Origin of the sequence: Streptomyces sp. SolWspMP-5a-2 (assembly GCF_900091845.1) — a bacterium.
Classification (GTDB): domain Bacteria; phylum Actinomycetota; class Actinomycetes; order Streptomycetales; family Streptomycetaceae; genus Streptomyces; species Streptomyces doudnae.
Map to the genome: position 1 here is coordinate 1 of NZ_FMCI01000055.1, position 44,936 is coordinate 44,936.

The following is a 44,936-nucleotide window of genomic DNA, read 5'->3' on the forward strand; positions in this document are numbered from 1 at the left end:
GGGGCCCGGTCGGCCGCCGCGCGGGCCGCGTCGGCCGCCGACACCGACGTCCCGGCCAGCGCGCGCCTGACCCGCGCGGTGCCGTCCTCGTCCTCCACCCGGTCGCGCAGCACCGCGCCGGTGCGGGCGTCCACGTCGACGCCGTGCCAGGTGCCGCCCGCGGTCAGCACGTCGATCTCCCAGACGGCGGCCCCGCGGTGGCTGTCGTCGTCGTCCCGTTCGGCGGAGACCGCGGTGCCCGGGGTGCGGGCCAGCGCCGCCCCGATCGCGTCGGCCGCCGTCACCTCCGCGCCGGCCGTCCGGCCCGCCGTGCCGTCGTCGCCCTTCGCCGCGGCCGGCGTCCGCCGCCCGTCGTCCCCCGACACCGCGAGTGCCGTGGCCGTGCCGCCCCCGATCAGGGCGACGGTCGTCACGGCCGCGATCACGATGTTGCGCTTCATGGCGTTTCCTCCCGAGTGGTGTCGTTCTCGACAGGCACCACCGTCGCCCACCCCGGCTGAGCCCAGCCTGAAACTTCCTGAAGGGATCTTCAGGACGGCTTTGCGACCCTGGAGGCATGCGCCTGTTGATCGTGGAGGACGAGAAGCGCCTCGCGCTGTCCCTGGCCAGGGGACTGACCGCCGAGGGGTACGCGGTGGACGTCGTCCACGACGGCCGCGAGGGCCTGCGCCGCGCCGCCGAGGGGGTCCACGACCTGGTGATCCTGGACATCATGCTGCCCGGCCTCAACGGCTACCGGGTCTGCGCCGCGCTGCGCGCCGGTGGCCACGAGGTGCCCGTCCTGATGCTGACCGCCAAGGACGGCGAGTACGACGAGGCCGAGGGCCTGGACACCGGCGCCGACGACTACCTCACCAAGCCGTTCTCGTACGTCGTGCTGGTCGCCAGGGTCAGGGCGCTGCTGCGCCGCCGCGAGCGGGGTCCCGGCGCCTCCCCGGTCCGCGTCCTCGGCGAGCTGCGGATCGACACCGCGGCCCGCCGGGTCTTCCTGCGGGACGCCGAAGTGGCCCTCACCGCCAAGGAGTTCGCCGTCCTCGACCACCTCGCGGGGCGGGCGGGCGAGGTGGTCTCCAAGGCCGAGATCCTGGAGCACGTCTGGGACTTCGCCTACGACGGCGACCCCAACATCGTCGAGGTGTACGTCAGCACCCTGCGCCGCAAGCTGCGCGCCGACCTCATCAGGACCGTGCGCGGCGCCGGGTACCGGCTGGAGAGCGGGCGGTGAGCCGGGTCCTCGGGTCGGTCCGGGCCAGGGCCACCCTCGGCGCCACCCTCGTGGTCGCGGTGGCGCTGCTCGCGGCCGGGGCGGCCGTGCTGCTCTCCCTGCGCGGCAACCTGCTCGACCAGGCCGACACCCAGGCCGAGCGCTCCGCCCGCGCGGTGGCCGCCGACCTCGCCGCGGGCACCGCCTACGACGCGCTCGACCTGGACGACGACGGGCCGCCCGTGCAGGTCGTCGACGAGGACGGCCGCCTGGTCGCCGCGAGCGACGGCCTGCAGGCCGTCTCCGGGACCGGCACCACCGCCGCGCGCCCCCGGCCGTCGCCCGCCGCGACGGCCACCCCGGACGACCACCGCGACGACGGCGGCGACGGAGACGACGACCGCGACGGGGACGGCGACGACGACGGCAACGGCCGCTCGGGCAGGGGCCGTTCGGGCGGCGATGACGACGACGGGTACGCCACCCTGCGGCCCGGCGAGATCGCGGACGAGGTCCGCTACGCCGACGGCTCCGCGACCGTCGACGGGGACCGCGCCGACTACCGCTTCGCCGCCGTCCAGGTCGAGGTCCCCGGCAAGGGCCGCCTCACCGTGCACGCGGGCGCCGGACTCGCCACCGAGCAGGGCGCCGTGCGCACCGCGCTGACCGTCATGCTGGTCGGCTTCCCGCTGCTGCTGTGCGTCGTCGGGGCCGTCACCTGGCTGGTCACCCGGCGGGCGCTGCGCCCGGTCGAGGGGATCAGGCGGGAGCTGGCCGCGATCACCGCCTCCGCGGACCTCGCCCGCCGGGTGCCGGTGCCGGACGCGCACGACGAGGTCGCCCGGCTGGCCCGCACCACCAACGAGACGCTGACCGCCCTGGAGACCTCGGTGGAGCGCCAGCGCCGGTTCGTCGCCGACGCCTCCCACGAACTGCGCAGCCCGATCGCCTCGCTGCGCACCCAGTTGGAGGTCGGCGAGGCGCACCCCGGCCTGCTGGACGTGCCGGGCGCGGTCGAGGACACCGTGCGGCTGCAGCGGCTGGCCGCGGATCTGCTGCTGCTGGCCCGGCTGGACGCGGGGGAGAAGCCCGCGCGGACCCTGGTGGACCTCGCGGAGCTGGCCCGCGAGCGCGCCGCGGGCCGGGCCGGGGTGACGGTGGGTGCCGACGACGCCGTCCCGGTCTCCGGTTCGCGGGGGCAACTGGCGCGGGTGCTGGACAACCTGCTGGACAACGCGGCCCGGCACGCCCGCGGGCGGATCTCGGTCGCGGTGCGGCGGGAGGGCGGCCGGGCGGTCCTCGCGGTCGCCGACGACGGCGACGGGGTGCCCGAGGCGGACCGGGAGCGGATCTTCGAGCGGTTCGTGCGGCGCGACGACGCCCGCAGCCGTGACGACGGCGGGGCCGGGCTCGGGCTCGCCATCGCGCGGGACATCGCGGTCCGCCACGGCGGCACCCTCACCGTCCGGCGCTCACCGGCCGGGGGCGCGCTGTTCGAACTGCGCCTGCCCCCGGGCGCGGTGGGGCCGCGCGCGGTGTCCTAGGGGCGCCGTCCGCCTGCTCGCGTCCGACCGCTCGCGTCGGGCCGCTCCGGTCCGGCGGCGGGTGTCAGGGGCGGCCGCGCTGGCCGCGCAGGTGCTGGGCGATCGGCTTGAGCGCCGTCTCCAGGTCGGCCAGGGCGTCGGGGGAGAGCAGGTCGATGAAGTGCTTGCGCACGGAGGCCACGTGGTGCGGCGAGACCTTCCGCATGGTCTCCAGGCCGTGCGCGGTCAGGACGGCGAACAGGCCCCGGCGGTCGGACTCGCAGTTCTCGCGCCGGACCAGGTCGGCGTTCTCCATCCGGGTGATCTGGTGCGAGAGCCGGCTCTTGGACTGGAGGGTGGCGGCAGCGAGGTCGCTCATCCGCATCCGCATCTCGTCCGACTCGGAGAGGTTCACGAGGATCTCGTAGTCGTTGATCGTCAGGCCGAACGGCTGGAGGTCCTTCTCCAGTTGGTACGTCAACAGCCTGTTGACCTCCAGGTGGGTGCGCCAGGCGCACTGCTCCGCATCGGTCAGCCAGTGCGTGGCCGTCTCAGTCTCCATGAGTGAAGTCTACCTAAGATGTTGAATGGTGAACTAGCCTGGGCGGTGTGACGGCGTGCACGCGTTCGACGTCACACTCCGCAGGCTACCGCTCACAGCCCGAAGCGGCGCTGGAGATCACCGAGCTGTCCGGGAAGGCGCTGTCCCCCGGGGCCCGGGGCCCCGCCGGTCTGCGGACCCTGGCCGCCGGGCACCCCGGCCTGCTGCGGAGGCGCCCCGATCGGCTGCTCCGCCATCAGCGCCTCGCTCGACTGGAGCAGCACCGTCCCGGCCCCGACGAACTCGAACTGGTGCTCCTCGCCCGAGGCCCCGCCGAAGCCCGTCATCGCACGTAGGCCGCCCAGGACGCCGGTCAGGTAGCCGTGGTCGTAGTGGTGGCACGGGGAGGGGCAGTCGGCCCAGCCGACCAGCGCCTGCGGGTCGACCCGGATCGGCGGTTCCATGAACACCACGGGGCCGTTCGAGGCGGCCACGAACTTGCCCGTCCCGATCAGGGTCAGGAACCCGGGCACGATCGACTGCTTGAGGGCGAGACTTGGCTGAAAAGCGAGGAGATTGCCCGAGCGAATGGTCAGGTTGCCCTCGTCGAGGTCGAAGGAGTTCACGTCGAAGGCCCGGTCGGCGAGGAGCATCTTGCCCGAGCCCTCCGCCACCACCCAGTCGCTCGCGTGCAGAGGCGAATGGAACGACCGCCGCACCAGGTGGTCCAGACGGCCGTGTCCGATGCCGTTGAAGTCGATCGCCCCGTAGTAGGCGATCATCTTCCCCTTCTGGAGGAACCACTGGCCGCCCTTCAGCTCCACGCAGAAGGTGTAGTCGTTCACGTTGTCGTCGACCGGCAGGGTCGACGGGTCGAAGACCGCCGGACCGCCGGCGCCCGCGTACCCGCTCACAGCTTCTCCTCCGACGCCTGGACGTACACCGCACCGCTCCCGCTCAGCTCCAGTTGGAACGCCTCGCCCGACCCCCGCCCCACCATCTCCCGCCAGCCGAGCGCGGCCGAGAGCTTGTTGCGGACGTCGCCGTGGTGGGCGACGTACGCCTGCGGGTCGACGTGCACCGGGCGCTGCGGGGTGATCGGGACCTCGAAGACCCCGCCGTGCGCCATCACGGCCACCGCGCCCCGGCCCTGCAGCGTGGTGGTGAACAGGCCCTGCCCGGTCACCTGGCCGCGCACCATGCCCATCACCCCGCCCTGCGAGCCCATGAACATGGTGCCCTGCTGGAGGGTGCCCTCGAAGGCGAGCAGCCGGTCCGCCTCCACGTAGAGGGTGTCGCCGGTCAGCTCGATGACCTGGACGTGGTGGCCGCCGTGCCCGAACAGCACCGTGCCGCTGCCCTCGACGGTCATCAGCGGGGTCGCCTCGTTCGCCACCCGGCGCCCGATCATCGACATGAAGCCGCCCTGCCCGCCCTGGATGTTCGGGGTGAACGACACCTCGCCCCGGTAGGCGAGCATCGCCCCGCGCTGGCTGTACAGCCGCTGTCCCGGCTGGAGCGTGGCCTCCACCATCTTGGAGTTGATCTCGCGGAAGCCCATCTCACACATCCCCCGCGATCGTGTCGCGCTCGCTCGGCTGGACGTACACCAGGCCGTCCCCCTCGAACCGGATCTGGAACGCCTCGCCGCCGCCCTCGCCGAGGAAGGTGCGGAACGTCACCCCGGACTGGAACGTCTGCCGCAGCCCGCCCTGGTGGGCGATGTAGGCGCCCGGGTCGACGGTCAGCGGGTACTGGGGGCTGACCCGCAGCACCACGGCGGGCCCGTCGGAGAGGATCGCCGCCTGCCCGTGGCCCTCGACCGTGGTGGTGAACAGGCCGTTGCCCTGGGAGGCGCCGCGCAGCCCGGTGAACGTGGTGCCGGTGCGCAGCCCGGCGTCGGTCACCAGCAGGTTGCTCGACTCGACGTACAGCTTGTCGCCCTGGAGGCCGACGAGGTTGATCTCGGCGGCGCGGTCCGCGAACCAGCAGGTGCCGTGTCCCTTCACCTCCATCACCGTCATCTGCTCGCCGGTGATCCGGCGGGTGACCATCCCCCGGATGCCCTCACCGCCGCCGGTCAGTTTCTTGAACGCCATCTGCCCGTCGTACGCGACCATCGAGCCGTTCTTCGCCTTCACGGCGTCCCCGGTCATGTCGACGGCGAGCACCTTGCTGCCTTGGAGTCGGAACATCGCCACCCTGCGAAGGTAACCCCCACCGCCGTCGCGTCCCCCGCGTTTGTCACAATGGCACGACGTTTGTGCCCGCGTTCACAAACGCGTCGGCGCCTCGTCCCGTCCGCCGGCGTCCTTCCCGCCGACCACCGAAGGTGACCCGTGGACATCAAGACCGCCTCCGCCCTCCGCCGCCTCCGCCTCGTCTCCGCGCCCGAGGCGGTCTCCTTCCTGCTGCTGCTGGTCTGCTCGGTGCTGAAGCGGACCACCGACTTCAACGCGGTCCCGGCCATGGGCATGATCCACGGCGTCCTGTTCATCCTGTACGTGATCTTCTGGGCGGACGCCTGGAACCGCGCCCGCTGGAGCCTGGGCACCGCCGCGCTCTACTTCGTCCTGTCGGTCCTGCCGACCGGCGGCTTCTTCGCCGAGCGCCGCCTCAAGCGCGCCGCCGAGGACGAGGTCATCGCCTCCCGGGCCCGCCGCGAAGGGGTGGTCGGCGCATGATCGTCGCCTTCTCCGTGACGCCGCTCGGCGTCGGCGAGGACGTCGGGGAGTACGTCGCCGACGCGGTCCGGGTGGTGCGCGCCTCCGGGCTGCCGCACCGCACCGACGCCATGTTCACCTCGATCGAGGGCGAGTGGGACGAGGTCATGGACGTCGTCAGGCGGGCGGTCGCCGCCGTCGAGGCGCGGGCCCCGCGGGTCTCCCTGGTCCTCAAGGCCGACCTGCGCCCAGGAGTGACGGACGGCCTCACCTCCAAGGTGGACACGGTGGAGCGCCACCTGGCCGCCGACTGACCGCACCCTCGTCAACCTCCGGCTGTCCACGGGCACTTGACGGACGTCCGCGCACCGCGCGCGGCCGTCCCGACGGTGCCCGTAGCCGATTCGGGGGACGCCCACCTGGCCGCTCCAAGTCGACATGTACCCATATCTCCATTTTGGTGAGGTTATCGGGATCACTGTTCGATCACTGGAGGGCCCCGTGCGGCAGCCTGACGAGGGCTACGAATACGACACCCACAGCCGACTGGCCGGACCGCTCACCGAGCCCCCGGCCGGGCCGTACCGGGTGCGGTACACCTCGCTCCTCTCGCGTGAGCCGCACCGAATACGCGCCGTCCTGCTGATGACCCTCGCCCCGGTCCTCACCGGCGCGCTGCTCGTCTACCTGGTCTGGCCCACCCACTGGGTGGAGCGCGAGGGCGGTGAGGAGTGGCTGGTCGGTCTCGACACCACGATGCTCATAGCCATCGGCCTCATCGAGCTGTTCATGGTGGTCAACGTGGCCTCCGTCGCCCACGCCACCCTGGTCGCCCGCGACCCCGTCCCGGTCGTCCCCGAACCCGGCACCCGCGTCGCCTTCCTGACCACGTACGTCCCCGGCAAGGAACCCCTCGCGATGGTCCGCGCGACCCTGGAGGGCGCGGTCCGCATCAGCCACCCCGGCCTCCTGGACGTCTGGCTCCTCGACGAGGGCGACGACGAGCAGGCCAAGGCGCTCTGCGCCGAACTGGGGGTGCGCCACTTCACCCGCGACGGCGTCCCCGAGTGGAACCGCCCCAAGGGCGTCCACAAGGCCCGCACCAAGCACGGCAACTACAACGCGTGGATCGCCATGCACGGCGACGCGTACGACTTCTTCGCCTCCGTCGACACCGACCACGTGCCCAGCCCGCACTTCCTCGAGCGGATGATGGGCTACTTCCGGGACCCGGACGTCGCCTTCGTCGTCGGACCGCAGGTCTACGGCAACTACGCCAACCCCGTCACCAAGGCCGCGGAGTCGCAGCAGTTCCTCTTCCACGCGCTGATCCAGCGGGCGGGCAACCGCTACCGCGCGCCGATGTTCGTCGGCACCAACAACGTGGTGCGGATCTCCGCCGTCCGGCAGATCGGCGGCCTCTACGACTCCATCACCGAGGACATGGCGACAGGGTTCGAGATCCACCGCCGCCGCAACCCCGCCACCGGCCGCCACTGGCGCTCCGTGTACACCCCCGACGTCCTCGCCGTCGGCGAGGGCCCGGCCTCCTGGACCGACTTCTTCACCCAGCAGCTCCGCTGGTCGCGCGGGACGTACGAGACGCTGTTCAAGCAGTACTGGAAGGCACCGTTCACGATGCCGCCCGGCAGGCTGTTCTCGTACACGATGATGCTCGTCTACTACCCCATGACGGCCGTCAACTGGCTTCTGGGCATCCTCAGTTGCGTGCTGTTCCTCTGGTTCGGCGCCTCCGGCACCCAGGTCACCGCCTCCGTCTGGCTGATGCTCTACAGCGACGCGGCGGCCCTCCAGATCGGCCTCTACCTCTGGAACCGCCGGCACAACGTCTCCCCGCACGAACCCGAGGGCTCCGGCGGGCTGGCCGGGATGGCGATGTCCGCGCTCTCCGCGCCCATCTACCTCAAGTCGCTCGGCGCGGCCGTGCTCCGCCGTCCCAGCCGGTTCGTGGTGACGCCCAAGGGCGGCGACAGCAGCGCCGACCGGGTCCTCACCTTCCGCGTCCACCTGTTCTGGGCGACCCTGCTCGCGGCCTCCCTCACCGCCTCCGTCGTCCTCGACCACACCCACGCGGCCATGCGGACCTGGGCCGTCCTCGCCATGGTGATCGCCCTGGCGCCCGTCGTGGTGTGGTGCTCCACGCTGCTCACCGAGCGCCGCGAACGGCGGCCGGTGCCCCGCGCCGCCCGGCCCAGGGAGAGCGCCGAACCCGCCCTCGCCGGCAGCGCCCCGGTCTCCGGCTCCCCGACAGGAGGCAACTAGGCCATGGCCACCCGACCGTCACGCTCCACCAAGAAGACCGTCCTCGGCATCGGCGGCATCGTCGTCCTGGCCGGACTCAACGCGCCCGCCGCCCTCGACTTCGCCGGGGAGAAGTACCACGCGTGGGAGATATCCCGCCCCGAGTACCAGGCGAAGTACGGCTCCTGGTCCCAGCTCGACATCCCGGAGAAGTACCGCACCAACGCGATCCACGCGGCGCTCCTGCACACCGGCAAGGTCCTCATCGTGGCCGGGTCGGGCAACGAGCAGAAGAAGTTCGACAAGGGCTCCTTCGACACCGTCCTGTGGGACCCGAAGGCCAACACCTTCAAGAAGATCCCCACCCCGGACGACTTCTTCTGCTCCGGGCACGCGGCCCTCCCCGACGGCCGCATGCTGGTGGCGGGCGGCACCGCCCGCTACGAACTGCTCGACGGCGAGGTCCGGCGGGCGGGCGGCGGCATGCGGGTCAAGAACGAGAACCCCGACAAGGCGGTGTTCCTGAAGAAGGGCACCCGCTTCCGCTCACCGGCGGGCGTCGAGTACGTCAGCAGGTTCGACGTCACCGTCCCCAAGGCGAAGCGCTCCTTCAAGGTCAGCTACGACGGCCGCGGCGCGATGGAGCCCTGGCGCACCCAGGTGACCGCCAGCGAGGTGCGGGTCTTCGTCGAGGCCGCCGAGAAGGGACCGCTGTCGGCCACCGACCGGCAGGCCCAGTACGACATCGAGGGCCTCAAGGGCGAGGACGCCGACAACACCTACGGCCTCAGCGAGAAGATCACCCTCGACAAGCAGGACTTCCAGGGCATCCGCGCCGCCTACGAGTTCGACCCGAAGGCCGAGCGGTACGTCCCGGTCGACCCGATGCGCAAGGCCCGCTGGTACCCGACCCTGGTCGGCCTCGACGACGGCCGGGTGCTGGCCGTCTCCGGCCTCGACGACGTCGGTGTGATCGACCCCGGCGACAACGAGATCTACGACCCGCGGACCAAGAAGTGGTCGCCGGGGCCCAAGCGGTACTTCCCGACCTACCCGGCGCTGTTCCTCACCAAGGGCGGCAAGCTGTTCTACCCGGCCTCCAACGCCGGTTACGGGCCCGCCGAACAGGGCCGCGAGCCGGGCCTGTGGGACCTGAAGACCAACACCTTCACCAAGGTGCCGGGGCTGCGCGACCCCGCCCAGACGGAGACGTCGGCCTCCCTGCTGCTGCCGCCCGCGCAGGACCAGAAGGTGATGATCCTCGGCGGCGGCGGGGTCGGCGAGTCGAAGAAGTCCACCCCGCGCACCGCCGTCGTCGACCTGAAGAAGGGCAGCCCCGCCTTCAAGGACGGCCCCGACCTGCCCCAGGGCACCCGCTACCTGAACAGCGTGATCATGCCGGACGACTCGGTGTTCACCACCAACGGCTCCTCCGACTACCGCGGGCGCAGCGCGAGCAACATCTTCAAGGCGCAGTTCTACGACCCCAAGGCCAACGCCTTCCGGGCGGCGGCCGACCCGATGGTGGGCCGCAACTACCACTCCGAGGCGCTGCTGCTGCCCGACGGACGGGTCGCCACGTTCGGCTCCGACCCGCTCTTCGACGACCAGCAGAACACCAAGCTCGGCCACTTCGAGCAGCGCATGGAGGTGTTCACCCCGCCCGCCCTGCACAAGAACGGCGCCTCCCGGCCCGTCCTCGCCGACGGGCCCGAGGAGCTGGACAAGGACCGCCGGGCGACCTTCCGCACCGACCACCCCGAGCGGGTCGTCAAGGCCCGGCTGATGCGGCCGAGCGCGGTCACCCACACCACGGACGTCGAGCAGCGCTCCATCGCGCTGGGCCTCACCAAGGACGCCCGCTCGGTGACCGTCGAGGTGCCCGAGGACCGTGCCCTGGTGCCGCCCGGCTGGTACATGCTGTTCGTGTCGGACGGCCAGGGCACCCCGTCCGAGGCGAAGTGGATCCAGGTGAAGTGAACCCCGGTGTCACGCCTTGGAGTTGCGGGCCAGCTCCAGGGCGTACTCCGGCCACCACTGCCCGGCGTCCGGACCGCCCTCGCAGGTGCCGTCCGACTCGCCGGGCCGCTTGATCCACAGGTAGGCGTCCAGGCCGGCGGTGCCGGTGTCGGTGGTCGGGCGGGTGCCGAGGGCCCGGCCGGGCGGGTTGCACCAGGCGCCCTCCGCCGGCCCGTTGCCGTTGCGGCTGGTGTCCACCACGAAGTGCTTGCCGCCCAGGGCGCGGGAGAGTTCGAGCCCGTAGGCGGTGGTCCTCGCGTCCGTCTGGAAGTTGGAGACGTTCAGCGAGAACCCGTCGGCCCGCTCGACGCCCGCGCGCCTGAGCGGCTCGACCAGCTTGCCGGGCTCCTTGATCCACGACGGGTTGCCCGCGTCCAGGTAGACCTTGGTGTGCGGCTGCTGCTTCAGGCGCGTGATCGCCTCGCCCAGCAACTGCTCCCGCTCCTGGTGGTACTCGCCCGGCGTGCAGCCGTCCGCGATGTGCGCGATGGCGTCCGGCTCCAGGACCACCAGGGCCTTGCCGTCGCCGAGCGCCTGCGCGAACTTCCCGATCCACGCCCGGTAGGCGTCCGCGTCGGCGGCGCCGCCCGCCGAGTGCTGGCCGCAGTCGCGGTGCGGGATGTCGTACGCCACGAACAGCGCCGTGCGGCCCTCGTGCCCGGCGGAGGCGGTCGCCGTGCGCACCAGCGGGCCGGGGTCGATCTCGCCGGCCGGCCACATCGCGACCGGCTGCCGCGCGATCCGGCCGAGGAGGTCGGCGTCCTGGTGGCGGCCCTGCTGCTGCCAGATCCTGATCTGCTCGGCCGCGGAGGACGCCGGGTCGACCCAGAAGTCCGAGGCGGCCGCGGGACGTGCCTTCGGGGAGGCGGCGACGGACGCCGCGTCGCCGCCGGGTGCGGACGAGCAGCCCGCGGTGAGGCCGAGGGCCGTGAGGGTGGCGAGGGTGTGGATCAGCCGGGACATGCCGCTCCCTTGCGCGAGGGGTGACGACGACGGTGACGGGCCGAGGGACGGGGCCGCCGGGGAGGCCGCCGGGCCGGTGCCGGAGGGCCGTCAGGGAGCCGTCGAGAGAGATGTTTCCGGCAATCGTTGCACAACGTAATCAGTCGGTACGGAACCGACATGAACCCCGTGGGTCACTCGTCCCCCGAGGCCAGCGCGACGCCCAGCGGGGTCCGCTCGTAGAGGACCTGGTGCCCGTAGCGCCGGGCGGTGAGCAGCCCGGCGTCCCGCAGCAGCGTCAGATGCGCCGAGACCGACGACGGCGCCAGCCCCAGCCTGCGGGCCAGCGCCGCCGTTCCCGCAGGCTCGTCCAGGGCGGCCAGCACCGCCGCCCGGCCCCGGCCCAGCAGCCGCACCAGCACGTCGGGCGCCCGCCCGGCCGTCGGGGCCCACAGACCGCCGATGCCCCGGGCCGGGTAGACGACGGTCGGCTGCCAGGGCGGCTCGAAGGTGCTGATGACGTCCGGCCAGACGAACACGCTCGGCATCAGGACCAGCCCCTGCCCGGCCAGGTGCCGGTCGTGCTCCAGGCGCATGTCCACCGTGAGCGTGCCCTCCCGCCAGCCGAACCGCCGGTTCATCTCCGGCAGCAGCCCGCCCAGGCCCACCTCCGCCAGCCGCCGCGAGTGGAAGGCCACGTCCGCCTCCAGGAGCGTCCGCAGCCGGGGCCAGTCCGGGGCGATCAGCGCCCGGTGGGCGCTGATCATCAGGCCGGTCAGCTCCTCGATCATCCCGGCCGGGTCCCGCAGCCACCGCCGCCCCCGCGCCGACTCCGCCGCCCCCGGCGTGCAGGCGAGCGACTTCGCCGTGTCCTCGCGGGCCTGCGCCGGATCGCACGCGCGGACCGCCGCGATCTCCTCCTCGAAGGTCACCGCGGGACCCAGCGGCGGCGGGGACAGCCAGTCCGGGCTGTGCCCCCGCTGCGGCATCAGCAGCCACAGCCCGGTCAGGTCGAGCCCGGCCGCCACCCTCGCCGACCGGCGCAGCCAGTGCGCGTGGTAGCCCTGCCGCTCGGGGCGCTTGAGCATGCGCACCGCCTCCTGCGTCTCCCAGAGCGGGGAGAGCGCGAACCGGCAGCGCAGGAAGTCGTCGCCGCCGAAGTGCAGCCGTGCGGGCACCGCGCACCCCCCGTCCCCGAAGATTCGTCCCTGGCCGAATCTCTAGGATGCCGTACCGCCGCCGCACAGGCTCGTGCCATGTCAGTGATCCCCACCCAGAGCACCCGGGCGAGCGGCTACGGCCGGGTCTTCGCCGTCCCCGAGTTCCGCGCCGTCTTCGCCGCCCACGCGCTCTCCCTGCTGGGCGTCGTCATCAGCGAGATCGCCCTGTCCGTCCTGGTCTACGACCTCACCGGCTCACCCCTGCTGAGCGCGCTCACCTTCGCCCTCGGCTTCCTGCCCTACCTCGTCGGCGGCACCCTGCTGGCCGGGGTCGCCGACCGGTTCCCGGCCCGCCGGGTGCTGGTGGTGTGCGACCTGGTCTGCGCCGCGTGCGTCGCCCTGATGACGGTCTCCGGCACCCACGTCGCCGTGCTGCTCGCCCTGCGCTGCGGGGTCGCCGTCGTCTCGCCGGTCTTCCAGGGGACCCGGATGGCCACCCTCACCGACATCCTCGGCGACGGCGACCTCTTCGTCCTGGGGCGCTCACTGATCCGGATCGTCTCGCAGAGCGCGCTGCTCGTCGGCTACGGACTCGGCGGACTGCTGCTCGTGGCGGTCGCCCCGCGGCACGCCCTGCTCATCACCGTCGCCACCTTCTGCGCCTCGGCGCTGCTGCTGCGCTGCGGCACCCGGCGCAGGCCCGCCCGCGCCGCGACCGGCGGCCCGCTGGTCCGCGACGGACTGCGCGGCACCCGGCAGGTCCTCGCCGACCGGCGGGTGCGCTGCCTGCTCCTCCTCTTCTGGGCCCCGGCGATGTTCGCCGTCACCCCGGAGGCGCTCGCCGCGCCCTACGCCGACGACCTGGGCGTCGGCTCCGCCGGTCTCGGCCTGCTGATGTGCGCGCTGCCGGTCGGCACCATCGCGGGCGAGCTGTTCGCGGGCGCCCGGCTGCGCCCCGCCGCCCGCGAACGCGCCGCCCTCCCGCTGGTCTGCGCGACCCTGCTGCCCTACCTGGGCTTCGCGCTCCGCCCCGGACTCGTGGTCTCGCTGCTCCTGCTGATGCTCGCGGGCGCCGGATCGGCCTACACCCTGGGCCTCGACCAGTGGTTCGTGCGCGAGGTCCCCGACGAGCTGCGCGGCCGGGCCATGACGGTGCTCACCGCGGGCCTGATGACCATCCAGGGCGCGGGCATGGCGCTGGCCGGGGCGGCCGCCGAGTTCGCCGGGGTGACGGCGACCGTGGCCGGCGCCGGGCTGCTCGGCACCGTCTGCTGCCTGCTCCTGGCCCGGGAGGCGGTCCGCACCCGACCGAAGGGCGAGACGGGGCTGACCGGCATGTGACCGCCGGGTAGGGTGTGATGCCGTGCCGAAACCGCTCAGTCTCCCCTTCGACCCCATCGCCCGCGCCGACGAGCTGTGGAAACAGCGGTGGGGAAGCGTGCCCTCCATGGCCGCCATCACCTCGATCATGCGCGCGCAGCAGATCCTGCTCGCCGAGGTGGACGCGGTGGTGAAACCGTACGGGCTGACGTTCGCCCGGTACGAGGCGCTGGTGCTGCTCACCTTCTCCAAGGCGGGCGAACTCCCGATGTCGAAGATCGGCGAGCGGCTGATGGTGCACCCCACCTCGGTCACGAACACCGTCGACCGCCTGGTCAGGTCGGGCCTGGTCGCCAAGCGCCCGAACCCCAACGACGGCCGCGGCACCCTGGCCACCGTCACCGACAAGGGCCGCGAGGTGGTCGACGCGGCGACCGCGGACCTGATGGCGATGGACTTCGGCCTGAGCGCCTACGACGCCGAGGAGTGCGCGGAACTCTTCGCGATCCTGCGGCCCCTGCGGGTGGCGGCCAGCGATTTCCGCGAGGAGTGAGGGGGCGCGGGGGAGGCGACCCGGGGCAAGATCCCCCCGAACGGGTCGTTACGCTCGACGGCATGAAGAAGAGCGTGCTGACCCGCTACCGCGTCATGGCCTACGTCACCGGTGTGCTGCTGATCGCCCTCACCCTGGGCGTGATCGCCAAGTACCTCCTGGAGCTGGACGGCGCCGACGGCTTCACCCGCGTCGTGGGCATCGCGCACGGCTGGCTCTACGTCCTCTACCTGGTCTTCGCCTTCGACCTGGGCTCCAAGGCGAAGTGGCCGGTCGGCAAGCAGGTCTGGGTCCTCCTCGCCGGGACGGTCCCCACGGCCGCGTTCTTCGTCGAGCGGAGGATCAGCCGCGAGCTGGACGCGAAGGTCGCCGAGCAGCCCCAGGCCGTCGCCGGGGCCTGACCCCCACCGCCGTACGGCACACGTACGGCGGTCAGCCATCGACATTTACTAGGACGTCCTAGTAAATTCGGAGGCATGGACGCTGACGCCATCGAGGAGGGCCGCCGACGGTGGCAGGCCCGGTACGACGCCGCGCGCACGCGCGAGGCCGACTTCACCACGCTCTCCGGAGACTCCGTGGAGCCCGTCTACGGGCCCCGGCCCGGAGACGCCTACGCCGGGTTCGAGCGGATCGGGTGGCCGGGGGAGTACCCCTACACCCGCGGCCTGCACGCCACCGGGTACCGCGGGCGGACCTGGACGATCCGGCAGTTCGCCGGGTTCGGCAACGCCGAGCAGACCAACGAGCGCTACAAGATGATCCTCGCCAACGGCGGCGGAGGTCTCTCCGTCGCCTTCGACATGCCGACCCTCATGGGCCGCGACTCCGACGACGGGCGCGCGCTCGGCGAGGTCGGGCACTGCGGCGTCGCCATCGACTCCGCCGCCGACATGGAGGTGCTGTTCCGGGACATCCCGCTCGGGGACGTCACCACCTCCATGACGATCAGCGGCCCCGCGGTGCCGGTCTTCTGCATGTACCTCGTCGCCGCCGAACGCCAGGGCGTCGACCCCGCCGTCCTCAACGGCACCCTCCAGACCGACATCTTCAAGGAGTACATCGCCCAGAAGGAGTGGCTCTTCCAGCCCGAGCCGCACCTGCGCCTCATCGGCGACCTCATGGAGTACTGCGCCGGCGGCATCCCCGCCTACAAGCCGCTCTCCGTCTCCGGGTACCACATCCGCGAGGCCGGGGCGACGGCCGCGCAGGAGCTGGCCTACACCCTCGCCGACGGCTTCGGCTACGTCGAGCTGGGCCTCAGCCGCGGCCTCGACGTCGACGTCTTCGCCTCCGGACTCTCCTTCTTCTTCGACGCCCACGTCGACTTCTTCGAGGAGATCGCCAAGTTCCGCGCCGCCCGCCGGATCTGGGCCCGCTGGATGCGGGACGTCTACGGCGCCACCACCGACAAGGCCCTGTGGCTGCGCTTCCACACCCAGACCGCGGGCGTCTCGCTCACCGCGCAGCAGCCCTACAACAACGTCGTCAGGACCGCCGTCGAGGCGCTCGCCGCGGTGCTCGGCGGCACCAACTCGCTGCACACCAACGCCCTCGACGAGACCCTCGCCCTGCCCAGCGAACAGGCCGCCGAGATCGCGCTGCGCACCCAGCAGGTCCTGATGGAGGAGACCGGCGTCGCCAACGTCGCCGACCCGCTCGGCGGCTCCTGGTACGTCGAGCAGCTCACCGACCGGATCGAGGCCGACGCCGAGAAGATCTTCGAGCAGATCAAGGAGCGCGGACTGCGCGCCCACCCGGACGGACAGCACCCCATCGGCCCGGTCACCTCCGGCATCCTGCGCGGCATCGAGGACGGCTGGTTCACCGGCGAGATCGCCGAGTCGGCCTTCCGCTACCAGCGGTCCCTGGAGAAGGGCGACAAGCGGGTCGTCGGGGTCAACGCGCACACCGGGTCCGTCACCGGCGACCTGGAGATCCTGCGGGTCAGCCACGAGGTGGAGCGCGACCAGGTGCGCGCCCTCGCCGACCGGCGGGCCGCCCGCGACGAACCCGCGGTGCGCGCCGCCCTGGACGCCATGCTGGCCGCGGCCCGCTCCGGCGCCAACATGATCGCCCCGATGCTGGACGCCGTCCGCGCGGAGGCCACCCTCGGCGAGATCTGCGGGGTCCTGCGGGACGAGTGGGGGGTGTACACCGAGCCCGCCGGGTTCTGACCGGCCCGGCGGCGCGCGCTCAGGCCGGGCCCACCGCGCCCGCCAGGCCCAGCAGCAGCACCCGGGTGAACCCGCGGACCCACTCCTCGTCCGCGGGTTCCGCGCTGACCAGGGTGCGGTGCACCACCGCGCCCGCCACCACGTCGAAGATGAGGTCGACCGTGCGGGCCGTCGCCTCGGGGTCGGTCTCGGCGGGGAGTTCACCGCGCGCCTGGGCGCGCGAGCGGCCTTCGAGGACCAGCCGCTTCTGGCGGTCCACGATCGACGCGCGGATGCGGTCGCGCAGCGCCTCGTCCCGGGTGGACTCCGCGACCACCGCCATCAGCCCGCTCCTGGCCTCCGGGCGGGCCAGGATGGCCGCGAACTGCAGCACCACGCCCTCCACGTCGGCGGCGAGCGAGCCGCGGTCGGGCAGCCGCAGCGCGTCGAAGAGTTCCGCGACGGCGTCCACGACCAGTTCGTTCTTGCCCGCCCAGCGCCGGTAGAGGGTCGTCTTGGCGACCCCGGCCCGGCAGGCGACGTCCACCAGGGTCAGCTTGGACCAGCCCAGTTCGACCAGCGCCTCCCGGGTGGCGGCCAGGATCGCGGCGTCGGCGGCGGCGCTGCGCGGACGTCCCGTGGCCCGCCGGGCGGGGATGCGGCTCTGCATCCCCCGACGATATCGGCCGGGGCCCGCCGCGCCGAGGGGTGGAACCCGGGCGCGTGGCGGGCCGTTGGAGGGATGCGGCGGTTTCGTGTGGCCGTGAGGGAGATCACCGGGGGGAGCTGTTCCGGAGGCCCTCCCTGCCCTTACGCTACGAGTCGTAGCGAAACCACTGGGCGCGGGGTGGGGACCCCGGGCCGTCCAAGGGTGGCGGGCGCCGGGGCAGGTGGGGACCTGCTCGCGGGACGCTTTTCACTCACGCGCGGGATCGGGGGAGGATAGACGCATGCAGCCACGGAACATGTCCATGAGCGGGGTCGTCGACCTCGCCGCGGTGAAGGCGGCCCAGGAGGCCAAGGCGAAGGCGGAGCAGGCTCGCGCCGAAGCCGCCCGGCACGGCGGCGGCCCCGGTGCCGTCTCACCGGCCGACCTCGTCATCGACGTCGACGAGGCCGGGTTCGACCGCGACGTCCTGCAGCGCTCCACCGAGGTGCCCGTCGTCATCGACTTCTGGGCCGAGTGGTGCCAGCCCTGCAAGCAGCTCTCGCCGGTCCTCGAACGGCTCGCCGTCGAGTACGCCGGCCGCTTCCTGCTCGCCAAGATCGACGTCGACGCCAACCAGATGCTGATGCAGCAGTTCGGCGTCCAGGGCATCCCGGCGGTCTTCGCCGTGGTGGCCGGGCAGGCGCTCCCGCTCTTCCAGGGCGCGGCGGGCGAGGAGCAGATCCGCCAGACCCTCGACCAGCTCGTGCAGGTGGCCGAGGAGCGCTTCGGGCTGACCGGCCTGGCCGTCGACCCCGACGCGGAGCCGGGCGACCGGACGGCCGACGAGATCCCGGTCGGGCCCTACGACGCGCTGCTCGAAGCCGCCGTGCGGGCCCTGGACGCCGGGGACCTCGCGGGCGCGGTGCAGGCGTACCGGAACGTGCTGAACGACGACCCGGGCAACCCGGAGGCCAAACTCGGCCTCGCGCAGGCCGAGTTGCTCCAGCGGGTGGAGGGTCTCGACCCGCAGCGGGTGCGCCAGGAGGCCGCGTCCGCGCCGTCGGACGTCTCCGCGCAGATCGCCGCGGCCGACCTCGATCTGGTCGGCGGGCACGTGGAGGACGCCTTCGGGCGGCTCATCGACACCGTGCGCCGCACGGCCGGCGACGACCGCGACACCGTCCGCCTGCGGCTGCTGGAGCTGTTCGAGGTCGTCGGTGCCGAGGACCCGCGGGTGGCGACCGCGCGCCGGGCGCTCGCGCGGGCGCTGTTCTGAGCGGGGCGCGGGGCCGGTTCTGACCAGTCGTTAAACGCGACGGCATGTGATGCCGGGGTGAAAAATCCGCCGACGGACTGTCACGCGGCCGCGCTTTACCAAAACTTGGTAATCGCGGCCGCTGTTACTGGCAGTAAGTTATGGCTGCCGAACTGTCAGATTCTGTCCGGGAATACGCCCTTTCGCTGCCGCGTTCTGCGGCACCCTGCGCAGTCGGCCGGGACCTATGGGTCGCCCGGTGGTTATCCGGCCGTTACTAGCCAGTAACGAACCCCCTTGTGCGGGCGGCGAGAATGCACCACGATCGGCGACGCTCGGTCCGTTCCCGCTCCCCGGCAGCCCGTCGGGTCGCGGGAGTTCCTGGGTCCCCACCGAGCAGGGTCGGCGCCCCGGGTGCCGGCTCTTGGACAGGGGGGTCTTCGCCCGTCCGGCGGAGCCTGTCCGGCAGGGTTGTGCGTGATGTGCGTCAGGCGCGACCAGTGGTTGTCGCTCGGGGGCGATCGCCGGTGATCGGTGCGCGGTTCGCGCCTCCGAGTACGGGCGCTCTCCTGACCGAGGACGTAGCACTTCTCCCATCCCTGCCCGGCTGAGCCGCCTTCGGGGGCAGTCGGGTCAGGAGATGTACGTCCGAGAAGGAGGAAATATGGAGTCCCAGGTGCGTGGCGGGACCAGATGGAAGCGGTTCGCTGTGGTCATGGTGCCCAGCGTCGCCGCTACGGCCGCGATAGGTGTCGCCCTTGCGCAGGGTGCTCTCGCCGCGTCGTTCAGCGTGTCGGGCCAGTCGTTCAAGGTGACGGCGAACCAGCTCGACGGCACGGGATTCGTCCAGTACGGGGCGCTCGACCAGGGCTACACGCTCGCCGGTGACAAGACGGTTCACCCCGTCGCCGTCTCGGCGTTCAAGTCCGCGACGATCCAGAACATGTGTCAGTCGGTGGTCACCCCGGGCATCCCGCTGCTCGGGTCGGTCAGCCTCACCCTGAAGGCCGGCGAGGACAAGCCGGTCGAGGCGTCCAACCTCTACATCGATGTCGCCGATCTGGAGACGGACGCGACGTTCACCAACATCAACATCGGTGTGGCGGCCAAGGACTCGACCAAGGGTCCCGGCATGAAGGGCGGGAACGAGCAGTCGAACCCGAACGGGTTCGCGCAGGAGGCCGACCGTGCCGTCCTGAAGAACGTGAAGCAGACGGCGTGGGCGACCACCGCCGGAACCTTCAAGCTCAGCGGCCTGAAGATGTCCCTGTCGACGGGCACCCACGAGTGCTACTGAGCACTCGGTGACGGGCGGGGGAGCCGGTGGCGCCCCCGCCCTTCCACTCTCCCGCCGTGCTTCACACGCGGCACACATCACCACCACGGCAACACCGCACCAGGGAGCTGTTTTCCATGAGCGCCGAGACCCCTGCCGCCGCAGCCGACCAGTTCGCTCGCCGCAGGCAGCAGTTCCGCGCCTGGCGGGGCACCCGTCCGTTCTGGGCCGGTCTGTTCGTCTTGCTCAGTGGCTTTCCGATCATGTACTTCCCGTACGCGCACCTGCAGATCGGCCACCTCACGCTGGCGATGGCGACCACCGCGGGTGCCGGGTCCCTGATCATCGGTGTGCTGCTGGTCGTTCTGGGCGTCAGCCTCTGGTACCAGCGGCACGTGCGCACCTTCGCGGGAGTCGCCGCGATCCTGCTCGCCCTGGTGTCCCTGCCCGTCTCCAACTTCGGCGGCTTCGTCGTCGGCTTCCTGCTGGCCATGGTCGGCGGGGCGATGGCCGTCTCCTGGGTCCCGGGCAGCCCGGAGCAGGAGGAACCGCACAGGCCGGCCCCCGTCGCCGGCGACGACACCCCCGACGGGCTCACGTTCGACAAGGACACACGCGGTCCGGGCACGCCGGACGATCTGTCAGGAACGAGCCCCGCCAACGGGGCGAACGGGAGGCACAGTGCCGGCTGACGAGGTGACCCACGGGACTGACGTGGACGCGTCCCGTGTGAGAACCGGGCCGCGCCACGCGGCACCCAAGAAGCCGCTGTTCACCAGGTTCCACATGCCGGCGGGCAAGGCGATAGCCATGGCGGCGATGCCGACGGCCGTCCTCGTGGGGATGGGCTTCACGTCCTCGCTCGCCCTCGCGGACAGCGCCGGTTCCACCCCGGCGCCCGCCAAGAGCCTCAGCGCGGAGGAGTACAAGGACTGCGTCGCGGCCCTCGACGGCTCCTCGGCCTCGCCGTCGCCGTCCGCCTCGTCGACCGCCTCCCCCAAGGCGGACGACACGAAGACGCCCTCGCCGAGCGCCAGCACGGCCGCGCCGAAGGACGACGACAAGGAGCCGTCGGGCTCGGACGACACGACCTCTTCGCCGGATTCAGGTTCCGACGACAAGGCCGAGCCGACCCCGTCACCCTCCGAAAGCGCGTCCGCGGCGGGCGGTGCGGCGGGCGGGGCGGCGACCCCCTCGGCCTCCGCGTCGGCGGGCGGCGGCGGGCTGCTGGGCACCATAGGCGACGTCGTCTCCGGCATCCTCACCGGCGGCGCCTCGGGCACCGCCCAGGAGGCCGCTCCCTCGCCGTCCGCCTCGGCCTCGGCCCCGGCGGACGAGGACGCCTCCGACGCGGCGGAGAAGGCCGCGGAGAAGACCGCGGGGAAGGCGGCCGACAAGGTCACCGACACGGTCTCCGGGACGGTCGAGGACGCCGGGCGGGCCGCGAAGGACACGGCGGGCACGACGGGCGACGCGGCGAAGGACACCGCCGACGCCGCCGGGAAGGCGGCCGACGAGGCTACCTCCGCCGCCACCCCGAGCCCGTCGGCGAGCGCCTCCGAGGCGGCGGACGGCTGTCCGGCCGCCACGGACGACGAGGGCGGCGTCGACAACAAGGTGCCGGTGTCGGACGACCCCTGGCACCTGGACGCCAGCTCGCTGCTGCTCAAGAGCGCCGACTACCAGGGCGTCGTCGAGGTGCGGACGGCGAGCGGGGTCAAGAAGAAGGTGCTCAAGTACGTCATCTCCGGCGGCACCGACATCGGGGACCTGCACCAGACGGTCCTGGACAGCCAGTCGGGGAAGACCTACCACGTGCAGGCCGCCAAGGGATCGACCTCCACCATCCGCAACGGCGACACCACGATGTACACCGAGAGCATCTCGGGGAACCTCTTCGGTCTGATCCCGGTGACCTTCAGCCCGGACAGCCCGCCGCCGCTGAACATCCCGCTGATCTACTTCACCAACGCGAAGGTCGTGCAGGCCGCCCAGTTCGGCGGCGAGCTGCACGTGCCGGGACTGCACCAGTACGCGACCGGCTGAGCCGGTCCCACCAGCCCGTCCGGGAGCCGCACAGGCTGAGGGCGCCCCCCGTCCGCGGGGGGCGCCCTCAGTGCGTCCGGCAACTGCCGTACGGGGACGGTCAGTCCGCGTCGACGCTGCCCAGGTGGTGGACCCGGACCATGTTGGTGGTGCCGGGGACCCCGGGCGGGGAACCGGCCGTGATGATGACGACCTCGCCCGGGTTGAAGCGGTTGAGCTTGACGATCTCCTGGTCCACCAGGTCGACCATCTCGTCGGTGCTGTTCACGAACGGGACGACGTGCGACTCCACGCCCCAGCTCAGCGAGAGCTGGTTGCGGGTGTTCTCGTCCGTGGTGAAGGCGATGATCGGCTGGGCCGCGCGGTAGCGGGAGAGCCGCCGGGCCGTGTCACCGGACTGGGTGAAGGCCACCAGGCCGCGGGCGCCGAGGAAGTCCGCGATCTCGCACGCGGCACGCGCGACCGAACCGCCCTGGGTGCGCGGCTTCTTGCCGGGGACCAGCGGCTGGAGGCCCTTGCCGAGCAGCTCCTCCTCGGCCGCGACGACGATCTTCGACATCGTCTTGACGGTCTCGACCGGGTAGGCGCCGACCGAGGACTCCGCCGACAGCATGACCGCGTCCGCGCCGTCCAGGATCGCGTTGGCCACGTCGGAGGCCTCGGCGCGGGTCGGACGGGAGTTGGTGATCATCGACTCCATCATCTGGGTCGCCACGATCACCGGCTTCGCGTTGCGCCGGCACAGCTCGATCAGGCGCTTCTGCACCATGGGGACCCGCTCCAGCGGGTACTCGACGGCGAGGTCGCCGCGGGCGACCATCACACCGTCGAACGCCATGACGACGTCCTCCATGTTCTCGACCGCCTGCGGCTTCTCCACCTTGGCGATGACCGGGACCCGGCGGCCCTCGTCGTCCATCACCTTGTGGACGTCGGCCACGTCGCTCGCGTCCCGCACGAAGGAGAGCGCGACCAGGTCGCAGCCCATGCGCAGCGCGAACCGCAGGTCCTCGACGTCCTTCTCGGAGAGCGCCGGCACGTTGACGGCCGCGCCGGGCAGGTTGATGCCCTTGTGGTCGGAGACGACACCGCCCTCGATGACGATCGTCCGGACCCGGGGGCCCTCGACGCCGGTGACCTTCAGCTCGACGTTGCCGTCGTTGATCAGCACCTGGTCGCCGCGGGAGACGTCGGCGGGCAGGCCCTTGTAGGTCGTGCCGCAGATGTGCTTGTCGCCGGGGACGTCCTCGGTGGTGATGACGAACTCGTCACCGCGCTCCAGCTCGACCGGGCCCTCGGCGAAGGTCTCCAGGCGGATCTTCGGGCCCTGGAGGTCGGCGAGGACGCCGATGGCCCGGCCGGTCTCCTTGGCCGCGGCGCGGACGCGGTCGTACCGCGCCTGGTGCTCGGCGTGGGTGCCGTGGCTGAAGTTGAACCGGGCCACGTTCATTCCGGCCTCGATCATCGAGACCAGCATTTCGTGGGAGTCGACCGCGGGGCCGAGAGTACAGACGATTTTCGAACGGCGCATGGGGCGATCCTATCGGTTTGTTTCGCTACGGAATATTCCGTCTGGCGGAAGATACAAATGGGCGCGCGGGCGCTCAGTTGCTGTTTTCGACCAGTGCGTAGGTCTGCGTCGCGATTTCCAGTTCTTCGTCGGTCGGCACCACCGCGACCTTGACCCGGGCGTCCGCGGGCGAGATCAGCCGCGGCGCGTCCCCGCGTACGGTGTTCAGCGCCTCGTCCACCGCCAGGCCCAGGGTCTCCAGGCCCGCGACGGCCGCCGCGCGGACCGGTGCCGCGTTCTCGCCGACCCCGGCCGTGAACGCGATCGCGTCCACCGTACCGAGCACGGCGTAATAGGCGCCGATGTACTTCTTGAGCCGGTGAATGTAGATGTCGAAGGCGAGGGCGGCCGCCTCGTCGCCCTCGTCGACCCGGCGGCGAATCTCCCGCATGTCGTTGTCGCCGCAGAGACCGACCAGCCCGCTCCTCTTGTTGAGAAGAGTGTCGATTTCGTCGATGGACATTCCGCCAACCCGCGCCAAATGGAAGATGACGGCCGGATCGGTGTCACCGGAGCGGGTGCCCATCACCAGTCCCTCCAGCGGGGTGAGCCCCATCGAGGTGTCCACGCACCGCCCGCCCCGCACGGCCGACGCGGACGCGCCGTTGCCGAGGTGCAGCACGATGACGTTGACGTCCTCGGGCGCCTTCCCGAGCAGCCGCGCGGTCTCCCGGGAGACGTAGGCGTGGGAGGTGCCGTGGAAGCCGTAGCGGCGGACCCGGTGCTCGTCGGCGGTCCGCACGTCGATCGCGTACCGGGCCGCCGACTCCGGCATCGTGGTGTGGAACGCGGTGTCGAAGACGGCGACCTGGGGCAGGTCGGGGCGGAGTGCCTGTGCGGTGCGGATGCCGGTGAGGTTGGCCGGGTTGTGCAGCGGGGCGACCGGGATCAGCCGCTCGATCTCGGCGAGGACGGCGTCGTCGACCACGGTCGGCTCGGTGAACCGCTTGCCGCCGTGCACCACCCGGTGCCCGATCGCGGCCAGCTCGGGGGAGTCGAGGCCGAGGCCGTCCGCGGCCAGCTCCTCGGCGACGCACTTCAGGGCCGCCTCGTGGTCGGCGATCGGCGCGGTCCGCTCCCGGAGGGTGCCCCCGGCGGGCGGGGTGTGCCGCAGCCGCGAGGTGGCCTCGCCGATCCGCTCCACCAGGCCCGTCGCGAGCCGGGCGCGGTCGCGCATGTCGAGCAGCTGGTACTTCAGCGACGAGGAGCCGGAGTTGAGGACGAGGACGCGGGTGGGGCTCACGGGGCGGTTGCCTTCTCGGTGGGGAGCTGGGCCTGGACGGCGGGGTTCGGGTTCTGGGCCTGGACGGCCGTGATGGCGACCGTGTTGACGATGTCCTGGACGAGGGCGCCCCTGGACAGGTCGTTGACCGGCTTGCGCAGGCCCTGGAGGACAGGCCCGACGGCTATCGCGCCCGCCGACCGCTGCACGGCCTTGTAGGTGTTGTTGCCGGTGTTGAGGTCCGGGAAGATCAGCACGCTGGCCTGGCCCGCGACCTCGGAGCCCGGCAGCTTGGTCGCGGCGACCGACGGCTCGACGGCCGCGTCGTACTGGATCGGTCCCTCGATCCGCAGGTCGGGCCGGCGGGAGCGGACCAGCGCGGTCGCCTCGCGCACCTTGTCGACGTCGGCGCCCGAGCCGGAGGTGCCGGTCGAGTAGGAGAGCATCGCGATCCGCGGCTCCACCCCGAACTGCTCGGCGGTGGCCGCCGCCTGGATGGCGATGTCGGCGAGCTGCTCGGCGTCCGGGTCCGGGTTCACCGCGCAGTCGCCGTAGACCAGGACCTTGTCGGCCAGGCACATGAAGAAGACCGAGGAGACTATGGCGGCGTCCGGCTTGGTCTTGATGATCTCGAAGGCGGGCCTGATGGTCGCGGCCGTGGAGTGCACGGACCCGGAGACCATGCCGTCGGCCAGGCCCTCCTGCACCATCAGGGTGCCGAAGTAGTTGACGTCGGAGACGACGTCGTATGCCAGCTCGACCGTGACGCCCTTGTGGGCGCGCAGCGCCGCGTACTTCTCGGCGAAGGTGTCGCGCAGCTCGCTGGTGGCCGGGTCGATCAGCTCGCTGTCGCCCAGGTCGATGCCGAGGTCGGCGGCGGTCTTGCGGATGCGGTCGACCGGGCCGAGCAGCGTGAGGTCGCAGACCCCGCGGCGCAGCAGCACCTCGGCGGCGTGCAGCACGCGCTCCTCGGTGCCCTCGGGGAGCACCACCCGGCGCCGGTCGGAGCGGGCCTGCTCCAGCAGCTTGTGCTCGAACATCATCGGCGTGACGCGGTCGGTGCTCGGCGCGGAGACCCGTTCCAGCAGCTCGGTGGTGTCGACGTGCCGTTCGAAGAGGCCGAGCGCGGTCTCCGCCTTGCGGGGCGTGGCCGCGTTCAGCTTTCCCTCCAGGGAGAAGAGTTCGGTGGCGGTGACGAAGCTGTTGCCGGGCGCGGAGAGCACCGGGGTGCCGGGCGCGAGGCGGGCGGCGAGGGTGAGGACGCCGTCGCTCGGGACCTCGCCCAGGGTGAGCAGCACCCCGGCGATCGGCGGGGTGCCCGCGCTGTGCGCGGCCAGCGAGCCGACGACCAGGTCGGCGCGGTCGCCCGGGGTGACGACCAGGCAGCCCGGGGTCAGGGCACTGAGGAAGTTCGGCAGCATCGCCCCGCCGAAGACGAAGTCCAGGGCGTCCCTGGCGAGCCCGGAGTCGTCGCCGAGGACGACCTTCGCGCCGAGCGCCTGGCCGATCTGGGAGACGGTCGGGGCGGCCAGGGCAGGGTCGTCGGGCACCACGTAGCAGGGCACCGGGGGCTTGGCGGCGAGCAGCCGGGCGATCTCGTCGCGGTCCTCGGGGGCGACCCGGTTGGTCACCATGGCGATGACGTCGCAGCCGAGCCCGGCGTAGGCGCGGTAGGCGTTGTGGGTCTCGGCGCGCACCGACTCGGCGCTCTGGCCGCGGCCGCCGACCACCGGGACGACGGACGCCCCGAACTCGTTGGCGAGCCGCGCGTTGAGGGACAGCTCGTCCGGCAGCTGGGTGTCGGCGAAGTCGGTGCCGAGGACCAGGACGACGTCGTACTCGCGGGCCACCACGTGGAACCGCTCGACCATGGTGGCGACCAGCTCGTCGGTGCCGCGCTCGGCCTGGAGGGTGGACGCCTCCTGGTAGTCCATGCCGTAGACGGTGGCCGGGTCCTGGGAGAGCCGGTAGCGGGCGCGCAGCAGTTCGAAGAGGCGGTCGGGGCTGTGGTGGACGAGCGGCCGGAAGACGCCGACCCGGTCGACCTGCCGGGTGAGCAGCTCCATCACCCCCAGTTCGACCACCTGGCGGCCGTCGCCGCGGTCGATGCCGGTCACGTACACGCTGCGGGTCACGCGTGCTCTCCGTTTCGTCTGTCGGTGGCCTGAGTGTGAACGGGCCGCTCCGCCCGGGTGACACCCGTACGAAAATCACCCACCAAGGGGAGTAGAACCCTCTTGACAATACCCCGTCCGGTGGATAAGGCGCCCGTCAAGTCGGCCTGGGCCGGTCGGCGTGGGGTGGACTCGATCGGGTCATTTCGGGACATAAAAGGCATCGTTCTCCGGCATGAAAGAATCGACCCGGCCCACGGGACCGACAGCGAGCAGGAGACACAGCACGATGCGCATCGGAGTTCTCACCGCAGGCGGCGACTGCCCCGGCCTGAACGCCGTGATCCGGTCGGTCGTCCACCGGGCGGTCACCACGTACGGCGACGAGGTCATCGGCTTCGAGGACGGGTACGCGGGGCTGCTCGACGGCCGCTACCGCACCCTCGACCTCGACGCCGTCAGCGGCATCCTCGCCCGCGGCGGCACCATCCTCGGCTCCTCCCGGCTGGAGCGCGACCGGCTGCGCGAGGCGTGCGAGACCGCCGCCGACATCGCCCGCGACTTCGGCATCGACGCCCTCGTCCCGATCGGCGGGGAGGGCACCCTCACCGCCGCCCGGATGCTGAGCGACGCCGGGCTGCCGGTGGTGGGGGTGCCGAAGACGATCGACAACGACATCTCCTCCACCGACCGCACCTTCGGCTTCGACACCGCCGTCGGTGTCGCCACCGAGGCGATGGACCGGCTCAAGACCACCGCCGAGTCCCACCAGCGGGTGATGGTCGTCGAGGTCATGGGACGCCACGCGGGATGGATCGCCCTGGAGTCCGGCATGGCCGCCGGTGCCCACGGCATCTGCCTGCCCGAGCGGCCCTTCGACCCGGCCGACCTGGTCAAGATGGTCGAGGAGCGCTTCGCGCGCGGCAAGAAGTTCGCCGTCATCTGCGTCGCCGAGGGCGCCCACCCGGCCGAGGGCACCATGGACTACGGCAAGGGCGCCATAGACCAGTTCGGGCACGAGCGGTTCCAGGGCATCGGCACCGCGCTCGCCTACGAGCTGGAGCGGCGCCTGGGCAAGGAGGCCAAGCCGGTCATCCTCGGCCATGTGCAGCGCGGCGGCGTCCCCACCGCCTACGACAGGGTGCTCGCCACCCGCTTCGGCTGGCAGGCCGTGGAGGCCGCCCACCGCGGCGAGTTCGGCCGGATGACCGCGCTGCGCGGCACCGACATCGTCATGGTGCCGCTGGCCCAGGCGGTGACCGAGCTGAAGACGGTCCCGGCGGACCGGATGTACGAGGCGGAGTCGGTCTTCTAGTGCCCTGCCGGGCATCGCGAGCCGGTGAACCTCTCCGGCTCACGGCGCCGGCGGACGGACACGGACGGCGGGCCGGGGCGACCGTGCCCGGTGCCGCCGTCCTGGCCGGGTCCGGCTATCTCGCCCGGCCGGTGCGGCTCTCGATCGCCGACCAGAAGTGGTCGAGGATCCGGTCGAGGAACTCCCGTCCGTAGTCGCCCCGCTGGGGCGCCGCCGCGGTGCGCTCCTCGTGCTCGCGGTACTCCTGGTGCAGCTCCTGCAGGGTGACCTCCAGGAGCCGCCGGTCCAGGGACGTCAGCATCTTCCCGACCGGCCGCACGGACGCCTGCCAGCGCGTCGTCACCGCCTCCCGCAGCAGCTCGGCCAGCTTCCCGGCCCGCCCGGTCACGGTCAGCAGCACCGGCAGCGCCAGATCGAGCAGTTCGGCCAGGACGGCGGCCTGCCGCTCGGTGCCCCGCCAGGTGCCGTGCTCCTCCATGTCGAGGTACACGGGCAGGTCGATGCCGAGGGCGCGGGCCACGTCCTCGGGGGCGAGCCCGCGGGCGACCCGGTGGTCACGCAACACCTGTGCCCGGCCCACGAGTTCCTCGGGCGCGCACCACAACACCCCCGCCAGCGCGGTCAGTTCGCGGCCGGAGGGCCGGGTCGTCCCCCGCTCCCAGGCCGCCACCAGGTCCGCGGTGACGTACGGCATCCCGTACGAGGCCCGCAGACCGTAGGCGACGTTCTCGGGCCGCATGCCGAGCGCGGCGCGCAGGCGGCGCGCGGCAAGGGCGTTGAACGGCGGGGAGGACCGTTCCGGACTCTGGTTCGGGGTGACTGAGGGTCTTGGCACGGCCACACCCTAGGGGTGTGACGACGCGGTGACCATGGCCCTTTCGGTCCGGAAAACCGGCCGGTCGCGGCGGCCCCGGCTGCGCGGCGGGCGGCCGCTCACCCCTTGACCGCCCCGCCGAGCGCGAACCCGCCGCCGAGCCGCCGCGAGATCAGCAGGTACAGCAGGATCACCGGCGTCGAGTAGACGACCGAGAAGGCGGCCAACTGCCCGTACGCCACCATCCCCCGGTTGCCGAAGAACTCGTTGATGCTGACGCTGGCCGGCATCTGGTCCGGGGTGAGCAGCAGCATGAACGGGACGAAGAAGTTGCCCCACATCATGACGAACGAGAAGACCGTCACCACCGAGACCCCCGGGCCCATCAGCGGCAGGACGATCCGGGCCAGGGACTGGAGGGTGGAGGCGCCGTCGGTCCAGGCGGCCTCCTCGAGCTCCTTCGGCACGCCGTCCATGAAGTTCTTCATCAGCCAGATGGCGAACGGGAGTTGGGACGCGGCGAAGAACAGGATCGTGCCGTGCGCGGTGTCGATCAGATCGACCCGCACGAACAGCGCGTAGACCGGGACCATGATCGCGGTGATCGGCAGGCTGGTCGCGAAGAGGATCGTCAGCAGGAACGGGCGGTTGAGGCGGGAGCGGAACCGGGAGAGCGGGTAGGCGGCGAGGACCGCGCACACCACCGTCAGCAGGGTCGCGCCGCCGCACAGGACCAGGCTGTTGAGCAGCGGCGTGAAGGTGATGTCCGGGGTGAGGATGGCGTCGAAGTTGCCGAGGGTGAGGCCGTCGGGCGCCTTCACCCGCAGGTCGGCGTGCGGGTCGACGGACGACAGCAGCACCCAGGCCAGCGGCAGCGCGAAGGCGGCGGCGACCGCCAGCAGGCCGGTGTCGGCGGCCAGCCGCCGGCCGAGGCGGCGCGAGGAGACGGTGCGGGCCATGGGGCTCAGACCTCCGTGCGCAGCAGGCGCAGATAGACGACGGAGAACAGCGAGCCGACGACGAGCAGCAGCAGCGCCACCGCGGTGCCGTAGCCGATCATGCTGTTCTGGAACGCCGTCTCGTACATGAACAGCGGCAGCGTCTGGCTCCGGCCGCCGGGGCCGCCCCTGGTCATCACCCAGATCAGCCCGAAGACCGAGAGCGTCTGGAGGGTGTTGAGCATCAGGTTGGTGCCGATGGAGCGCCGGATCATCGGCAGCGTGACGTGCCACCACAGGCGGCGGCCGCGGGCCCCGTCGACCTCGGCGGCCTCCTCGACCTCCCGCGGGATCTCGTTCAGGGCGGCCGAGTAGACGAGCATCGAGAAGGCCGTGCCGCGCCACACGTTGGCGAACGACACGGCGAGGATGGGCAGGGTGAACAGCCAGTTCTGGGACGGCAGATGGAGCTGGGCGAGAAGGGCGTTCAGGGTGCCCTCGCGGCGGAAGAACGCGTACAGCAGGAACCCGGCGACCACCTCGGGCAGCACCCACGCGGTGACGACGACGCCTCCGGTGAGGGTGCGCACCGGCTTCGAGGCCCGCCGCATCAGCGCGGCCAGCGCGAGGCCCAGGGTGTTCTGCCCGAGCAGCGACGACACCACGGTGAACACCAGTGTCAGCCATACGGCGTTGAGGAACGCGTCGTCGCGGAAGGCCCGGCGGAAGTTGTCCAGGCCGACGAAGGACGCGTGGGCCTGCCCGGTGAGCTGGAGGTCGGTGAAGGCGATCCAGGCGCAGTAGGCGATCGGTCCCGCGAGGAAGAGCAGCAGCAGGACGACGGCGGGGGAGAGCGGGAGGGCGCGGCCGAGCGAACGCAGGCGGCGGTGGCCGCCGTTCACCCGCGCACGACCTGGCCGCCGGTGGCGTCGTCGAGGGCGTCGTCGTACCCGCTCGCCGCCTTCGCCACCGACAGGTCCCCCGTCGTGACGCCCTCCATCGCCTCCTGGATCGCGGTGGACACCCTCGGGTAGGCCGGGTACGCGGGCCGGTAGTGGGTGTCGGCGACCAGGCCGGTGAAGAACGCGAGACCGGGCTGCGCCTTCAGGTAGGCGGGGTCGGCGGCGACGTCCTCGCGGACCGCGATGCCCGAGTTGGCGACGTACCACTTCCGGGCGCTCTCGGCGGTCTGCAGCGTGGTGATGAAGTCGAAGGCCAGGTCGGGGTTGCCCGCCTTGGCGGGGATCGCCCAGGTCCAGCCGCCCGACATGCTGACCCGGCCGGGCGCCTGGCCGTGCTGGGTGGGCATGGCGGCCAGCCCGAGCCGGGTCGACCACTGCGGCCAGGCGTGGCCCGCGCCGGGCAGCCAGTCCTGCGGCAGCCACGAGCCGTCCAGGTCGATGGCGAGCTTGCCCTTGGGCAGCAGGTCGCCGCGCACGACGGTCTGGATGTTGGGGTCGAGGGCGGTCGCGACGTCGGGTCCGAGCTTCTCCCGGTAGACGGTCTCGACGAAGGACAGCGCGTCCCGGAAGCCCTTGCCGCCCGCGATCCACTTCTTCGACGCCGTGTCGTACAGCGGGTCGCTGCCGCCGTCGCCGGTGCCGTACAGCAGCATCTCGAAGGTCTGCATGGTGGCGGCCTCGCCCGCGGGCTTGCCGGTGTAGACGTTGAGCGGGGTGACGCCGGGGACCTTCGCCTTGACGGCGCGGGCGGCGTCGAGGACGTCGTCCCAGGTCTTCGGGTGCCAGTCGGCGGGCAGGCCCGCCTTCTCGAACAGCACCTTGTCGTACCACAGGCCCCGGGTGTCGGTGCCGTCCGGGACGCCGTAGGTCTTGCCGTCCTCGGCGCGGGCCGCCGTCTTCGCGGTGCCGATGAACCGCCGCCAGTCCGGCCACTTCGCGAGATAGGCGTCGAGGGGCTTCAGATATCCGCTGGTGATGTCCGAGTTGATGAGGAAGGTGTCCTCGTAGACCAGGTCGGGCGCGGTCTTGGGGGAGCGCAGCATCTGCTGGAGCTTGGTGTAGTACTCCGAGTCCGGCGCCTTGATCGGCAGGAGTTCGACCTTCTTGCCGGGGTACTTCTTCTCGAACTGCCTCTTGACGTCCGCGAGATAGGTGTCCATGACGTGGACCGAGTTGTCCGTGGACTGCTTGAAGGAGACCTTCACGGTGTCCGGGTCGCTGCCGGACCCGCCGCCGCAGGCGGTGAGGGCACCGGCGGCCAGGGCGAGCGCGAGCAGGGCGGTCAGGCGGGGGCGGGCGGCGGTGGGGCGCACGGGCACGACCTCCTAGGGGCCGGACATCGTTGTCGGCCCAGACGGTTGCCCGGTGAACGTAGGAGGCGCGGTCGGCAGAGGTCAATGCGTCTGCGGGGTTTGTCTTCCGCCCGCCCGGGGGAGCCGCCCCCCGGTCGTCGCCCGGGGGAGCCGCCCGCCCGTCATCGCCCGGGGGGTGTGCCCCGGTCCCAGCGGTAGACCAGCTCCGGGCGGCCCACCTGGCCGTACTGCGGGCTGCGTCCGGCGCGGCCCGCCTCCACCAGGTGCTCCAGGTAGCGGCGGGCGGTGATCCGGGAGATCCCCACCGCCTCCGCCAGGGCCGCCGCCGTGAGCCCTTCCGCCGCCTCCCGCAGCGCCCCGGTGACCCGCTCCAGGGTCGGCGCGCTCAGCCCTTTGGGCAGCGCGGCCGGGCCCGGGGCCCGCAGGGTCGCCAGCGCCCGGTCCACCTCGTCCTGCCCGCTCGCCTCGCCGGCCGCCGCGTTGAACTCCGCGTACCGGACAAGACGGTCCCGCAGGGTCGCGAAAGTGAACGGCTTCAGGACGTACTGGACGACGCCGAGCGAGACCCCCTCGCGGACCACGGTCAGATCCCGTGCCGACGTCACCGCGATCACGTCCGCGTGGTGCCCGGCCGCCCGCAGCGACCGCGCGAGCTGCAACCCGTGCACGTCCGGCAGGTGGAGATCGAGCAACAGCAGGTCCACGCCGGTGCGTTCGAGCAGCCGCCGGGCCTCCGCGCCGGTGTGCGCCTTGCCGACGGCGGTGAAGCCCGGCACCCGGTTGACGTACAGGACGTGCGCGTCGGCGGCCACCGGATCGTCCTCGACGATGAGGACGCGGATGAGCGGAGCCTGGGTCACGCTTTGCCTCCGGAAACGATGTCGGACCGAGTCTCCCGGTCCGTGGCGGGCCCCCGCGCGCCCGCGCCCAGCGGCAGCCGCACCTCGAACGCGGCGCCGCCGCCGTCGGCCGCGGTCACCGACAGCGTCCCCTCGTGCCGGTGCACCGCCTGGCGCACCAGGGCCAGCCCGAGGCCCCGCCCGCCGGGCCCCGACGGCTTGGTGGAGAACCCGCGCTGGAAGACCCGCTCGGCGTGGTCCGGGTCCACCCCGGCCCCGGTGTCCGCCACCCGCAGCACGAGACGCGACGCCTCGGTGCGCGCCGTCACCGTCACCCGGGACCCCGCGCTGCCCTGGGCCGCGTCGACCGCGTTGTCGATCAGGTTGCCCAGGATGGTGACCAGGTCGCGGGCGGGCAGCGACGGGGGCAGCAGCCCGTCGTCGAGCCCGCTCTCCTCGGAGACGACCAGTTCCACGCCCCGCTCGTTGGCCTGGGCGGTCTTGCCGAGCAGCAGCGCGGCCAGCACCGGTTCGCTCACCGCGGCGACCACCTGGTCGGTGAGCGCCTGGGCGAGTTCCAGTTCGGCGGTGGCGAAGTCGACGGCCTCCTCGGCGCGGCCCAGTTCGATCAGCGAGACGACGGTGTGGAGCCGGTTCGCGGCCTCGTGCGCCTGCGAGCGCAGCGCCTGGGTGAAGCCCCGCTCCGAGTCCAGTTCGCCCATCAGGGACTGGAGTTCGGTGACGTCGCGGAGGGTGACCACGGTGCCACGGCGTTCGCCGCCGGTGACCGGTGAGGTGTTGACCATCAGGACCCGGTCCGCCGTCAGGTGCACCTCGTCCACCCGGGGCTCGGCGGACAGGAGCGCGCCGGTGAAGGGGGAGGGCAGGCCGAGATCGGCCACCGAGGTGCCCACCACGTCCGCCTCGGAGGTCACGCCGAGCAGCTCCCGTCCGCCGTCGTTGATCAGCGCCACACGGTACTGCCCGTCCAGCATCAGCAGTCCCTCGCGCACCGCGTGCAGGGCGGCCTGCTGGTAGTCGTGCATCCGGCTCAGCTCGCCCGCGCTCATGCCGTGGGTGTGCCGCCGCAGCCGCGCGTTGACGACGTAGGTGCCGAGTCCGCCGAGCGCGAGGGCGCCCAGCGCGACGCCGAGCAGCCCGGTCAGCTGGCCGCGCACCCGTTCGCTGATCGCCTCCACTCTGATGCCCGCGCTGACCAGGCCGACCACCTTGCGGTCGCTGTCGCGGACCGGGGTGACGGCGCGGACGGAGGGGCCGAGGGTGCCGGTGTAGGTCTCGGTGAAGGACTGCCCGGCCAGCGCCCGGTCGATGTGGCCCAGGAACCGCTGCCCTATCTGGTCGGGGTCGGGGTGGGTCCAGCGGATGCCCCGCGGGTTCATGATCGTGATGAAGTCGATGTCGGTGTCCCGCATCACCTGGAGCGCGTACGGCTGCAGCTCCGCCGTGGGGTCGGGGGTGCGGATCGCGGAGTGCACGGAGGGCGAGTCGGAGACCGAGCGGGCCACCGCCATCGCCTGCCGCCCGGCCGCCTCCTGCGCCTGGCTCTGGTCGCTGATGTAGGTGAACAGCGCGCATCCGGCCACGACCACCGCGATCAGCACCGCCTGCATGGCGAAGAGCTGCCCGGCGAGGCTGCGGGGGCGGGGGAGCCGGATGTTCATGTCGTCAGTGTGCCTCGCACGTTAAGCGTGAACTAAATGAACGGAAGGGTGACCGCCCTCACAGGGCGGGAGATAGTCACCGCAACACGGATGCGCGACGACTGGTTCAGGCCACCGCTCGATCCCACCGCCCCGCACCCATCCGGACGTGAGCCGCACGCCGGTCCTACCGACGAAGACGTCAAGGAGGCAGCCGTGACGACGTCGACTACGGCACCTGCCGCACCCGCCGCCAAGCGGGACCGCACCCACTATCTGTACATCGCGGTGATCGTCGCGGTCGCCATCGGCATCGTGGTCGGTCTGGCCGCCCCCGACTTCGCCCAGGAGCTGAAGCCGATCGGCACCGGCTTCGTCAACCTGATCAAGATGATGATCTCGCCGATCATCTTCTGCACGATCGTGCTGGGCATCGGCTCGGTCCGCAAGGCCGCCAAGGTCGGCGCGGTCGGCGGGATCGCGCTCGGCTACTTCCTGGTGATGTCCCTGGTGGCGCTCGGGATCGGCCTGGTGGTCGGCAACATCCTGGAGCCGGGCACCGGGCTGCACATCACCGAGGCGATCAAGGAGACCGGCCAGGCGCAGGTCGCGCCGGAGGCCAAGGACACCACCGACTTCCTGCTCGGGATCATCCCGACCACGATCGTCTCCGCCTTCACCCAGGGCGAGGTCCTGCAGACCCTGCTGATCGCCCTGCTGTGCGGCTTCGCGCTCCAGGCGATGGGCCGCACCGGCCAGCCGATCCTGCGGGGCATCGAGCACATCCAGCGCCTCGTCTTCCGCATCCTCGGCATGATCATGTGGGCCGCCCCGATCGGCGCCTTCGGCGCGATGGCCGCGGTGGTCGGCTCGGCGGGCGTGGACGCCCTCAAGGGCCTGGCCGTGCTGATGCTCGGCTTCTACGTCACCTGCGTGCTGTTCATCTTCGTGGTGCTCGGCGCGCTGCTGCGGATCGTGGCCGGTGTCAACGTCTTCGCGCTCTGCAAGTACCTGGCCCGCGAGTTCCTGCTGATCCTGTCCACCTCGTCGTCGGAGTCCGCGCTGCCGCGGCTCATCGCGAAGATGGAGCACCTGGGCGTCAGCAAGCCGGTCGTCGGCATCACCGTCCCGACCGGCTACTCGTTCAACCTCGACGGCACCATGATCTACATGACCATGGCGTCCCTGTTCATCGCGGACGCGATGGGCACCCCGATGTCGGTCGGCGAGCAGATCCCGCTGCTGCTCTTCCTGCTGGTCGCCTCCAAGGGCGCGGCCGGGGTCACCGGCGCCGGTCTCGCGACGCTGGCCGGCGGTCTCCAGTCGCACAAGCCCGCGCTGGTCGACGGGGTCGGCCTGATCGTCGGCATCGACCGCTTCATGAGCGAGGCGCGCGCCCTGACCAACTTCGCGGGCAACGCCATCGCCACCGTGCTGGTCGGCACCTGGACCAAGGAGATCGACAAGGAGCGGGTCGAGAAGGTGCTGGCCGGAGAGCTGCCCTTCGACGAGACGACCCTGCTGGACGAGCACGGCGACGCGTCCGGGAGCGACACCGAGGCATCCCTGCCCGACCAGGGCGGCGAGAAGGAACTCGCCAAGGCCTGACGGTGTGCGAGGCTCCGGGCGGCTGAGGTCTCCCCCGTCGCTCAGCCGCCCGGTCCGGAAGGCCCGGCAGTCCGGAAGTCCAGCAGTTCAGGGGCCCAGAGGTTCAGCGGTTCAGCTTCGCCACCAGCGCGGTGGCGTCGGAGGCGGGTACGCCCGCCGCGGTCAGCAGCGTGACCGCGGCGGAGCTGCCCGCCTCCCGGCTTTCCAGGAGGCCGTCGTTGACGGCCTCCATCAGCGTGAGCAGCATCTGCTCGTGCACGTACGCCAGCGCGGGCGCGGGCAGCGGTGAGGTGAAGACGCCGTCGGCGAGCCCCTGCGCGAGCACCTCGGCGCAGGACGCGCGGACCGGGGCGAGCCGGTCGCGGATGCCCTGCACGGTGACGCTGCGCTGGGCGAGGGCGACCAGGATGCGGTAGCGGTCGGCGACCTCCCAGACGGCGAGCGTGGAGCGGGCCACCGACTCGGCCGGTCCCTCCGCCGCGGCGCGGCCCCCGGCGTGCGCGGCGGCGACCGCCTCCACCGCCCCGTCGACGAGCGTCCCGATCAGCGCGTCCCGGCTGGGGAAGTGCCCGTACACCGTCCGCCTGACGACGCCCGCCGCGCGCGCGATCTGGTCCATCGAGGCGTCCGGGTCGCGCAGCAGCTCGGCGAGGGCGACATCGAGGATCCGTCGGCGGTTGGCGTCGGCGCGGCTGCTGTTACCCGTGGTCATGAGGGTCATTCTGCCTGCCTCCACTCGACTTGCACAGCGTTGTGCAACGAGCATACATTGCACATCGTTGTGCAATTGCTCGGCGCCGTGCGGACCCGCGGCGCCGGGACGTGCCCGAAGTCTGTCGAGGAAGGCCATCCCTGCCATGCGACTCGTCGTGAACCACCCGGTCGAGAGGTCGGACCAGCCCTACGCCCGGCGCTGGTGGGCGCTGCTCGTGCTCTGCCTGAGTCTGCTGATCATCGTGATGGCGAACACCGCGCTCACCGTCGCGGCCCCCGACATGACCCGGGACCTCGGCCTCTCCAGCGCCGACCTCCAGTGGGTCATCGACGGCTACACCGTCCCGTACGCCGCCCTGATGCTGCTGCTCGGCGCGATCGGCGACAAGTACAGCCGCCGCGGCGCCCTCGTCCTCGGCCTGGTGGTGTTCGGCGGCGGCGCCGTCTTCGGCTCCCTCGCGGGCAGCGCGACGACGGTCATCGCGGCCCGCGCCGTCATGGGCCTCGGCGCGGCGCTGATCATGCCCGCCACGCTCTCCCTGCTCGCCGCGACCTTCCCGCGCGCCGAACGCGCCAGGGCGATCGTGCTCTGGACGGCCACTGCGGGGCTCGCCATCGCGGCCGGTCCGCTGGTCGCGGGCGCGCTCCTGGAGCGGCACGGCTGGGCGTCCACGTTCCTCATCAACGTGCCGATCGCGGCCGTCGCCCTGATCGGCGCGTTCGTCCTGGTGCCGCCGTCGAAGGCGGGCCACCACGACCGGATCGACTACGTCGGCGGCCTGCTGTCGGTGGTCTGGATCGCCGCGCTGATCTACATGATCATCGAGGGCCCGCACTTCGGCTGGGGCGCCAAGGCGACGGGCGCCGCGATCGTCGCGGGGGTCGGCCTGGTCGCCTTCGTCCTGTGGGAGCTGCGCCACCCGCGTCCGGTGCTGGACGTCCGCCGGTTCGCCGACCGCCGCTTCGCCGGGTCCAACCTCGCCGTCGCCCTCTTCTTCCTGGCCGTCTTCGGCGCCTTCTACTACCTCACCCAGCACCTCCAGTTCGTCCTCGGCTACGACGCCTTCGAGACCGGCGTGCGGATGCTGCCGCTGGCCGGTGCGGTCTTCGCCGGTTCCGCCCTCACCGGCTACCTGACCCCGCGGGTCGGCATGAAGTGGACGGTCACCGCGGGCATGGTCGGCGGCACCACCGCGCTCGCCCTGCTGGCCCGGGTCGACGCCGGTTCGACCTACGCCGACCTGGTCGCCCCGCTCGTCGTCCTCGGCCTCGCGATCGGGCTGGCGCTCTCGCCCTGCACCGACGCCATCATGGGCGCCTTCCCGGAGTCCGAGCTGGGCGTCGGCGGCGCCGTCAACGACACCTCGCTCGAACTGGGCGGCTCGCTCGGCATCGCCGTCCTCGGCTCCCTGCTGGCCACCTCCTACTCCGACCACCTCGCCGACGCCGCGGGCGGCAGCCGGTTGCCCGCCGCCACGCTGGCCACCGCGCAGGACTCGGTCGGCGCGGGGTACGCCGTCGCCCAGGGGATGGGCGAGAAGGCGCGGGCCCTGGCCGGGCAGGCCGCCCGTGCCACCGACCCGCAGCAGGCGGCCCAGTTGAAGGAGCAGGCCACCCAACTCGCCCAGGGAGCACGGCAGATGGCCGACGCGGTCGGCTCGTCCTTCTCCGACGCGGTGGCCCGTACCAGCCTGATCGGCGCGGTCGTCCTCGGCGTCGGCACCGTCCTGGTGGGGGTCCTGCTGCCCCGCCACGACCGACCCGGCACGGACGCGGACACGACGGACGGCACGGACGCGACGACGGGTGCGGACACGACGACGGCGGGTCCGGCCGCGGACGCGGACGCGGCGGAGGGAACGGCTTCGGACGCGGCCGCGGACGCGAAGGCGGGTCCGGCGGACCCGGCGCGGGACGGGGCCGAGGGCGCCGTCTCCGGCAGCCGCTGAACCCTTACCCACTTCTTAACCGTCTCCACTAGCGTGCCGCGCCTGCTCACAGGCGCGGCACGTCCGTTGGAGGCACGGGGGATGACGATCGACTGGGACCGGCGGACCTGCGCCCGGCGCGGACACGTGACCTACGCGCCGGAGGACCCCCGGCTGCGGGTCAGGCTGCGCGCCGACACCGCGCTCGGGGAGGTCTGGCGCTGCCTGCGCTGCGGCGACTTCGCGCTCGGCGCCCCGCACGGCTCGGGACCGGCCGCCGACGCGCCCCTGGTGCCGCGCGGCACCGTCCTGCGGGACCTGTTCATCCTGCGGTTCCTGGCCGTCGAGCGGGCCGTGCGGGGCGTGTTCATCGTGCTGGTCGCGGTGGCCGTGTGGCGGTTCAGCAACAGCCGGGACGCGGTCCGCCGCCTCTTCGACGAGTACCTCGACGTCCTCCGGCCGGTCTTCCGGCACTTCCACTACGACCTCGACCACTCGCCCGTCGTCGGCACCCTCCAGAAGACCTTCGGCTACCGGCACTCCACCCTGCTCCTGGTCGCCGGACTGCTGCTCGCGTACGCGCTGGTCGAACTGGTCGAGGCGGTCGGCCTCTGGTACGCCAAGCGCTGGGCGGAGTACCTGACGGTGGTCGCCACCGCCGCCTTCCTGCCGCTGGAGATCTACGAACTCACCGAGCACGTCAGCGGGTTGAAGATCGCCACGCTGGTCCTCAACATCCTCGCCGTCCTCTACATCGCCCTGGCCAAGCGGCTGTTCGGGCTGCGCGGCGGGCGCCGCGCCTTCGACGAGGAGCGCCGCAGCGCCTCGCTCCTCGAAGTGTCGGGCAGCGCGGGCATGGCCCCCCTCCCGCGCTGACGCCGTCCTTCCGGGTGCCCGGCGCGCCGGACGGCGGCGGTGACGGCGGTCCCGGGCCGCGCCGGGTGTTGCCCTGACGTCGGCGTCAAGGACTACGTTCGACGGCATGCGAATCGGCGAGCTGGCCGCACGGGCCGGGACCACCACGCGGACCCTGCGGTACTACGAGTCGCGCGGGCTGCTGTCCGCGCGGCGCGCGCAGAACGGCTACCGCAGCTACGACGAGGGCGACCTGCGGCTGCTGCGGCAGATCAGGACGCTCCAGGACTTCGGGTTCGACCTGGAGGAGACCCGGCCCTTCGTGGAGTGCCTGCGCGCCGGACATCCGCAGGGCGACACCTGCCCGGCCTCGCTCGACGTCTACCGGCGCAAGCTCGCCGAGCTGGACGCGCTGATCGGCGACCTGCGCGCGGTGCGCGCCGAGATCGGGGTGCGGCTGGCGTCGGCCGGAGGCGAGGAACCGCTGTGCGAACTGGAAGGGCCGAAGTTGTGACGACGACCGCGGACGTGACCGAGGTGACCGACGGGAATTTCGCCGAGGAGGTGCTCGGATCGGAACTCCCGGTGCTGGTGGAGTTCACCGCCGACTGGTGTCCGCCGTGCCGCCAGATGGCGCCGGTGCTGCGCGCGCTGGCCGCCGAGGAGGCCGGCCGGATGCGGATCGCGCAACTGGACGTGGACCACCACCCGCGGACCACGAACGCCTACAAGGTGCTCTCCATGCCGACGTTCATGCTGTTCAGGGACGGTGAGCCGGTGTGTTCGCTGGTCGGCGCCCGTCCGAAGCGGCGGTTGCTCGCGGAGCTGGAGGACGCCCTGCGGCCCTCCCGGTAATTCCGCCCCAGGACACCAGAAATCCCCCGGACGTTGCGTCCGGGGGATTTCTTTGGGTATATTCATTGATTCGTGACTTCTATATCAAGACGTCACGAACAGGCTTGATGGGGCCATCATATGCGGGCGGGAGTGGAATTGTCAAACAGGGAATTTCCGGACGGTGAAATCCGCCGGGAACAGGAATTCATCGACGGGCTGTACGCCCATGTCGACGCCCTGCGCGGCGACACCGAGGCGGGCGTCACCGACGCGCTCGCCCAGGGCGCCACACCCATGCAGGCCCGGCTGGAGCGGGACATCCTGGTCGCCGAGCGCTCCGGACTGCTCGCCGCGCTGAACGCCGTCGACGGGTCGCTCTGCTTCGGCCGCGTCGACCTCGCCTCGGGCGCGAGCCACCACATCGGCCGCATCGGGCTGCGCGCCGACGACAGCGCGCGCACCCCCCTCCTGATCGACTGGCGGGCCGAGGTCGCCCGCCCCTTCTACCTCGCCACCGGCCACACCCCGATGGGCCTGCGCCGCCGCAGGCACCTCACCACCGACGGCCGCACCGTGACCGCGCTGCACGACGAGATCCTCGACCTGGGCGACGCCACCCGCACCGGACACGAGGACCCGACCGGCGACGCCGTCCTGCTGAGCGCCCTCGACTCGGCGCGCACCGGCCGGATGGCCGACATCGTGCGCACCATCCAGGCCGAGCAGGACGAGATCATCCGCGCCCCGCACCGCGGCGTCCTGGTCGTCGAGGGCGGCCCCGGCACCGGCAAGACCGCCGTCGCCCTGCACCGGGCCGCCTACCTGCTCTACGAGCACCGGGAGCTGCTGGCCCGGCGCGCGGTCCTGATCGTCGGACCCAACCCCGCCTTCCTCGGCTACATCGGCGAGGTGCTGCCCGCGCTCGGCGAGACCGGCGTGCTCCTGGCCACCGTCGGCGAACTCTTCCCCGGGGTGCGCGCGACCGCCACCGACACCCCGGAGGCGGCCGCCGTGAAGGGCCGCGCCGCGATGGCCGACGTGCTCGCCGCCGCCGTCCGCGACCGGCAGGCGCTGCCCGACCCGGTCCTCACCGTCGAGCACGACCGCGAGGTCCTGATGCTCGACGACGGCCTGGTCCAGGTCGCCCGCGACCGCACCCGCGCGGCCGGGCTGCCGCACAACGAGGCCCGCGAGCACTTCGAGGGCCACATCCTCAACACCCTCACCGACATGGTCGCCGAACGCATCGGCACCGACCCGTTCGACGGCGGCAACCTGCTCGACCCCAGCGACATCACCCAGATCCGCGACGAACTCGCCGAGAACCCGGAGGTCTGGTCGGCGATCGACCTGCTGTGGCCGCGGCTCACCCCGCAGCGCCTGGTCGCCGACCTGCTCGCGGCCCCCGAGGAGCACCTCGGCGCCGCGGACGCCGACGCCGTCCGCCGCCCGGTGACCCGCGCCTGGACGGTCGCCGACGTCCCGCTGCTCGACGAGGCCGCCGAACTCCTCGGCGTGGACGAGCGGGTGGGCCGGGCCCGCGCCGACCGCGAGCGCGAGACCCGGATCGCCTACGCGCAGGGTGTCCTCGACGTCTCCTACGCCTCGCGCACCTACGAGTTCGAGGACAAGGAGGACGGCGACCCCGACGGCTCGGAGGTGCTGTCGGCGCACGACGTCATCGACGCCGCACGGTTCGCCGAGCGCCACGAGGAGGAGGACGTCCGCAGCGCGGCCGAGCGGGCGGCGGCCGACCGGAGCTGGGCGTTCGGGCACATCATCGTCGACGAGGCGCAGGAGCTGTCCCCGATGGCCTGGCGGCTGCTGATGCGGCGCAGCCCGACCCGCTCGATGACGCTGGTCGGCGACCCGGTCCAGACCGCCGAGGCGGCCGGGGTCGGCTCCTGGTCCGACATCCTCGCGCCGTACGTCGAGGACCGCTGGGCGCACGCCCGGCTGGGCGTCAACTACCGCACCCCGGCCGAGATCATGGAGCTGGCGGCCGGAGTGGTCAGGGCCGCGCACCCCGGCTTCGAGCCGCCCAGCTCGGTGCGGGCCACCGGGGTGCGGCCCACCGTGCGGCAGGTGCCGGGCGACGCCCTGCCCGCCGCGGTCGCCGAGGCCGTCGCCTCGCTCACGCCCGCCGAGGGCCGCCTGGCGGTGATCGCGCCGCGCGACCTGCACCGGGCGCTGGCCGCGCGGCTCGACGGGGTGACGGCGGGCGCGGAGCCCGACCTGACCCGGCGGGTCGTGCTGCTCGACCCCCGACAGTCGAAGGGCCTGGAGTTCGACTCGGTGCTGGTGGTGGAGCCGGGCCGGTACGGCACGAGCGACCTGTACGTGGCCCTGACCCGGGCCACCCAGCGGCTCGGGGTGCTGCACACGGGCCCGCTCCCGGCGGGGTTCGGGACGGCGGCCGCCGGCGGCCGGGACTGACCCCGGCCGCCGGCGGAGGGGCTCACGCGGGCCGCAGCCAGACCGTGGCCAGCGGCGGCAGGGTCAGCCGGATGCTCGAACCCTGGCCGTGCCAGGGGTGGGGCTCCGGCTTCAGGGCGTCCGGGTGGACGACGCCGCTGCCGCCGTAGCGCGCCGCGTCGGTGTTCAGGACCTCCTGCCAGGCCGGGACGTCCTCCGGGACGCCGACCCGGTAGTCGTGGCGGACCACGGGGGAGAGGTGGGTCACCGCGAGCAGCGGGCTGCCGTCGGCGGCCAGCCGCAGATAGGCGAGGACGTTGTCGTCGGCCGAGTCGCCGGTGATCCACCGGAAGCCCGCGGGGTCGGTGTCGCGCTGCCACAGGGCCGGGGTGGCGGTGTAGACGGTGTTGAGGTCGCGGACGAGGTCGCGGACGCCGCGGTGGTCGGCCTCGGCGCCGTAGGCCGGGTCGAGCAGCCACCAGTCCGGGCCGTGCGCCTCGGACCACTCGGCGCCCTGGGCGAACTCCTGTCCCATGAAGAGGAGTTGCTTGCCGGGGTGGGCCCACATGTGGGCGAGGTAGGCGCGCAGGTCGGCGCGTTGGCGCCACCAGTCGCCCGGCATCTTGGAGACCAGGGACCGCTTGCCGTGCACCACCTCGTCGTGCGAGATCGGCAGCACGTAGTTCTCGCTGTACGCGTACACCATCGAGAACGTCATCTCGTGGTGGTGGTGCCTGCGGTGCACCGGCTCATGGGCCATGTAGGCCAGCGAGTCGTGCATCCAGCCCATGTTCCACTTCATGCCGAAGCCGAGACCGCCGGTGTCCGTGGCGCGCGTGACGCCGTCCCACGCCGTCGACTCCTCGGCGATCGTGACGACCCCCGGCACCCGCCGGTACAGCGTCGCGTTCATCTCCTGGAGGAACGCCACCGCGTCCAGGTTCTCCCGGCCCCCGTACGCGTTCGGCGTCCACTGGCCCTCCTCGCGCGAGTAGTCGAGGTAGAGCATCGAGGCGACGGCGTCCACCCGCAGCCCGTCGATGTGGAACTCCTCGCACCAGTACACCGCGTTCGCCACCAGGAAGTTGCGCACCTCACGGCGGCCGAAGTCGAACTCCAGGGTGCCCCAGTCGGGGTGGGCCGCCCGCAGCGGATCCGCGCTCTCGTACAGCGGACGCCCGTCGAACTCCGCCAACGCCCAGGCGTCGCGCGGGAAGTGGGCCGGGACCCAGTCCATCAGCACCCCGATCCCGGCCCGGTGCAGCGCGTCGACCAGGAACCGGAAGTCGTCCGGGGTGCCGAGGCGGGCGGTCGGCGCGTAGAAGCCGGTGACCTGGTAGCCCCACGACCCGCCGAACGGATGCTCGGCGACCGGCATCAGCTCGACGTGCGTGAACCCCAGGTCGCGCACGTACCCGGGCAACTGGTCGGCCAGCTGACGGTACGTCAACCCAGGGCGCCAGGACGGCAGATGGATCTCGTAGACGCTGAACGGCGCCTCGTGCGGCGGCACCTCGCCGCGCCGGGCCATCCACTCCCCGTCCCGCCACTCGTGGTGCGCGGCCGTCACCACGGACGACGTCGCGGGCGGCACCTCGGTGCGCCGGGCCATCGGGTCGGCGCGCTGGGTGCGGGTGCCGTCGGGACCGGTCAGCTCGAACTTGTACAGCTCGCCCTCGCCGACCCCCGGCACGAACAGCTCCCACACCCCGGAGGACCCCAGCGACCGCAGCGGGAAGCCGGTGCCGTCCCAGAAGTTGAAGGTGCCCGCGAGGCGCACCCCGCGCGCGTTCGGCGCCCACACCGCGAACCGGGTGCCGGACACGCCCTGGTGCACCGTGGGATGCGCGCCGAGCGCCTTCCACAGCTCCTCGTGCCGTCCCTCGCCGATCAGATGCAGGTCGAGATCGCCCAGCGTCGGCAGGAACCGGTAGGCGTCCTCCACCTCCGGTTCGGCGCCCTCGTACCCGACGAGCAGCCGGTAGGCGGGGACCTCCGGCAGCGGCAGCAGCCCGGAGAAGAAGCCGTCCCCGTCGTCGTGCAGGGCCGCGCGCAGCCCGTCCCCGACGACGGTCACCGACCGCGCGTACGGCCGGAACGCCCGGAAGACCACCCCGCCCGCCACCGGGTGCGCCCCCAGCACCGCGTGCGGCTCGTGGTGCGTGCCGTGCAGCAGCCGCTCCCGGTCCACGGCGTCCGGCGCGGTGGAGACGGCGACCTCGACGGGCGGTACGGCGGCCGGCGGGGGCGCGGGGAGAGGGG

40 protein-coding genes are annotated in these 44,936 nt (G+C 72.3%); 21 read left to right on the forward strand and 19 right to left on the reverse strand.

The window, feature by feature from the left end:
• Positions 1–440 (reverse strand): PepSY domain-containing protein (locus tag GA0115242_RS05275; protein WP_176729748.1); only part of this gene is annotated, 440 nt, incomplete at its 3' end.
• Between the two features lie 116 nt (positions 441–556).
• Between GA0115242_RS05275 and GA0115242_RS05280 the strand changes: the two genes are divergently transcribed.
• On the forward strand, positions 557–1,225 hold the full coding sequence (locus GA0115242_RS05280; RefSeq protein WP_093825001.1) for a response regulator transcription factor: 669 nt from the start codon (positions 557–559) through the stop codon (positions 1,223–1,225).
• Positions 1,222–2,748, forward strand: a complete 1,527-nt coding sequence (locus tag GA0115242_RS05285) for a sensor histidine kinase (protein WP_093825006.1) — start codon at positions 1,222–1,224, stop codon at positions 2,746–2,748. Before GA0115242_RS05280 ends, GA0115242_RS05285 begins: the two co-directional genes overlap by 4 nt.
• A gap of 64 nt (positions 2,749–2,812) precedes the next feature.
• Here the strand turns inward: GA0115242_RS05285 and GA0115242_RS05290 are convergent, their stop codons facing one another.
• The 4 genes from GA0115242_RS05290 to GA0115242_RS05305 form a co-directional block, all read right to left on the reverse strand.
• Positions 2,813–3,289, reverse strand: coding sequence for a MarR family winged helix-turn-helix transcriptional regulator (locus GA0115242_RS05290; protein WP_093825008.1), 477 nt, complete (start codon positions 3,287–3,289; stop codon positions 2,813–2,815).
• A 92-nt stretch (positions 3,290–3,381) separates the two neighbouring features.
• Positions 3,382–4,182, reverse strand: coding sequence for an AIM24 family protein (locus tag GA0115242_RS05295; protein WP_093825010.1), 801 nt, complete (start codon positions 4,180–4,182; stop codon positions 3,382–3,384).
• Positions 4,179–4,829, reverse strand: coding sequence for an AIM24 family protein (locus GA0115242_RS05300; RefSeq protein ID WP_093825012.1), 651 nt, complete (start codon positions 4,827–4,829; stop codon positions 4,179–4,181). The genes GA0115242_RS05295 and GA0115242_RS05300 overlap by 4 nt, the downstream gene beginning before the upstream one ends.
• 1 nt (position 4,830) lies before the next feature.
• Positions 4,831–5,463: an AIM24 family protein gene (locus tag GA0115242_RS05305; RefSeq protein ID WP_093825014.1), complete on the reverse strand. Its 633-nt coding sequence runs from the start codon at positions 5,461–5,463 to the stop codon at positions 4,831–4,833.
• 144 nt (positions 5,464–5,607) lie between these two features.
• Here GA0115242_RS05305 and GA0115242_RS05310 point away from each other — a divergent pair, with 144 nt between their 5' ends.
• The 4 genes from GA0115242_RS05310 (at position 5,608) to GA0115242_RS05325 (ending at position 10,173) form a co-directional block, all read left to right on the forward strand.
• Positions 5,608–5,952 (forward strand): DUF3817 domain-containing protein, encoded by a 345-nt coding sequence (locus GA0115242_RS05310; RefSeq protein ID WP_093825016.1) that lies wholly within the window; start codon positions 5,608–5,610, stop codon positions 5,950–5,952.
• Entirely contained in the window at positions 5,949–6,245 is a 297-nt protein-coding gene (locus GA0115242_RS05315) for an MTH1187 family thiamine-binding protein (RefSeq protein ID WP_093825018.1), read from the forward strand. Before GA0115242_RS05310 ends, GA0115242_RS05315 begins: the two co-directional genes overlap by 4 nt.
• Positions 6,246–6,369: 124 nt before the next feature.
• The gene (locus GA0115242_RS05320; protein WP_093825020.1) at positions 6,370–8,214 is read left to right on the forward strand and encodes a glycosyltransferase family 2 protein; all 1,845 of its coding nucleotides are present in this window, start codon (positions 6,370–6,372) and stop codon (positions 8,212–8,214) included.
• A gap of 3 nt (positions 8,215–8,217) precedes the next feature.
• Entirely contained in the window at positions 8,218–10,173 is a 1,956-nt protein-coding gene (locus GA0115242_RS05325; protein ID WP_093825022.1) for a kelch motif-containing protein, read from the forward strand.
• A gap of 9 nt (positions 10,174–10,182) precedes the next feature.
• Here the strand turns inward: GA0115242_RS05325 and GA0115242_RS05330 are convergent, their stop codons facing one another.
• Positions 10,183–11,175 carry a glycoside hydrolase family 6 protein gene (locus GA0115242_RS05330; RefSeq protein ID WP_093825024.1) on the reverse strand — a complete coding sequence of 331 codons (993 nt, stop codon included), beginning with the start codon at positions 11,173–11,175 and terminating at the stop codon, positions 10,183–10,185.
• Positions 11,176–11,348: 173 nt separating this feature from the next.
• Positions 11,349–12,332, reverse strand: coding sequence for an ArsR/SmtB family transcription factor (locus tag GA0115242_RS05335; RefSeq protein WP_093825026.1), 984 nt, complete (start codon positions 12,330–12,332; stop codon positions 11,349–11,351).
• 78 nt (positions 12,333–12,410) lie between these two features.
• On the opposite strand from GA0115242_RS05335, the gene GA0115242_RS05340 reads away from it, so the two are divergent.
• The 4 genes from GA0115242_RS05340 (at position 12,411) to GA0115242_RS05355 (ending at position 16,364) form a co-directional block, all read left to right on the forward strand.
• Positions 12,411–13,655, forward strand: coding sequence for an MFS transporter (locus GA0115242_RS05340; RefSeq protein WP_093825027.1), 1,245 nt, complete (start codon positions 12,411–12,413; stop codon positions 13,653–13,655).
• Positions 13,656–13,677: 22 nt separating this feature from the next.
• Positions 13,678–14,187 carry a MarR family winged helix-turn-helix transcriptional regulator gene (locus GA0115242_RS05345; RefSeq protein WP_093825029.1) on the forward strand — a complete coding sequence of 170 codons (510 nt, stop codon included), beginning with the start codon at positions 13,678–13,680 and terminating at the stop codon, positions 14,185–14,187.
• Between the two features lie 62 nt (positions 14,188–14,249).
• Positions 14,250–14,588, forward strand: coding sequence for a DUF3817 domain-containing protein (locus tag GA0115242_RS05350; protein ID WP_093825032.1), 339 nt, complete (start codon positions 14,250–14,252; stop codon positions 14,586–14,588).
• A 75-nt stretch (positions 14,589–14,663) separates the two neighbouring features.
• Entirely contained in the window at positions 14,664–16,364 is a 1,701-nt protein-coding gene (locus tag GA0115242_RS05355; protein ID WP_093825035.1) for an acyl-CoA mutase large subunit family protein, read from the forward strand.
• Positions 16,365–16,383: 19 nt separating this feature from the next.
• Here GA0115242_RS05355 and GA0115242_RS05360 read toward each other — a convergent pair whose 3' ends face one another.
• A complete protein-coding gene (locus GA0115242_RS05360) occupies positions 16,384–17,013 on the reverse strand; it encodes a TetR/AcrR family transcriptional regulator (RefSeq protein WP_093825037.1) in 630 nt (209 codons plus the stop codon).
• 280 nt (positions 17,014–17,293) lie between these two features.
• Here GA0115242_RS05360 and GA0115242_RS05365 point away from each other — a divergent pair, with 280 nt between their 5' ends.
• From GA0115242_RS05365 to GA0115242_RS05385, 4 genes are all read left to right on the forward strand, one after another.
• Positions 17,294–18,268 carry a tetratricopeptide repeat protein gene (locus tag GA0115242_RS05365; RefSeq protein ID WP_093825038.1) on the forward strand — a complete coding sequence of 325 codons (975 nt, stop codon included), beginning with the start codon at positions 17,294–17,296 and terminating at the stop codon, positions 18,266–18,268.
• A gap of 643 nt (positions 18,269–18,911) precedes the next feature.
• A complete protein-coding gene (locus GA0115242_RS05375; RefSeq protein WP_093825040.1) occupies positions 18,912–19,544 on the forward strand; it encodes a DUF6230 family protein in 633 nt (210 codons plus the stop codon).
• Between the two features lie 116 nt (positions 19,545–19,660).
• On the forward strand, positions 19,661–20,215 hold the full coding sequence (locus tag GA0115242_RS05380) for a DUF6114 domain-containing protein (RefSeq protein ID WP_093825042.1): 555 nt from the start codon (positions 19,661–19,663) through the stop codon (positions 20,213–20,215).
• Positions 20,205–21,569, forward strand: a complete 1,365-nt coding sequence (locus GA0115242_RS05385; protein ID WP_093825044.1) for a hypothetical protein — start codon at positions 20,205–20,207, stop codon at positions 21,567–21,569. The genes GA0115242_RS05380 and GA0115242_RS05385 overlap by 11 nt, the downstream gene beginning before the upstream one ends.
• A 100-nt stretch (positions 21,570–21,669) precedes the next feature.
• Here GA0115242_RS05385 and pyk read toward each other — a convergent pair whose 3' ends face one another.
• From pyk to pta, 3 genes are all read right to left on the reverse strand, one after another.
• Positions 21,670–23,100, reverse strand: a complete 1,431-nt coding sequence (gene pyk / locus GA0115242_RS05390; protein ID WP_093825046.1) for a pyruvate kinase — start codon at positions 23,098–23,100, stop codon at positions 21,670–21,672.
• 73 nt (positions 23,101–23,173) lie between these two features.
• Positions 23,174–24,382: an acetate kinase gene (locus tag GA0115242_RS05395; protein ID WP_093825049.1), complete on the reverse strand. Its 1,209-nt coding sequence runs from the start codon at positions 24,380–24,382 to the stop codon at positions 23,174–23,176.
• Positions 24,379–26,496 (reverse strand): phosphate acetyltransferase, encoded by a 2,118-nt coding sequence (pta, locus tag GA0115242_RS05400; RefSeq protein WP_093825050.1) that lies wholly within the window; start codon positions 26,494–26,496, stop codon positions 24,379–24,381. The genes GA0115242_RS05395 and pta overlap by 4 nt, the downstream gene beginning before the upstream one ends.
• Before the next feature lie 268 nt (positions 26,497–26,764).
• Between pta and GA0115242_RS05405 the strand changes: the two genes are divergently transcribed.
• Complete coding sequence (locus GA0115242_RS05405) at positions 26,765–27,790, forward strand: ATP-dependent 6-phosphofructokinase (RefSeq protein WP_093825052.1); 1,026 nt, start codon at positions 26,765–26,767, stop codon at positions 27,788–27,790.
• Positions 27,791–27,905: 115 nt separating this feature from the next.
• Here the strand turns inward: GA0115242_RS05405 and GA0115242_RS05410 are convergent, their stop codons facing one another.
• The 6 genes from GA0115242_RS05410 to GA0115242_RS05435 all read right to left on the reverse strand — a co-directional run bounded on the left by GA0115242_RS05410 (position 27,906) and on the right by GA0115242_RS05435 (position 34,338).
• Positions 27,906–28,625, reverse strand: a complete 720-nt coding sequence (locus GA0115242_RS05410; RefSeq protein ID WP_256089371.1) for an XRE family transcriptional regulator — start codon at positions 28,623–28,625, stop codon at positions 27,906–27,908.
• Positions 28,626–28,723: 98 nt separating this feature from the next.
• The gene (locus GA0115242_RS05415) at positions 28,724–29,563 is read right to left on the reverse strand and encodes a carbohydrate ABC transporter permease (protein WP_093825056.1); all 840 of its coding nucleotides are present in this window, start codon (positions 29,561–29,563) and stop codon (positions 28,724–28,726) included.
• Positions 29,564–29,568: 5 nt separating this feature from the next.
• Positions 29,569–30,444, reverse strand: coding sequence for a carbohydrate ABC transporter permease (locus tag GA0115242_RS05420; protein ID WP_093825059.1), 876 nt, complete (start codon positions 30,442–30,444; stop codon positions 29,569–29,571).
• Entirely contained in the window at positions 30,441–31,823 is a 1,383-nt protein-coding gene (locus tag GA0115242_RS05425) for an extracellular solute-binding protein (RefSeq protein WP_370672252.1), read from the reverse strand. Before GA0115242_RS05425 ends, GA0115242_RS05420 begins: the two co-directional genes overlap by 4 nt.
• 155 nt (positions 31,824–31,978) lie before the next feature.
• Complete coding sequence (locus GA0115242_RS05430) at positions 31,979–32,677, reverse strand: response regulator (protein WP_093825063.1); 699 nt, start codon at positions 32,675–32,677, stop codon at positions 31,979–31,981.
• The gene (locus tag GA0115242_RS05435) at positions 32,674–34,338 is read right to left on the reverse strand and encodes a sensor histidine kinase (RefSeq protein ID WP_093825065.1); all 1,665 of its coding nucleotides are present in this window, start codon (positions 34,336–34,338) and stop codon (positions 32,674–32,676) included. The genes GA0115242_RS05430 and GA0115242_RS05435 overlap by 4 nt, the downstream gene beginning before the upstream one ends.
• Positions 34,339–34,533: 195 nt before the next feature.
• On the opposite strand from GA0115242_RS05435, the gene GA0115242_RS05440 reads away from it, so the two are divergent.
• Positions 34,534–35,925 (forward strand): cation:dicarboxylate symporter family transporter, encoded by a 1,392-nt coding sequence (locus tag GA0115242_RS05440; RefSeq protein ID WP_256089372.1) that lies wholly within the window; start codon positions 34,534–34,536, stop codon positions 35,923–35,925.
• Between the two features lie 103 nt (positions 35,926–36,028).
• On the opposite strand, the gene GA0115242_RS05445 is transcribed toward GA0115242_RS05440, so the two are convergent.
• Positions 36,029–36,646, reverse strand: a complete 618-nt coding sequence (locus GA0115242_RS05445) for a TetR/AcrR family transcriptional regulator (protein WP_093825069.1) — start codon at positions 36,644–36,646, stop codon at positions 36,029–36,031.
• Between the two features lie 136 nt (positions 36,647–36,782).
• Between GA0115242_RS05445 and GA0115242_RS05450 the strand changes: the two genes are divergently transcribed.
• The 5 genes from GA0115242_RS05450 to GA0115242_RS05470 all read left to right on the forward strand — a co-directional run bounded on the left by GA0115242_RS05450 (position 36,783) and on the right by GA0115242_RS05470 (position 42,695).
• Positions 36,783–38,588, forward strand: a complete 1,806-nt coding sequence (locus tag GA0115242_RS05450; protein ID WP_237548866.1) for a DHA2 family efflux MFS transporter permease subunit — start codon at positions 36,783–36,785, stop codon at positions 38,586–38,588.
• A gap of 81 nt (positions 38,589–38,669) precedes the next feature.
• Positions 38,670–39,443 (forward strand): DUF2127 domain-containing protein, encoded by a 774-nt coding sequence (locus GA0115242_RS05455; RefSeq protein WP_093825071.1) that lies wholly within the window; start codon positions 38,670–38,672, stop codon positions 39,441–39,443.
• A 106-nt stretch (positions 39,444–39,549) separates the two neighbouring features.
• Positions 39,550–39,936 carry a MerR family transcriptional regulator gene (locus GA0115242_RS05460; protein WP_093825073.1) on the forward strand — a complete coding sequence of 129 codons (387 nt, stop codon included), beginning with the start codon at positions 39,550–39,552 and terminating at the stop codon, positions 39,934–39,936.
• 14 nt (positions 39,937–39,950) lie between these two features.
• Positions 39,951–40,277: a thioredoxin family protein gene (locus tag GA0115242_RS05465; protein ID WP_093825077.1), complete on the forward strand. Its 327-nt coding sequence runs from the start codon at positions 39,951–39,953 to the stop codon at positions 40,275–40,277.
• Between the two features lie 120 nt (positions 40,278–40,397).
• The gene (locus GA0115242_RS05470) at positions 40,398–42,695 is read left to right on the forward strand and encodes a HelD family protein (protein WP_093825075.1); all 2,298 of its coding nucleotides are present in this window, start codon (positions 40,398–40,400) and stop codon (positions 42,693–42,695) included.
• Positions 42,696–42,717: 22 nt separating this feature from the next.
• Here GA0115242_RS05470 and glgB read toward each other — a convergent pair.
• Positions 42,718–44,936: 1,4-alpha-glucan branching enzyme (gene glgB / locus GA0115242_RS05475; protein ID WP_237548873.1), on the reverse strand; the 2,219-nt coding region annotated here is incomplete at its 5' end.

Excerpts from the sequence above, each read along its gene's own strand:
- GA0115242_RS05280 (WP_093825001.1), top strand. The coding sequence starts at position 557 with ATGCGCCTGTTGATCGTGGAGGACGAGAAGCGCCTCGCGCTGTCCCTG.
- GA0115242_RS05290 (WP_093825008.1), bottom strand. The coding sequence starts at position 3,289 with ATGGAGACTGAGACGGCCACGCACTGGCTGACCGATGCGGAGCAGTGC.
- GA0115242_RS05300 (WP_093825012.1), bottom strand. The coding sequence starts at position 4,829 with ATGGGCTTCCGCGAGATCAACTCCAAGATGGTGGAGGCCACGCTCCAG.
- GA0115242_RS05305 (WP_093825014.1), bottom strand. The coding sequence starts at position 5,463 with ATGTTCCGACTCCAAGGCAGCAAGGTGCTCGCCGTCGACATGACCGGG.
- GA0115242_RS05315 (WP_093825018.1), top strand. The coding sequence starts at position 5,949 with ATGATCGTCGCCTTCTCCGTGACGCCGCTCGGCGTCGGCGAGGACGTC.
- GA0115242_RS05320 (WP_093825020.1), top strand. The coding sequence starts at position 6,370 with ATGTACCCATATCTCCATTTTGGTGAGGTTATCGGGATCACTGTTCGA.
- GA0115242_RS05325 (WP_093825022.1), top strand. The coding sequence starts at position 8,218 with ATGGCCACCCGACCGTCACGCTCCACCAAGAAGACCGTCCTCGGCATC.
- GA0115242_RS05330 (WP_093825024.1), bottom strand. The coding sequence starts at position 11,175 with ATGTCCCGGCTGATCCACACCCTCGCCACCCTCACGGCCCTCGGCCTC.
- GA0115242_RS05340 (WP_093825027.1), top strand. The coding sequence starts at position 12,411 with ATGTCAGTGATCCCCACCCAGAGCACCCGGGCGAGCGGCTACGGCCGG.
- GA0115242_RS05350 (WP_093825032.1), top strand. The coding sequence starts at position 14,250 with ATGAAGAAGAGCGTGCTGACCCGCTACCGCGTCATGGCCTACGTCACC.
- GA0115242_RS05355 (WP_093825035.1), top strand. The coding sequence starts at position 14,664 with ATGGACGCTGACGCCATCGAGGAGGGCCGCCGACGGTGGCAGGCCCGG.
- GA0115242_RS05360 (WP_093825037.1), bottom strand. The coding sequence starts at position 17,013 with ATGCAGAGCCGCATCCCCGCCCGGCGGGCCACGGGACGTCCGCGCAGC.
- GA0115242_RS05365 (WP_093825038.1), top strand. The coding sequence starts at position 17,294 with ATGCAGCCACGGAACATGTCCATGAGCGGGGTCGTCGACCTCGCCGCG.
- GA0115242_RS05375 (WP_093825040.1), top strand. The coding sequence starts at position 18,912 with ATGGAGTCCCAGGTGCGTGGCGGGACCAGATGGAAGCGGTTCGCTGTG.
- GA0115242_RS05380 (WP_093825042.1), top strand. The coding sequence starts at position 19,661 with ATGAGCGCCGAGACCCCTGCCGCCGCAGCCGACCAGTTCGCTCGCCGC.
- pyk (WP_093825046.1), bottom strand. The coding sequence starts at position 23,100 with ATGCGCCGTTCGAAAATCGTCTGTACTCTCGGCCCCGCGGTCGACTCC.
- GA0115242_RS05405 (WP_093825052.1), top strand. The coding sequence starts at position 26,765 with ATGCGCATCGGAGTTCTCACCGCAGGCGGCGACTGCCCCGGCCTGAAC.
- GA0115242_RS05415 (WP_093825056.1), bottom strand. The coding sequence starts at position 29,563 with ATGGCCCGCACCGTCTCCTCGCGCCGCCTCGGCCGGCGGCTGGCCGCC.
- GA0115242_RS05435 (WP_093825065.1), bottom strand. The coding sequence starts at position 34,338 with ATGAACATCCGGCTCCCCCGCCCCCGCAGCCTCGCCGGGCAGCTCTTC.
- GA0115242_RS05445 (WP_093825069.1), bottom strand. The coding sequence starts at position 36,646 with ATGACCCTCATGACCACGGGTAACAGCAGCCGCGCCGACGCCAACCGC.
- GA0115242_RS05450 (WP_237548866.1), top strand. The coding sequence starts at position 36,783 with ATGCGACTCGTCGTGAACCACCCGGTCGAGAGGTCGGACCAGCCCTAC.
- GA0115242_RS05455 (WP_093825071.1), top strand. The coding sequence starts at position 38,670 with ATGACGATCGACTGGGACCGGCGGACCTGCGCCCGGCGCGGACACGTG.
- GA0115242_RS05460 (WP_093825073.1), top strand. The coding sequence starts at position 39,550 with ATGCGAATCGGCGAGCTGGCCGCACGGGCCGGGACCACCACGCGGACC.
- GA0115242_RS05470 (WP_093825075.1), top strand. The coding sequence starts at position 40,398 with ATGCGGGCGGGAGTGGAATTGTCAAACAGGGAATTTCCGGACGGTGAA.